Annotated in this window: 48 protein-coding genes and 1 pseudogene (1 of these 49 running past the window's edge); 13 read left to right on the forward strand and 36 right to left on the reverse strand. The window is 72.7% G+C overall.

Annotated elements, in window-relative coordinates:
- Positions 1–238 precede the first annotated feature (238 nt).
- Positions 239–793: a hypothetical protein gene (locus ACFY60_RS28305; protein ID WP_387793133.1), complete on the reverse strand. Its 555-nt coding sequence runs from the start codon at positions 791–793 to the stop codon at positions 239–241.
- A 430-nt stretch (positions 794–1223) separates the two neighbouring features.
- Complete coding sequence (locus ACFY60_RS28310) at positions 1224–1400, reverse strand: hypothetical protein (protein WP_387793135.1); 177 nt, start codon at positions 1398–1400, stop codon at positions 1224–1226.
- Between the two features lie 1587 nt (positions 1401–2987).
- Here ACFY60_RS28310 and ACFY60_RS28315 point away from each other — a divergent pair.
- Positions 2988–3575: a DUF4331 family protein gene (locus tag ACFY60_RS28315; RefSeq protein ID WP_387793137.1), complete on the forward strand. Its 588-nt coding sequence runs from the start codon at positions 2988–2990 to the stop codon at positions 3573–3575.
- Between the two features lie 151 nt (positions 3576–3726).
- Here the strand turns inward: ACFY60_RS28315 and ACFY60_RS28320 are convergent, their stop codons facing one another.
- From ACFY60_RS28320 to ACFY60_RS28330, 3 genes are all read right to left on the reverse strand, one after another.
- Complete coding sequence (locus ACFY60_RS28320; protein WP_387793139.1) at positions 3727–3870, reverse strand: hypothetical protein; 144 nt, start codon at positions 3868–3870, stop codon at positions 3727–3729.
- Between the two features lie 664 nt (positions 3871–4534).
- The gene (locus ACFY60_RS28325; protein ID WP_387793140.1) at positions 4535–5605 is read right to left on the reverse strand and encodes a hypothetical protein; all 1071 of its coding nucleotides are present in this window, start codon (positions 5603–5605) and stop codon (positions 4535–4537) included.
- Between the two features lie 663 nt (positions 5606–6268).
- Complete coding sequence (locus tag ACFY60_RS28330) at positions 6269–6829, reverse strand: hypothetical protein (RefSeq protein ID WP_387793142.1); 561 nt, start codon at positions 6827–6829, stop codon at positions 6269–6271.
- 79 nt (positions 6830–6908) lie between these two features.
- On the opposite strand from ACFY60_RS28330, the gene ACFY60_RS28335 reads away from it, so the two are divergent.
- The gene (locus ACFY60_RS28335) at positions 6909–7385 is read left to right on the forward strand and encodes a MarR family winged helix-turn-helix transcriptional regulator (protein ID WP_387793144.1); all 477 of its coding nucleotides are present in this window, start codon (positions 6909–6911) and stop codon (positions 7383–7385) included.
- 378 nt (positions 7386–7763) lie between these two features.
- On the opposite strand, the gene ACFY60_RS28340 is transcribed toward ACFY60_RS28335, so the two are convergent.
- The 4 genes from ACFY60_RS28340 to ACFY60_RS28355 form a co-directional block, all read right to left on the reverse strand.
- Positions 7764–7976 (reverse strand): hypothetical protein, encoded by a 213-nt coding sequence (locus ACFY60_RS28340; RefSeq protein WP_387793146.1) that lies wholly within the window; start codon positions 7974–7976, stop codon positions 7764–7766.
- 55 nt (positions 7977–8031) lie between these two features.
- Positions 8032–9219 (reverse strand): alpha/beta fold hydrolase, encoded by a 1188-nt coding sequence (locus tag ACFY60_RS28345; RefSeq protein WP_387793147.1) that lies wholly within the window; start codon positions 9217–9219, stop codon positions 8032–8034.
- 610 nt (positions 9220–9829) lie between these two features.
- A complete protein-coding gene (locus ACFY60_RS28350) occupies positions 9830–10399 on the reverse strand; it encodes a hypothetical protein (RefSeq protein ID WP_387793149.1) in 570 nt (189 codons plus the stop codon).
- Between the two features lie 62 nt (positions 10400–10461).
- The gene (locus ACFY60_RS28355) at positions 10462–10650 is read right to left on the reverse strand and encodes a hypothetical protein (protein WP_387793151.1); all 189 of its coding nucleotides are present in this window, start codon (positions 10648–10650) and stop codon (positions 10462–10464) included.
- A 270-nt stretch (positions 10651–10920) separates the two neighbouring features.
- On the opposite strand from ACFY60_RS28355, the gene ACFY60_RS28360 reads away from it, so the two are divergent.
- Complete coding sequence (locus ACFY60_RS28360) at positions 10921–11475, forward strand: Uma2 family endonuclease (protein ID WP_387793153.1); 555 nt, start codon at positions 10921–10923, stop codon at positions 11473–11475.
- 208 nt (positions 11476–11683) lie between these two features.
- Here the strand turns inward: ACFY60_RS28360 and ACFY60_RS28365 are convergent, their stop codons facing one another.
- Together ACFY60_RS28365 and ACFY60_RS28370 are read right to left on the reverse strand one after the other, a co-directional pair.
- On the reverse strand, positions 11684–12328 hold the full coding sequence (locus ACFY60_RS28365; protein WP_387793155.1) for a hypothetical protein: 645 nt from the start codon (positions 12326–12328) through the stop codon (positions 11684–11686).
- 238 nt (positions 12329–12566) lie between these two features.
- Positions 12567–13631, reverse strand: a complete 1065-nt coding sequence (locus tag ACFY60_RS28370) for a hypothetical protein (RefSeq protein WP_387793157.1) — start codon at positions 13629–13631, stop codon at positions 12567–12569.
- Between the two features lie 525 nt (positions 13632–14156).
- Here ACFY60_RS28370 and ACFY60_RS28375 point away from each other — a divergent pair.
- Together ACFY60_RS28375 and ACFY60_RS28380 are read left to right on the forward strand one after the other, a co-directional pair.
- The gene (locus ACFY60_RS28375; protein ID WP_387793159.1) at positions 14157–14426 is read left to right on the forward strand and encodes a GlsB/YeaQ/YmgE family stress response membrane protein; all 270 of its coding nucleotides are present in this window, start codon (positions 14157–14159) and stop codon (positions 14424–14426) included.
- Between the two features lie 238 nt (positions 14427–14664).
- Positions 14665–15249 carry a CchlQ gene (locus ACFY60_RS28380; protein ID WP_387793160.1) on the forward strand — a complete coding sequence of 195 codons (585 nt, stop codon included), beginning with the start codon at positions 14665–14667 and terminating at the stop codon, positions 15247–15249.
- Positions 15250–15602: 353 nt separating this feature from the next.
- Here the strand turns inward: ACFY60_RS28380 and ACFY60_RS28385 are convergent, their stop codons facing one another.
- From ACFY60_RS28385 to ACFY60_RS28410, 6 genes are all read right to left on the reverse strand, one after another.
- Positions 15603–16592 (reverse strand): hypothetical protein, encoded by a 990-nt coding sequence (locus ACFY60_RS28385; protein ID WP_387793162.1) that lies wholly within the window; start codon positions 16590–16592, stop codon positions 15603–15605.
- Positions 16589–16834, reverse strand: coding sequence for a hypothetical protein (locus ACFY60_RS28390; protein WP_387793163.1), 246 nt, complete (start codon positions 16832–16834; stop codon positions 16589–16591). Before ACFY60_RS28390 ends, ACFY60_RS28385 begins: the two co-directional genes overlap by 4 nt.
- A 143-nt stretch (positions 16835–16977) precedes the next feature.
- Positions 16978–17559 (reverse strand): CAP family protein, encoded by a 582-nt coding sequence (locus tag ACFY60_RS28395; RefSeq protein WP_387793165.1) that lies wholly within the window; start codon positions 17557–17559, stop codon positions 16978–16980.
- A 65-nt stretch (positions 17560–17624) separates the two neighbouring features.
- Positions 17625–18293 (reverse strand): LysE family translocator, encoded by a 669-nt coding sequence (locus tag ACFY60_RS28400; protein WP_387793166.1) that lies wholly within the window; start codon positions 18291–18293, stop codon positions 17625–17627.
- Between the two features lie 310 nt (positions 18294–18603).
- Positions 18604–20298 (reverse strand): SpoIIE family protein phosphatase, encoded by a 1695-nt coding sequence (locus tag ACFY60_RS28405; protein WP_387793168.1) that lies wholly within the window; start codon positions 20296–20298, stop codon positions 18604–18606.
- Between the two features lie 150 nt (positions 20299–20448).
- Positions 20449–21504, reverse strand: a complete 1056-nt coding sequence (locus ACFY60_RS28410) for a helix-turn-helix domain-containing protein (protein WP_387793170.1) — start codon at positions 21502–21504, stop codon at positions 20449–20451.
- A 119-nt stretch (positions 21505–21623) separates the two neighbouring features.
- Here ACFY60_RS28410 and ACFY60_RS28415 point away from each other — a divergent pair, with 119 nt between their 5' ends.
- Positions 21624–22532 (forward strand): alpha/beta hydrolase, encoded by a 909-nt coding sequence (locus ACFY60_RS28415; RefSeq protein ID WP_387793172.1) that lies wholly within the window; start codon positions 21624–21626, stop codon positions 22530–22532.
- Positions 22533–22561: 29 nt separating this feature from the next.
- Positions 22562–23764, forward strand: a complete 1203-nt coding sequence (locus tag ACFY60_RS28420) for a serine hydrolase domain-containing protein (protein WP_387793174.1) — start codon at positions 22562–22564, stop codon at positions 23762–23764.
- Positions 23765–23846: 82 nt separating this feature from the next.
- Here the strand turns inward: ACFY60_RS28420 and ACFY60_RS28425 are convergent, their stop codons facing one another.
- Genes ACFY60_RS28425 through ACFY60_RS28435 form a run of 3 tightly spaced genes read right to left on the reverse strand, consistent with a single transcriptional unit; the run spans position 23847 to position 26300 of the window.
- The gene (locus ACFY60_RS28425; protein ID WP_388616854.1) at positions 23847–24647 is read right to left on the reverse strand and encodes an ABC transporter permease; all 801 of its coding nucleotides are present in this window, start codon (positions 24645–24647) and stop codon (positions 23847–23849) included.
- Positions 24644–25597, reverse strand: coding sequence for an ATP-binding cassette domain-containing protein (locus ACFY60_RS28430; protein WP_388616857.1), 954 nt, complete (start codon positions 25595–25597; stop codon positions 24644–24646). The genes ACFY60_RS28425 and ACFY60_RS28430 overlap by 4 nt, the downstream gene beginning before the upstream one ends.
- A 31-nt stretch (positions 25598–25628) precedes the next feature.
- Positions 25629–26300, reverse strand: a complete 672-nt coding sequence (locus ACFY60_RS28435; protein WP_387793180.1) for a DUF4097 family beta strand repeat-containing protein — start codon at positions 26298–26300, stop codon at positions 25629–25631.
- A 233-nt stretch (positions 26301–26533) separates the two neighbouring features.
- Here ACFY60_RS28435 and ACFY60_RS28440 point away from each other — a divergent pair, with 233 nt between their 5' ends.
- Positions 26534–27304, forward strand: a complete 771-nt coding sequence (locus ACFY60_RS28440) for a helix-turn-helix domain-containing protein (protein ID WP_387793182.1) — start codon at positions 26534–26536, stop codon at positions 27302–27304.
- A gap of 68 nt (positions 27305–27372) precedes the next feature.
- Here the strand turns inward: ACFY60_RS28440 and ACFY60_RS28445 are convergent, their stop codons facing one another.
- Positions 27373–28113, reverse strand: a complete 741-nt coding sequence (locus ACFY60_RS28445; RefSeq protein ID WP_387793183.1) for a class I SAM-dependent methyltransferase — start codon at positions 28111–28113, stop codon at positions 27373–27375.
- An 84-nt stretch (positions 28114–28197) separates the two neighbouring features.
- Entirely contained in the window at positions 28198–31701 is a 3504-nt protein-coding gene (locus ACFY60_RS28450) for a BTAD domain-containing putative transcriptional regulator (protein ID WP_387793184.1), read from the reverse strand.
- 144 nt (positions 31702–31845) lie between these two features.
- Between ACFY60_RS28450 and ACFY60_RS28455 the strand changes: the two genes are divergently transcribed.
- The gene (locus tag ACFY60_RS28455) at positions 31846–32613 is read left to right on the forward strand and encodes an SDR family oxidoreductase (RefSeq protein WP_387793186.1); all 768 of its coding nucleotides are present in this window, start codon (positions 31846–31848) and stop codon (positions 32611–32613) included.
- Here the strand turns inward: ACFY60_RS28455 and ACFY60_RS28460 are convergent.
- The 10 genes from ACFY60_RS28460 to ACFY60_RS28505 all read right to left on the reverse strand — a co-directional run bounded on the left by ACFY60_RS28460 (position 32586) and on the right by ACFY60_RS28505 (position 46920).
- Positions 32586–33614: a Gfo/Idh/MocA family protein gene (locus tag ACFY60_RS28460; RefSeq protein WP_387793188.1), complete on the reverse strand. Its 1029-nt coding sequence runs from the start codon at positions 33612–33614 to the stop codon at positions 32586–32588. The genes ACFY60_RS28455 and ACFY60_RS28460 overlap by 28 nt on opposite strands.
- The gene (locus tag ACFY60_RS28465; RefSeq protein WP_387793191.1) at positions 33611–34999 is read right to left on the reverse strand and encodes an NDP-hexose 2,3-dehydratase family protein; all 1389 of its coding nucleotides are present in this window, start codon (positions 34997–34999) and stop codon (positions 33611–33613) included. Before ACFY60_RS28465 ends, ACFY60_RS28460 begins: the two co-directional genes overlap by 4 nt.
- A complete protein-coding gene (rfbH, locus tag ACFY60_RS28470) occupies positions 34996–36309 on the reverse strand; it encodes a lipopolysaccharide biosynthesis protein RfbH (RefSeq protein WP_309052433.1) in 1314 nt (437 codons plus the stop codon). The genes ACFY60_RS28465 and rfbH overlap by 4 nt, the downstream gene beginning before the upstream one ends.
- The gene (gene rfbB / locus ACFY60_RS28475) at positions 36306–37319 is read right to left on the reverse strand and encodes a dTDP-glucose 4,6-dehydratase (RefSeq protein ID WP_387793194.1); all 1014 of its coding nucleotides are present in this window, start codon (positions 37317–37319) and stop codon (positions 36306–36308) included. Before rfbB ends, rfbH begins: the two co-directional genes overlap by 4 nt.
- A complete protein-coding gene (locus ACFY60_RS28480) occupies positions 37316–38383 on the reverse strand; it encodes a glucose-1-phosphate thymidylyltransferase (RefSeq protein ID WP_387793196.1) in 1068 nt (355 codons plus the stop codon). The genes rfbB and ACFY60_RS28480 overlap by 4 nt, the downstream gene beginning before the upstream one ends.
- A gap of 13 nt (positions 38384–38396) precedes the next feature.
- Complete coding sequence (locus tag ACFY60_RS28485; RefSeq protein WP_309049573.1) at positions 38397–38999, reverse strand: dTDP-4-dehydrorhamnose 3,5-epimerase family protein; 603 nt, start codon at positions 38997–38999, stop codon at positions 38397–38399.
- Between the two features lie 14 nt (positions 39000–39013).
- Positions 39014–40156: a DegT/DnrJ/EryC1/StrS family aminotransferase gene (locus ACFY60_RS28490; RefSeq protein WP_387793198.1), complete on the reverse strand. Its 1143-nt coding sequence runs from the start codon at positions 40154–40156 to the stop codon at positions 39014–39016.
- Entirely contained in the window at positions 40157–41503 is a 1347-nt protein-coding gene (locus ACFY60_RS28495; RefSeq protein ID WP_387793200.1) for a nucleotide disphospho-sugar-binding domain-containing protein, read from the reverse strand.
- 224 nt (positions 41504–41727) lie between these two features.
- Positions 41728–43215, reverse strand: coding sequence for a flavin monoamine oxidase family protein (locus ACFY60_RS28500; RefSeq protein ID WP_387793202.1), 1488 nt, complete (start codon positions 43213–43215; stop codon positions 41728–41730).
- 411 nt (positions 43216–43626) lie between these two features.
- Positions 43627–46920, reverse strand: a complete 3294-nt coding sequence (locus ACFY60_RS28505) for a BTAD domain-containing putative transcriptional regulator (RefSeq protein ID WP_388616867.1) — start codon at positions 46918–46920, stop codon at positions 43627–43629.
- A 452-nt stretch (positions 46921–47372) separates the two neighbouring features.
- On the opposite strand from ACFY60_RS28505, the gene ACFY60_RS28510 reads away from it, so the two are divergent.
- Both ACFY60_RS28510 and ACFY60_RS28515 read left to right on the forward strand, forming a co-directional pair.
- Complete coding sequence (locus ACFY60_RS28510; RefSeq protein WP_388616870.1) at positions 47373–48902, forward strand: MFS transporter; 1530 nt, start codon at positions 47373–47375, stop codon at positions 48900–48902.
- Positions 48903–49017: 115 nt separating this feature from the next.
- Positions 49018–50337: pseudogene (locus ACFY60_RS28515) on the forward strand (MFS transporter); the annotation flags it as partial.
- A gap of 358 nt (positions 50338–50695) precedes the next feature.
- Here the strand turns inward: ACFY60_RS28515 and gdhA are convergent.
- On the reverse strand, positions 50696–52036 hold the full coding sequence (gene gdhA / locus ACFY60_RS28520; protein WP_388616921.1) for an NADP-specific glutamate dehydrogenase: 1341 nt from the start codon (positions 52034–52036) through the stop codon (positions 50696–50698).
- A gap of 167 nt (positions 52037–52203) precedes the next feature.
- Positions 52204–53055 (reverse strand): BTAD domain-containing putative transcriptional regulator, encoded by an 852-nt coding sequence (locus ACFY60_RS28525; RefSeq protein WP_388616872.1) that lies wholly within the window; start codon positions 53053–53055, stop codon positions 52204–52206.
- A 376-nt stretch (positions 53056–53431) separates the two neighbouring features.
- On the opposite strand from ACFY60_RS28525, the gene ACFY60_RS28530 reads away from it, so the two are divergent.
- Entirely contained in the window at positions 53432–54565 is a 1134-nt protein-coding gene (locus tag ACFY60_RS28530; protein WP_352061808.1) for a cytochrome P450, read from the forward strand.
- A gap of 28 nt (positions 54566–54593) precedes the next feature.
- Positions 54594–54800, forward strand: a complete 207-nt coding sequence (locus ACFY60_RS28535; RefSeq protein ID WP_309049581.1) for a ferredoxin — start codon at positions 54594–54596, stop codon at positions 54798–54800.
- 278 nt (positions 54801–55078) lie between these two features.
- Here the strand turns inward: ACFY60_RS28535 and ACFY60_RS28540 are convergent, their stop codons facing one another.
- Both ACFY60_RS28540 and ACFY60_RS28545 read right to left on the reverse strand, forming a co-directional pair.
- Entirely contained in the window at positions 55079–55960 is an 882-nt protein-coding gene (locus ACFY60_RS28540) for an NAD(P)-binding domain-containing protein (protein WP_309049582.1), read from the reverse strand.
- Between the two features lie 183 nt (positions 55961–56143).
- Positions 56144–56741 carry the 3' end of a flavin monoamine oxidase family protein gene (locus ACFY60_RS28545; protein WP_388616876.1) on the reverse strand. 863 nt of this gene lie beyond the right edge of the window, so 598 of the gene's 1461 nt are visible here — the last part of the coding sequence; the start codon falls outside the window, past its right edge; its stop codon occupies positions 56144–56146.

A 56741-nucleotide genomic window follows, 5' to 3' on the forward strand; every position in this document is an offset into this window, starting at 1 on the left:
CTGCTCCGCAGACACGACGCGACGACCCTACGGGTCGTCAACTCGGGCGCTCCGCGCCCGAGTTGGGAATTGCTCCGCAATTCCTGCGGGAACCTACTCCGCAGTTTCCCTTTTCGGGGGATCGCTCCGCGATCCCCCGCTTGAATTCGCTCCGCGAATTCAAGAAAAGCGGCTGGCTAGGGGGCGGGGGCTCTCTGGATTTGCGTGGAACTGGTAATCCCCCGGCCCGGCCTCGGTGTTACCCGGCCTGCGCTCGCCGCCACTGCACTTCCTCGGCGGTCATCGGGGCCTGGATGCTGTACACGTCACCGACCCGCAGATTGGCCGGCGTGCTGTACTCGCCGTAGGTGCCGACGACGGAGACGGCCACATGGGAATCGGGCTGCCAGAACGTACGCACATGCGGGGCATTCGCCGGGGTTTCCGGGATTTCCACCAGGGGGACGCCGCGCCGTACCAACAGACGTTGCAGCTTGTCGAACCGAAGCCGGGGAGTGAACCGCCCGTACCGGGTACGAAACGCGTCGTTGACAAGGGTGCGGTCCCGGTACGCGAGCCGGTGCACCTGCACGGTGAAGTGGTGGCCCGACCAGGGATGGTCGGCGGAAGCACGGTCCCAGTAGAACTCGGCAAGCCCGTAGTCACGGCACATGCTGCGGCCGTCGACGGTTTTCTCGGCGAAGTCCGACCCAAGAACCGTGGTGACGTGACCGGGAGAATCCGCAGGGCCCACGCCCAGCAAGGTACCGGTGGTGACGACATCCACATAGAAAGCCAGAGAATACGGAGTCACGGACAATCCTCAATGCGGTGTAATCCAACGCAATGCGGAGGGACATCCCCACCATGGGCGCCCACCACCCCCGCCCACCCGCACGAAAACCCGCCAGGCCCCCATCGACCCGGCAAAAATTCTACTCCGCCCCAGCCGCTTCACGCCCCCACAACCCACGCCTCGCCAGACTCGCCCATTTCACGCACCGAACATCACCAGTTCAAGCAACCTCTTGGAGCCGATCCGAGCCAGTACGACTCACCTCTGGGCCCCTGAAAGTCAGGTGTAGACCTCCGTCCGACGCCCCGTCATCTCCTGATGCAGCGGTTCCCTGGCTGGAAGGCCGGCGCCCGTGCCACCCACCCCGCACAGCGAGGGGATCGAGGACGCCGGCCCGTTTCTCGTTCCAGCCCCAGACGGCCACCCGAGCGTGACCGCCGTGCTCCCATCATCGGCGCCGCCGCCATCGCATCAGCGTGGCCGCCAGATCCGGGAGCGCGCGGACGACGGCGACGACGTCGGAGCGGTGGGCCCGCAGGATCGCGGTGACGCTCACGATGGTGGCGCTGAGGATCGCGAGGGCGAGCAGGACGAGCACGGCAGCGGTATAGGGGTCGATGGGCATGAGTGTCCTCCTGATGGTCGAGAAAAAGTCCTCCCGTCCCCGACAACCGGGGAACGGTGGACCGCAGGTTGGAGGACCGGGGGGTTAGCCCCGCAAGAGCCGCTGGAGCCGTCCTCCACCCCTTCCGGGGCCTCGGCCCTGCCCGGACAGCAAGAGGGGTTTTACGGCCGTAAAACCGGTGGAACGGCCGACGTGTATACCGCGGTACACACACGGCGGCGGCCTATGGAGCGCGGCATATGGGGGTGCTCCAGGCGTTGTTGGTAGGACCCGGCCCGGGCACCACCTTTTGGTCAAGTGGAGGACAAGGGGGAGACCATTGATCACCACCTCCTGGTGCTCGATGCCTATAACGGCGTTATACCCGGCCGGCTAGCGCCGAGGACGCAGCCCCGGGAGCGGCTGCCGCCGCCCCGCACCGCCCTGACGGGCCGCCTCGTGTACACGCGTGCGCCCGTGCATGACGCGCGCGCGAGGCCCCGACACAGCCCGTAAACCGCCCCAGACTGTCCCGGAGCCCGGGGCGAACTCCCCAATGACCGCCGGGCGCCCCTCATACGGACGCACAGCGGGGGAGAGAGAACCGCCGGCAGCGCGGGGAAGGGCCCGGAGCGGCCTGACGGGTGAGTCCGGGGCGCGGAGCACCGGAGGGGAGGACGCGGAGCGTCGGCCCCTGCCCGGACGGCCCGGCCGAGCGGTCCGGCGCTAAGCGGCGGGCGCGGCCCGTACGGACGGCGCCGGCCCCCACGGGCGGGAGAGCGCGGAGCGCTCGCCCCGGGGCGCGGAGCGGCCCGGGCACGCCCTGGGCGGCGGGACGACGGGCCCCGGCCCCGGCCCCGGCAAGAGACTCTGCGGCGCGCCCCAGCAGCCCGCAGACGCTCCCCCCGCCCCTTCCCCCGACCTTATGGTCGCCGCCCGGCCCGTGGCGGCCCTCTACGGCCCCTCTTGGGGGCCCCTGGAGCGCACCCTGATCCCCGTTGCTCTCAGGGGCGGGCAGGGGTATCTGGGACCGTCCTGCGGCCCCGGACGTCCTCCACGGCTGCGCCCGGGCGGGGCAGTCGTTCCGGTGCCCGTATGACCGTTCCGCGCTGCGTCCCCGTGCCCCCGTACCGAGGCATCCGCCGGGACCGGCGCCGGGGTCCGCTTCTACTTTTGGGCCCTCATGTGAGGGCCCGTTTATGAAACTTGCCCAGCTCACCGCGCGGTCCGGCCGCCGTGCGCACGCTCTCCGGGTGCTCACCGTCCGGCCGTGCGGTGCCCGAGGGGAACGTACGGTCCGCGCTGCCCGGCCCCGGCCCCGTACCCGTTTGGAAATCATGGTTTCCACTTCGCTCGAACCGTCCATCCGCCCGTCGAACGCCGCTGCACGCCTGCTGCGCCCCCGTCCCGTGGTTTTTTCACGAGAACGGGCAGCAGCTGTTCATCGCTTCGGGAGGCACCGCCATCAGCGACTGTTCGATTCCCTGCCACCCGTCTATAGGTTGAATTCGTGGCTCCAAACGGCAGTGCCAGGAAGCACCCGCGTGCCGGGTGACGGAGGCTGGCTGCTATGTCCCACCACCTCAGCGGGCCCAACCTGCGGCCCCCATGGACGACGGCCGTCTCGACATGACCGACCTGTTCGCGTTCACGGCGGACGGCGACCGCACCGTTCTGATCATGAATGCGAATCCGGTCGCGCCTACGATGGGCGACTCCTACCACCCCGACGCGGTCTACCGCATCAACGTCGACACCGACGGCGACCACCAGGCCGACGTGGCCTTCAGCTTCGTCTTCTCCGAGCACCGGAACGGGCGTCAGACGTTCACGCTCTACCGGGCGGACGGCGAGCAGGCACGGTCGCACGAGGCGGGTGGCCACGAGGTCGTCACCGACGAGCCGGTCGCCTTCGGCCCAGAGCCCGAGATCATCGTCTCGGGTCCATCAACGCGAACATCGCCCCGCACAGCGACCTCCTGCCGGAGTTCCCCTACCTCGGCACGCCTCATCCGGCTCCAACCGCCTGAACGAGGGCCCGCGCACGACGATCGGCCGGGCGGCGGGAGTCCGTGGCAGCGTCCGTGGGCTCCCGTCCACGAGACACATCGCACGCGGAGGCTGTCTGACTCCGCGCTGGCCGTTGTTGATCAGGGCTGCTTGCTGCCCTCCCTGGCAGCAGTTCGAATTCCATAGCCATCCGAGTGCCTCCCAAAGTTGTGAGCAGTTGCTGTCCCTTCTCGTGAACAGAGCCAGTCCCGGCCCCCCGGATGCCGGGAGGAACGGCGAAGGCCTCCAGGGGGCCGGGGGCGGCTCCCTGGAGGCCTTCGCGGGCGCGGGCGCCGGGTCAGGTGGTGAGGGCGGCGAGGAGGTCGGCAGGGGCCGGGTGGGTCTGTCCGAGGAGGGGGTGGGTGTCGGGGGAGGTGTAGGGGTGGCGTCGGCGGCCGGCGGTGCGCCACCCCGTCTCTTCCTCCCACACCAGCGCGGGCACAGGGGCGTCGGGCGGGAGGAAGAGGGCTGCGCGCAGGGTGTCGCCGGTCTGTTCGACGGCTACCGGCTCCGGGGCGGGGCGGAGACCGGCTCCTGGGCGACGGTCTGGAGGTAGCCGGCGGCGTCGCGCGCAGTTCGGGTGGGGGCCGTGCCCGGCCGGCTCTCACAGCGGGCGGGCGAGCCCGGTCCCGTCGCAGTGGAAGCAGCGGCCGCCTCCCGGCGTGCTGCGGGCACCGATGGTGCCGGCGGCGTGCCGGAAGAGCCGGGTGAGGCCGGCGGACGCGCGCCGCGTGGACCGGGATGTCCTGGCGTCTGCTGAGGGTGGTCTCCAGGGCGATGCCGGGCCCGGTGAAGTGAGCGTGGGGGAGGTCACCGGTCATCGCGCGGAGCGTGTCGTTCGCCTCGTGCATCGTCTCCCGTGCCGGTCAGCTGCATCCGGGCCGCGAGGATGGTGTCGGCGGCCGCGGTGGAGGGCAGCAGGCCGACCGGGCGGGTGAGCGGTCTCGACGCGGTCGCATCGGAGTGGGGCGCGCACCACGGGGGCGTCCATCGTCACCCGGCGTACCGGAGTGGGCTCCTACCCCGGTGGAGCCCACCGAGTTGCACGACGCTTCTGTGCCTGTCTAGTTCGACATCCCTGGCCAGCCGCAGGAGCGTCGATGGTGTCAGTCGCCTTGGCCGTACAGCCCGGCCAGCTCGGATCCGCCGGCCCAGTGGATGTTCGTGATCTTGTTGAGCGTGTTCGGGTCGCTCACGTACGGCTCGGCTCCGCTCTCGAAGAGCGCCCAGACGTGCTCGTTGCCGTCGGAGTTGCCGTACGCCAGGCCCTCCATCATCGAAGGGGCGCGCATGCAGAAAGCCGTCCCGTCGGTGATGTCCGTCTCGTAGGACGTGGGTCGCACCCAGACGTTGCTGCGGTTGTGGCGGCCGAACGACGTGGCAAAGATGTACTTGTCGCCCACGACCGCCATGCCCTGGGTCTTCGCCGGCACCCAGCGCTTCTTGCCGGTGTACGTCAGCGCACCGGTGCTGCTCGTCGAGTACTGCCACATGCTTTCGTGGCTCGTGTCGGAGAAGTCGCCGGTCCACAAGGTGGTGCCCTCGCCACCGCCGAGTCCGAGGAACGAACCCTTGCCAGCGATGTCCTGCGTACCCTTCGGCTGGATCACGTTGTTTGTGTTGGCGCCCGCCAGCTCCGCACGCACGGTGGCGGTCGACCAGTACTTCACGCCGCCCTCGCCGCTGACGTACACGTGACCGCCGGTCACGACTATGCCGCCCGCGTGGGTGTTGGGGATCAGCATGTGACCAAGGCTCTCGCCCCGGCGTGGGCCGCTCAGGGCGATGCCCCAGATCGCGCTCGCGCCGTCACCGCTCGAGTGGTACGCCGAGATCAGCAGGACGTCTTCGCTCGTCCCGTCCCAGTCGTTCCAATACGCCAGACCCTGCGGGATGAAGCCGCCGCTGTACAGACCCTGCGGCACGGCCACACTGTTGTGGAACGTGCTGTCGTACGTCTCGCTGGCGGACGGCCCGGGGTAGAAGTCCTGGGTCCCCGTCGTCGTACGGCAGTTGGCATCATCGGCCAATGTCGATGCCGCTGCCAGAGTCGGTGTCGATGCCAGTGCCGATGCCGATGCCGATGCCGATGCCGACTGTGCGGGGGCGGTCATGACGGCACCACCAGCCACTAGCGCGGCGATCGCGATGGACATCGTGATTCGGGTGGGCAGCATGTTGATTCCCCTTTGGGGTCGCGGGCGTGGAGGTACTTGGGCGTGCTTGATCGCGCGTGTGGTGCGTTCCCGCAAGCTAGATCCAACCGTACATTCGTTCGCGTATTGTCTAGTGCGTTGGCCACGAACGTTGACCGGGTCTGGCGATGTGTCCGTGCATGTTCGTGGTGTCGGGACAAGGCCGTCAGGGCTCTCGGCGGATGGTTGTTTTTCTTCACACCAAACTCAACTGCTGTCGGATAACCGCCAGTTGCGCCCCGTCAGCACGGCCGGCCGACGGGTGTTGCGTCGGTCCGGCACCGGTTCCGGTCGTGACGGTGTGGCCGGGGCCGTGCGCGCTTCCGCATCGGACGGGCGGCCACCGGTTGGGTCAGCGAGCCGCAAGCTCCTGTGGAAGAGACGGCGAGAGCGCATCGCACAGCTGTTGGACGTAGGCCAGGGCGGCGAGCTGCGAGGCGCTGGCTTCGTTCACTTCGAGGGGCAGCGTTTGTCCAGCGGGCTGGGAGGCAGTCGGCTATCCGCGTGCCCGCTGGTGTTCACGGCAGATGACGTCACTCTCAACTTCGCGGCTCGTCCTCTCCATGCGGGTAGTCGGGCGTCGGCGGCGAGGGGGCCGGGGTCCCGTCCCGGGCTCTCCCGCGGAGCCAGGTCGTTTCCCGCGGATCAGTCCTCCAGCAGCTGCCGCAACCGGCAGGCGTACCACGCGGTCGCCCCGCACACTGCCACGTAGATGACGACGCCCTGGAGAGCGAAGTTGACGTAGTGGAACTCCCACTGCGCCGCCCCCGGTTCGGTGCCGTACCGGGGGTTCTCCCAGATGTGCGGAAGGAACTGGGCGACGAGCCCGCCCAGGAGCTGGGCGGCGATGTAGAGGGCGGTCAACTCCCCGAGGCGCCGCAGCCAGGCCCGTCGGTCGGTGCGGATCAGGGTGCGGACTCCGGCGAGCGCGTTCCCGGGCTGCCACCGCGGGCCCGCCGGGGCGACCCGGGCGCAGACCGCGGGCACCAGGACCACGGCCGCGATCACGAGCCCGACCAGTAGCGCGTTCAGCAGTCCTGCCGTGCTTTCCGAGCTGACCCGGCTGCGGCCCTGGGGCACGAGGAGCACCGCCAGGATCGGCAGGTGGGTGATCAGGGCGGCGAGGTGCACCCGGCCGAGCTGCGCGGCCGAGGGCGGACCGGGGTGACGCGGGCGCGAACGGGTCGGTGTCTCGGGTGTGGTCATGCGGCTGATCCCATCACATCCTTTCACTTTGGTGAAGTAGTTTTCTTCACCAAAGTGAAAGACTTGTACGCTGGTCGGCATGAGTACCGAACGGGACGGCGCCGCGCTGGGCCACGAGCTCAGCCTGTGGGTGGTGCTCTACCACGAGCAGCTCGCGGCCCGCCTGCACGTCAACGCCACTGAGCACAAGGTGCTCGGCATCATCTCCCGCACCCCTGGCACCACTCCCGGTCGGCTCGTCGGCGAAACCGGCCTCAGCAACGCCGCCATCACCAAGATCATCGACCGGCTGGTCGCTCTCGGATACGTCGAACGCGCCAGGGATCCCGGAGACCGCCGCCGGTTCACCCTGACCGCCACAGCCGCGCACCGCCGCGTCCTGGGTGCGGCCATGGCCCCGATGACGGCAGGTATGGCCGAAGTGGTGCAAGGCCTCGACGAGTCCGAACTGGCCGCCGTCGGCCGCTGGCTCACCGGAACCGTCGCCGTCATGCGCGAGGCCGCTCTCGCCCTGGCCGAGGAGAACCGCAGAAATGATCCGAAGGAACCCGCCTAGCTGTACTGCCCCTGTTGGGACGCACGGCGCAGTGGTCGGCCTTGAGGAACTGGCGGGACGGCGTCTGGTGCATCGGAGCAGTAGGCGCGCGACTGCTCCGGCCGGGTGGAGGAAGGCGCTGGCCCCGGGGCCGGAGGGGCCTGGGTGGCGCGCGGGCCGTCTTCCGTTTCGGGACCCTCGGTCAGGGCCTGCGGAACGCCTTCGATGGGGTTCCGCGCCATGGCCCGTGGGCTTCCTCCTCTTCGGTCCCGCTGCGGCCGCGGTTCCGCCGGGCTGGTCAGCACGGGATTCCTCGGCAGGCCGCTCGTTGAACGTTCAGCGCTGACGGGGTCCGGACCGTCGGCCCGGACCCCGTCAGCGCTCGATCCCGCGTGGGCCTTACGGAAGGGTGATCATCGGGGTGCCACCGTTGAAGTGGGTGCCCATGTTGGTGCGGACGGAGACCTTGCCGTTGGCCAGCTCGAAGACGTACAGGTCGGCCTTCATGTCGCCCGTCGCGTCACCGAAGCGGAGGTGGCCGAGGTCCTTGCCGTCGAGGTAGCGTCCCCAGCCGACGGACCAGTCGGTGCCGCCGTCGAAGTAGGTCCCCATGTTCTCAGCGGCGTGGCTGAGTAGGACCTGTCGCACCACGACATCGCGTTGCTCATCAGCAGGTGCTCGGTGCGGTCCTGCCGGCGAAGCGGTCCGCGAGCCAGGGGAGGCCGTCGGCGCTGGTGCCCTCGGTCGCGGCGATGTGGCCGGGGATGTGATTGCCGGCGAACCGGACCGTCGCACCGCGGCGGCACCAGTCGGCGGCCAGGTTTTTGCCGACCTGCTGGGGAACGACATCGTCCAGGGCGCTGTGGGAAAGCAGGATGGGCGCCGTCGGCTTGCGATTGCCGAGCTTCAGATCGGCCACGATCGCGTCCCACGGGGCGCGGGTGAGGCGCTCGGTCAGCGGACGCCCGTCCACGGTCAGGAAGCGGGAGTTGAGGAAGGGGTACTTGGCGAGGGCCTGCGTCGTGCACAGGTTGTCCCGCAGGTCGGCGGTGACGCGCTTGCCGTGGGCGTTGAGGTAGGGGTCGATGTCGATGCCGTACGCGGTGGAGAGGCCGGAGAGGGAGTAGTTGAAGAACGCCCCGTAGGCGGAGCCGTCCATGCCGGCGGCCACCTTGTTCATGTCCGCGGGCGGAGCGCCGACGACGGCGCCCTTGATCCTCAGTTCGGGAGCGTAGGCCGGGGCCAGTTCGGCGGCGGACGCCGTCGCGCCGCCGCCCTGGGAGTAGCCGTAGAGGGCGACCGGACCGGCGTCCGGGAGGTCCACCGCTTCCAGGCGCTGCGCTGCCCGGACCGAGTCCAGGACGGCGCGGCCCTGCGCCTCCCGGGCCATGTACGTGTGCACTCCGGGGGTGCCGAGGCCCTGGTAGTCGGTCACGACGACGGCGTAGCCCTGGTCGAGGAGCTTCTTGATGGGCAGCGCCTCGTACTCGGTGCCCTCGGCCATCTGACGCGAGGGAGCGCACTTGTCCGCCAGGCCCTGGGTGCCAGGGGCGAAGCCGACGATAGGTCGCTGGCCGTACGGCGAAGTCCTGGGGTTCAGGACGGTGCCGGTGACGGCGATGGTCCTCCCGGCGCGGTCGGTGGTGCGGTACATGATTCGGTGGACGCTCGCGTCAACCTTGACGGCCTTGAGGGGATCCAGGTAGAAGACGCCCGACTCGGAGCTGAGTACGTCGCCGTTCCCGGCGGGCAGGCTCGTGGGCCGCTGTGTGAACGGCCGGTCGGCGGCGACCGCCTCTCCGGACGGCACGGAAAGGGCCAGCGCGGCAGAGGCTGTGGCGGTGAACGCTGCCACAGCACGCCCGCTCAGGGCGCGACGACGAAGCACGAGGTCTCCTCGGTCAGGGATCAGGAAGATCCACTGAATACCGGAGGCCCGCCCTCCGGCGAGGCAGATAGAGAGAAGTGTCGCTACATATGGCGTAAAAGGCCCTCTGGTGAGGATCTCACCACTCGCGTCATCTGCTGGGGCACGTGAGGCCTTTCCACCCTGCCGGTGCTGGCCGCGTGTCGGAGGATCTTCGCGAGGGCCGCAAGGCCGCGGCGTGCCCGCTTTCCCGTGTACGACGTCTTCGCTTCCGCGCTGCCGTGTTCGGCACCTTGTCCCTGTCACCGGTGAGGGTGTCGGGGCAGGCGCGGGCGATCGCCCGCAGGCCGTCGATATCGGCGCCGACCGCCTGGCCGCGGCCTCGCCGTTCCCCGGCCTGCAGGAGCTTGACCACCAGACTTTTCCAAGGCGCACGGGCCTCGGACAGGTCGTCGCTGAAGACCGTCACGCCGCACCGGCGCAGTACGACGACGGCAGCCGCCTGGTGGGTGGAGGGCGGCAGGTGGCCCGTAACCCTGGGGCCGTCCAGCATGGACACACCTGCCGGAGCGTTCCCCTGTACGGGGGCCGGGTGCGGTCAGGCCTCGGGGGTGGCGCGGTTGCGGGGGCGTTCGGTGGACAGGACGGCCCAGACGCGCCGTCCGTCGTCGGAGGTGTCGGTGCCGCAGCTCGCCGTGCCGGGGACGGCGGCGAGGGCGGCGAGGATCGTGTCGTCGGGTACGGCGCTGGTGTGGCTGAGGACGGCGATGAGGAGCATGTCGTCCTGGTCGGCGAGGTGAATGCTGATGCGCCGGCCGTGGTCGGCGGTGGCCGCGTCGACGAGGAGACGAACGGTCTGTTCGAGCCGGGTGTCGTCGGGGTGGGTGCAGCCCCAGTGCCGGACGGCCGAGGTGACTTTGTCGACGGCCTGCGTGCCCGTCCACGGATAGGCGGTGAGCGCCCAGTTCGCGGCGCGCCGGGCCCGTACGGTCATGCGGGGCCGACGGGCCTGGACGCGGGCCTGCCCGGGGCCGGGGAGCGGCAGGGAGGTGGTGACGGGCTTCGTCGACGGTTGCGGTCGCGGTGGTTCGACCGGCTTCTTCTGCGGGGGCGGGTACGTCGGGGGCACATGCGGGCCCTCACCGTCCAGCGGCATCGGTTCGTTCACGACAGACTCCTCGCACTGACCCCCATCCTGGCAGTGGGCGAAGGCCTGGCGGGGCCGATTCGTCAGATGGCCTCGGAGGTCTCGTCGGGGAGGATGGCGCCGACGTGGTGGAGGCGGTTGACGACGTTCTGAAGGGCACCCTGCGCTTCCAGCAGGCACTTGAGGGCGTCGAGAAGATCGTCCTTGGCCATCTCCAGGGCCATACCGACCGCCATGGTGTCGCGCGTGTAGAGGTTCTGCTTCTGCTGCACGTCTGTGAGGGCGCCCCGAATCCGGCGATCGCCGGTGGGAACCCGAGGAGGGCCCGTTCAGACCGATGGACTCCCCCGGCCCGCCTCCGCCCGCGCGGGGATGGACCTGCGACGAACTCCGCGGGGGCGCCTATCGAGCGCAGTCCCGGTGGAGCCGACCACGCTTCAACGTTCAGGTGTGCATACTCACGTGAGTACCCCGTACGCGGCTACTCGCCAATCGTCGGAGTGGAGTGCCTGTACCTGCCGGCCTTGACCACGGGAAGCTCGATGAGCACAGCGGCTGACTACAGCAACATCGATCCGGAACGGGCTTTGAAGTACGCCGTTCAGCACATTCGGGGCGATAGGGCCCAGATCATCGAGGGGATCATCGAACCGGTGTCGCCTACCTGGGACCACGAAGCGGCAGCAGAGGTCATCCGTGACCAGATCCGTCCGCGTGCCAGGCAGTTGGGGTGTGTAACCGGGTCCGGAAACCTCGACCTGCCCGGCTCCTCTAACTGGTATGTCCCTGACATCGCGGTGGTTCCCACAGCCCAGGCGAAAGGCGCTACCGCCCTCCTGCCTGAGGACACCCTGCTCATCGTCGAGGTGACATCGGAATCCAACCGAGACACTGATCGCATCGTCAAACGCAAGCGGTACGCCGAGTACAACGCACCGCTCTACCTTGTCGTCGACCGCCAGGAGCAGAGCATCACCCTGTTCTCTGAGCCCGGTCAGCTCGGCTACACCCGCGTCGACGGCCCCCACCCTTTCGGAACCACCATCAGGCTCCCGGAACCTTTCAGCCTCGATCTCGACACCAGCGAACTCAGCTGAGTCGATTCCACCACAAGAGATTGTCAGGTCACGCCCTCTCCCCGCCCGCGCGGGGATGAACCCTCGACCTCTCGCGCCGGCGGCGGGCTGCTCCCCCCGGGTGCGGGGATGGGCCCCGCCGCCCCCGACCCGCTACGACGTCGGAAAGACGACCAGGCGACCCGAGAGCATCATCGAACGCGACAGCCTCAGAGGTGAGAAGACAAGCTCAGTATCCCCAGGTGGCGTAGACGGTCACGTTGCCACCGTAGTCTCTGGCGCCGACGCACACGTCACGCCAGTCGAGCAGCCAGCCGCTGGAGCGGCAGCTCTCCTGATGGAGGCCCAGTGCGCTGATGATCTCCGGGCGGGACAGGCCGTCCTCGCTGGTGACCGTCGCGAAGCGCCAGCAGCCGCCGGAACCGCAGCTGGTGCCTTCGTCAACCATGCTGATGCCTGACGGCAGTGAGGGGAGGGCCTTGGACGGCGGGGCGTCCGAGCCTTCGGTGATCATCAGCGCGTGCAGGAGGCCGGCCACGAGAGTGAGGGCGAACTGCGTCCCCAGGAAGCCGACCGCTCGATTGCGGCGGGAGGTCCATCGCGGCGAAGGAGGGTTCTCGTGCCGTCCTTCCAGTCCTGCACCGCAGGCGATGAGCAGGGGCGCAAGAGCGGTGAACACAAGATGGGCGTCGGGTCTGGGGGCGTCGATCCGGCCGTGCTGGACACTGATCAGCAGACTGGCTCCGGCGAGCAGGGTGCCGCCGATCGTGAAGCCGACGGGGCGGGTGCGGGCAATCGTCATCCAGACGACGGCGGGCGCGACGGCGAAGAGTATCCCCAGGACGATCAGCATGTACGGGGGGACGTGCGACACCGAGCACCCGGTTTCACACGGCCGGGGCTCAACTCAGTCCCGCGGGGGGCGTTCGGCCAAGAACCGCGGCGAGGTGCTGCGGGCCATCGCCCGTATTCCAGGCCTCACTGCTCAGCGCCTGATCCGGGAGCACCGGGCTTGATCTTCGACGTCCGACCTCGAGCGACGCGCCGTACTCGATCACTCGGTGCGGTGATCGGCGGGCGTGGAAGCGGCCTTCGTGTGAACAAGGGGTGTGTCAGCACCAGCGGGTCCGGGGGCAGTTCCAGCCTCCCCCACCGCTTCCGCCCGACGAGTCGCCCGACCCGCCCGGCAGCCCGTCCGGGTAGGAGCTGGTGCGGCGCCGGTCACCGGGGAACGGGTCGTGGTAGTCGGGGTCGCCGTCATCGTCCCGGTCCGGCAGGCTCGGGCGGTCGCTGTCGTCTCTGCCGGGGTCGGGGCAGCCGTTGTCCGGGTGGGTCAGTCCGATGGTCACCCACATGTCGACGGTGACGTCCCCGCCCTTGGCCGGGTCGGTCGCGCACACCCGCCAGTCGTCGTACTTGCCCTCGTCGGGGAGCTGGTCGTTGACGTATGCCGTGGATGCCATGATGTGGTCGGCCGGGACGGTCCCGAGAGCTGCGACCTCCTTGTGCGCTGTCCTCCATGTCTTCCAGACCAGGTCCGGCATCGTCGGCCACGGGATCGCACCCCCGTCCTCCCGGGGGCAGGGGGCGCCCTTCTTCACCGCGCCGAAGTTGATCGTCCTTGTGCCTGACGAGGTCCAGCCGGTGCGCTGGAAGCAGACGGTCCAGTTGAGGCGCATCATGATGCTCTTGTCCTCGTCGGACGCGTCGTGCTCGTCCACGCCGAATCCGGCTGCCTCCGCGGCCTCCCGGGCGTCGTCCAGCGACATCCCCCGGTAGTCCTTCGCCGAAGGACGGGGCCTGGAAGTCGGTGACGGCGGGGACATCGTCGCCGTCCGGGCCGGGATGTCCACGATGCCCGCGCCTATGGCGGCTTTCCCGTCCGCCCGCGCCGCGGTGTCTCCGGTCCGGTCCTCGGGCTGGTCCGGGGCGACCGACCCGAGCAGAGCGAACGCCGCGATGGTGGCGGCCGCCTTCAGGCCCTTGCTCCAGGAGGTGTCCTTCCAGACCAGGACGATCGTGACGACCATGACCGCGAAGCCCAGGTACGGGCTGATCAACCCCAGCACGGGAACGGCGAGGAAGAAGCCGGCGCGGGCGCGGGTGGTCCGCCACCACCGGGGGCGGGGAGCGGCCGGTGCCGGCGACGGAGGGGAAGGGGCGGGCGGGCGGTGCATGGGCGGTGTCTTCTCTGGCGCTGGGGTATGGCGGCCCGTGAGGTCCTCGGGGACGTCTGTCGAGCGACCGCATCGTACAGAGCGAGGGGGATGCCTCCCGCGCAGGAGCGGTGCCGCCCGTTCGCCTGTTCGTGCTGGTCGCACGAGTGGTAGGCCTCTCCGTGGTCGTTCCGCTCCCGCGCCCCCGATACTCAGCCGTCGCCGTCTCGGTGAGGGGCTCTTGTGCGACGCGCCCAGTCGTCTTCTTCACGGGCACGCGAGGAAGCGGAGTTGGCGGGAGACCCTGCTTCCCTGTTGTGCCGTTGATGGGGTCTCGCCAGGCAGGGCACCAGCCTCCGGCGGCTTGCCGCCCCGGCGTTCGCGGGCCCGTGCCCTGGCCTGGTGGCGCCGGCGGCAGGGCGGTGACGAATGCCCTTTTCATCGGGGCTTGCACGCAGGCGGTGGGGATCAGCAGGTTTGAAAGCTCTCCGATCGCGCAGACGCCGTATTAACGTAGGCTTTATGTGAGCAGGTAGGAGACGCATCATGGGCATCATCGCGTGGATTCTCATCGGCCTCATCGCTGGTTTCATCGCGAAGGCGATCATGCCGGGCAAGGACCCTGGCGGCGTCATCATCACCATTCTGATCGGCGTCGCGGGCGGCCTGCTGGGTGGCTTCCTCGGTAAGGTCATATTCGGCGTCGACTCCATCGACGGCTTCTTCGAGCTCTCCACCTGGATCGCGGCCATCATCGGCTCCGTCATCCTCCTGGCCCTCTACCGCCTCGTCACCGGCAACCGACGACACGCCTGACATCGGCTTCCCCTTCTTTTCGGGGCGGAGCCGTTTCGTCGCCCGGCGTGGCGCCTGACAGAAGTGGGGCCGGAACCCGTTCTCGGGTTCCGGCCCCACTTTCCGTGGAAGCCGACGGAGCCGGCCCGGTCGGACATCTGATGCGAGGCGTACTCCGGCCCGGCCGTCGGGCATGATCTGCTGGACGGGACGGCGCGGGGGGCGCGTCTTTCCGGAACACCGGCTGGGGGGACAGGTCATGGAATGGGGAACGCTGGTCGCCACACTGGGCGGCGGTCTGATCGCGATCGCGGGTACGGTTCTGGCCGATCGCCTGCGTACCCGTCAGGAACATCACCGTGGCCTTCAGGCGCGCCGCCGGGACGTCTACACGGAGTTCATCGCGGCGGCGGGCGCGGCCCACACCGAACTGCGCCGCCTCGCGCAGAGTGGCGCCGAGGCGACCGGCCTGGAGGAGGCGAGCCGCCTGGCGCTGACGGACGCCCGCGTCTACGAGGTGCGCGAGCGCCTCTTCCTCGACGCCAGTGCCCGGGTCGCGGGAACGGGCCAGACCATGTTCGAACACCTCCGCGCTCTCCGAAGGACGGTCGCCGCGGGTGCCGGCATCTCGTCCCCCGCGTTCCACGACGTCTACCACCCCTACCTGGATGCCGTCTGGGCCTACCGTGAGGCCGTCCGCAACGAACTGGAGGGCCGCGCTCTCACGCCGAGCGACTTCGGCTGGTCCGCGTGGGACGGCCGCGAGCGCTGCCCACACTGCGGGCGGCGCGCGACGGGCACGGCACCCGGGCAGTCGATGACGGGGGCGGCTGGTCCGTCGTAGAGCAGGTGGCCTTTGCCGGCGGGGTGCAGCCCTGCGCGGTTTCTGCTCACGCGGCGGGGGAGAGCTGTTCACGCACCCATCCGGGGTTGGCCTGTCATGAGGGCCGTCGGCACGGTCTCGTTGCCGGCGTCGGCCTCGGCCAAGTGGAGCGGAGCGCGTTCGGCATCGTCACATTGCAGGGTCGTGCAGCGGTTCCAGGGCGGCTGGTGAAATGCCGGCGAGTGAGGTGGCATGGGAAGCGGGTTGGTGGGCAGACGAAGGCCGGGATGGTGGCATGGCCCTGCTGCTCCGCACGGTTCTCCCCCCGACCGTGCGGAGCAGCAGAGGGGCCCGTTCCTCGGACACGGCGGGGCTCACCCCGCCTCGCGGTAGGCGCCGGCGGGCCGGACGGCGGCGCGGCCGTACTTCGCGTTGATGGCGTCGAGGACGGGTTCGACGCGGTGGCGTGCCTCCCTCGCGGGGTCGAGGGAGAGCTGGGTGCCGGGGCCGGTCCCATCGGAGGTGAGGTCCTCGGCGGTCAGGGTCAGCCCCCGTATGCGGGCGCGCTGGAAGGCGAGGGCGTCCCAGATCCGCCACAGCGCGGTGCGCAGGTCATCGGTGTGGTGCGACGGGGCGGGCAGGCGGCGGGTCTTGTCCACGCTGCCGCCGCCGGCGAGCCGCACGGACAGGGACAGGGCGCCCGCGACCTGTTCGCGGGCGCGCAGGCGTTCGGCGAGGGTGACGACCAGGTCCAGCAGTGCGGCGCGCAGCAGGACCGGATCGAGCATGTCCCGCTCGAACCGGTGTGAGACCGAGCTGGTCTCGGGCAGTCGGCGTGCCACGACGGCACGCGGGTCGATGCCGTGGGCGCGCTGGAGCAGCACCCGGCCCTGCCTGCCGATGAGCCGGCACACCACACTCTCCGGCTGCGCCGCCAGCGCCCCGATCGTGTGGAGGCCGTAGCGGCGCAGCTCCTGGGCGGTCTTCGTCCCGACGCCGTGCAGCTCCTCGATGCCGAGCGGGGCGAGGAACGCGCGTACGGCGGGCTCGTCAGGCAGCCAGAGCACTCCGTCCGGGCCGGTGTGGGCCGAGGCGGTCGCGGCCGTCGCCCATGTGTCCGCCACCCCGATGCGTACGTCGGTGCCCGTGTGCAGCAGGGCGCGGACCCGCACCCGCTGGGCGAGCGCGCCGGGATCGGTGCGGTGCAGGCGCAGGGCGCCACCGGCCTGGACGAGGGCGGCGCCGGGCGGGAGCGGCTGCACGAGGGGCGAGACCTCCCCGAGCAGGTCGAGGAGCCGCCGGTAGGTGTCGGCGTCGGTGTCGGGGCGGCACCGCACATGCATGATCACACTGCGCCCGGTCATGCCGCGCCCGCTTCCCGGGCGTCTTCGCTGCGGGCCTGCTCGCGCAGTTCGATCCGGGCCGCCGACCCGGATCCCGGCACCGCCCGGTACGGGTGCCGCCACAGCTGGGTGGACAGCCGCAGCAACCGCCGCCGCAGTGTCACCGTCCCGGCCCCGGGACCGACTGCTGCGAGCGTGCGGTAGGTCGCTGACCAGGCGCTCTGCGTCTGGATGAGGTCGAGGGGGAAGGGTTGCTGCTCCATACCTCAAACAAAACACATGTTCGATTTTTGGTTCAAGTGGAATCCCCCGGTCGCCCGATCGCCACCGCCCGGCGGGGCTACGCGCGGCTCGTCCGTGACGTCCGCGAGGCAGGCGCGGTGGGGCGGTCGTGCCCCGGCTCGTCTCAGGCGGTCGGTGCTCCCACGTTCTCGCGGAAGCGGCCGGCGATGTTGCCCGCCGGGCCGTAGGCGCAGACGACGTAGGACTGGTACGACTCCGCGCCTTCGGGCCGTCCCGAGGCTCGGGCGCAGCCGAGGACGTCGGTGGTCTTCCACACGACCTGGGTGAAGCTGCCGGTGTCGGGTGAGTAGCCGGGGCGGTTCCAGTCGTAGCCGCCCGTCCAGCGGGCCTCGTACCAGAGCCGTACCGCCTCTTCGCAGGAGGCCGGGTCGTCGTCGTGCGTCGCGGACCAGAAGGTGTTCTCCCCGTAGCTTCCCGGTGCCGGTGGGGTGGAGAGCCCGTCCTGTGTCGAGGCGGCCCGGGCGCGCCTCGTGGCGTGTGTGATCGCGGCGTCGTCCAGCGTCAGGGGGTCGGCCCCGTGCAGGGCGCGGTAGGTGTTGTGGGCGGTGAGGCATTCCTGGTTGAACGCCGCGTCGGTGGTGTCCGGCAGCGGAGGGCGGGGGTCCGTGGCCTGGGCCGCCGGGGCGGAGAGGGTCGCGGCGCCGGCGAGGGCGAGCGCGGTGAGAACGCGTGTGGTTGCCTTCATGTCCCGCCGAACGATCATGAAGTGGTTCCGTCACCCGCGTACGGCCACTTGGCCGACGGTCCGGCTCAGGAGGTGGTGGCGACGGCGAGGCCGATGGCGATGAACAGGCAGCCGGTCGTCAGTTCCCAGCGGTGGCGGATCTTCGGCCGGGCGAGGAGGGCGCGCAGGCGTGTGGCGGCGGCGACGAGGGCGAACCAGTAGGGGATGCCGATCAGGATGTCGAGGGTGCCGAGGAGGAAGATCTGCCGTGCGGGTGAGCCGTCCGTGTGGACGAACTGCGGCAGGATGCTGAGGAAGAACAGGGCCGCCTTGGGGTTGAGGACGTTGGTGAGGAGGCCTTCGGTGAAGCCGGACCGCCACCGGCCGCGGGCCGGTCCGCCCGGGCCGGGTGGGGCGGCTCGGTCCTCCGGGCGGTCGGTCGGCGTGGTGCCGGTGCGGCGCGCGCGGGCGGTTCGCCGGGCGGTCAGGACCGCTCGGATTCCGAGGTACACCAGGTAGGCCGCGCCGAGCAGTTTGACGGTGTCGTAGACGACGGGAGAGCGGGCGGCGATCACGGAGAGCCCCGCGGCGGCGGCGAGCATGTGCACGCCGAGCCCGGTCTGGGCGCCCAGTGCGGCGGCTCGTCCTTTGGCGGGGTGTTCGCCGGCGGAGCGCAGTACCACCAGGAAGTCGGGGCCGGGGACCAGATAGGCCAGCAGCACGACACCGAGGAACCCCACCAGGTCGACCGACATCCGTTCTCCCCTTCTCCGGCGTGTGGCCTCTCCCGTACCCGCTCGGGGGCGGGACAGGCGGGTGTGGTCGGGAACCGGGTGCGGTGGAGCGGGGTCTTGGACGTACATGACGGCGAGTGGCGACACGATGGGTGAGGATTCGACGTGGGGGGAGCTTCTGTTGGCGTCCCTCCTCGCGCTGGGGATCCCCACCGCCCTGGTCGGGGTGGTGATCTTCGGTGTGGTGGGGACGGTGTTCTGGGTGACGGCGCCGGAGCGCCGGTGGAGGCGTGGGACGGCACGGGGCGGTGACCGGTGAGCCGGGGCCGTGTCAGTTCGGCCGGGCCGGGCATGGGGTTCGGCTGCCCGGGTGGGGGACGCGCAGGGCCAGGAGGGCGACGTCGTCGTCGTTGTCCGGGGGGCGGACGTCGGTGAGGAGGCGGTCGCAGAGGGCGTCGAGGCTGTGGCGGGCGAGGGTGGCGGCGCGGCGGCGGAGGCGGGCGAGGCCGGGTTCGATGCCGTGGGCGCGGGATTCGATGAGTCCGTCGGTGTACAGCAGGAGGGTGGAGCCGGGGGGCAGGTGGACGGTGTCCCGGCCCCGGGTGATGTGGGTGCCGGTGCCGAGGAGCACGCTGCGGGGGGTGTGCAGGTAGTCGGCGTGGCCGTCGTGGGTGATGAGGAGGGGCGGGGGGTGGCCGGCGTTGGTCCATTCCCAGGTCCATCCGGTCTCCGGGGTGGTGGAGAGGCGGCCGAGGATGAGGGTGGCGGTGGAGAGGTCGGTGGAGCGGGCCGTCACCTGGTCGAGCTGGGCGAGGACGCTGGGCGGGTGCTGCTCGGACCATGCCAGGGCGCGGAGCATGTTGCGCAGTTGTGCCATGCGGGCGGCGGCTTCGAGGTCGTGGCCGGCGACGTCGCCGATGACGAGGCCGGTGGCGTCGTCGGAGAGGGGGAAGGCGTCGTACCAGTCGCCGCCGACCTGGGAGGCGTCGGGGGCGGGGAGGTAGCTCGCGTACAGCTCGACTCCGGGTACGTCGGGGAGACGGGGCAGGAGGTAGCGCTGCATGGTTTCGGCGATGCGGCGCTGGCGCTGGTAGAGGCGTGAGTTGGAGATGGCCAGGCCGGCGCGGCGGGCGATGTCCTCGAGGAGGGACAGGTCGCGGGTGGTGAAGGGGACGGGGTTGTCGCCGCGCCCGAGGGTGAGGGCGCCGAGGATTTCGCGGGGGCCGCGGATGGGGGCGATGACGGCGGAGTGGATGTCGGTGGCGGCGAACAGGTCGTGCTGGACGGCGGCGATGCCGGAGTCGGGTTCGCCCTGGTAGATCTCCGGGCCGACCAGGGAGGCGGCGCTGCCGCGCAGGGCCCGGGAGAGGGGCAGGGGTGACTGTGCCGTGACGCCGGGGATGGGGCCTTCGAGTTCGGGGTGGCGCAGGAGGCGGCCGCTGCGGTGTTCGGCGACGCGGGTGCGTCGGATGTCGCCGCCGTCGGCTATCAGGTCGACGACCATCCAGTCGGCGAGGCGGGGGAGGACGAGGCGGGCGAGCCGGTCGACCGTCTCCTGTTCGTTCATCGTGGAGGTCAGCGAGGTGGTGGTCTCGGCGAGCAGGGCGAGGCGTTCGAGTGGGGGGAGTGATCCTCCGGCGGCGGCCTCGGGTACGTCGACGGTGCCGGGGTGGAACAGCACCAGGGTGCCGGGGCCGTCGCCCGCGGGGTGGGGGGTGGCGGTCCAGTGGACGGGCAGGAGGAGTCCGTCGCCGCGTACGAAGCACAGGTCCGTGCCGCTGCCGGCGACGCGGGAGACGACGGCGTCCATGAGGGGGCAGAGGGCTCGGGGGCCGGTGTTGCCTTCGGCGTCGCGGTGCAGCAGTTCGTGGTGGTCGCGGCCGAGCATCGCGTCGCGGGTGAGGCGCAGCAGGGTGAGTGCGCGGTCGTTGACGGCGGTGATGCGGCCGGTTTCGTCCACGAGGTAGCCGCCGAGGTCGCCGACGGTGGGGGCGGTGTCCGGCGGTGCCGTGTGCTGTTCCCGCATGGGGTGCCCCCTTCCGTGTGTCGGTGAAGCGTCGACGGGCGGTCCCAGTAGAACACGCGGTCCGGGGGCGGAACCCGCAGGTGGGGGGCGCGCCTGGGGGACTGTCGGGGGTGTCGTCCGGTGGTCGCGGGGTGGGGGCGCCGGGGGGCGTCACCTGTCGGGGGTGGGGGTGTGGAGGCGCCAGAGGGTGAGGGCGAGGCGGGCGCGGGTGAGGCCGGTGGGGGTGGTGGGGTCGAAGGGGAGGGTGCGGGTGAGGTGGTCGAGGCGGCGGGAGACGGTGCTGTGGTGGAGGTGGAGGCGGTCGGCGGCGCGGCGGACGGAGGCGGTGGCGCAGTAGGCGTCGAGGGTGGCCAGGTCGTCGGAGCTGGTGGCGAGGTGGGTGAGGGCGGCGACGTCGGGGTTGGCGCGGGCGGTGCCGGCGGGGATGTCGGCGAGGAGGGCGAGGGCGCCGAGGTCGGTGTGGTGGACGACGGGTTGGTGGGGGGTGGTGAAGCGGAGGGCGGTGCGGGCGTGGTGCCAGGCGAGGGTGGGGTCGTGGGCGGTGGCGAGGCCGGCGCGGGTGCCGCCGGGGAAGCGGGTGGGGTCGAGGGTGGTGGCGAGGAGGACGCCGAGGGGGGTGTCGGTGCCGAGGGCGGCGGCTTTGACGAGGCCGTGGGGGCAGACGTGGGCGGCGAGGCGGTCGAGGGGCTCCGGGGTGTGGACGGCGGCGACGTGGAGGCGGGCGCCGGCGGGGAAGCCGAGGAGGCGGAGGGCGCGGGCGCGGGTGGGGTCGTCGGTGGTGGGGCCGACGGCGAGTTCGACGAGGGCGGGGTCGGCCATGGTCGTGCGGGCGGGGCCGTAGCGTTCGACGGCGGCGGCGACGGCGAGGGCGAGGCGGTCGAGGAGGAGGTCGTCGAGGTGGTGGGCGGGGCCGGGGCGTTCGAGCCAGACGGTGCCGATCTTCTCGTCGTCGAGGGTGACGGGTGCCGTGGAGGTGGCGGGGAGTTCGGGTCCGGTGGCCTCGGTGCCGAGGGGGGAGACGCGGATCGGCCGGCCGGTGCCGTGCAGGCGGATGCCGGTGACGCATTCGGCGAGGCCGGCGGAGGCGCGGGCGAGTGCGGGCAGGTCGACGCGGCGGCGCATCAGGGTGTCGTAGAACGTCACGATGCGGATCGCGCCGTCGACGTAGGGGTCGAGTCCCGACAGACGTAGTGCCAGTGCCTCCATGGCGGACAGGATAGGAGCGCCGGTGGGCGCGGGGGCGCGCCGTTCGGTGCGTGGGTGGCCGGTGGTGTGCGACGGGTGGCGGCTGACGGGTGGGGGGCGCCGCGCGGAGGATGGGCCGCATGGATCCCGAACTCGAAGTGTTCGTTCCGCTGTTCCCCCGTACGGACCTCAGTGATCCGGTCGTGTCCCGGGAGGGGCTCGCCGGGTTGGCGGCGGCCGTGCCGGTGCCGGAGGTGCAGGGCCTGGTCGTGGAGGAGTGGACCGTTCCGGCCGTGGTGCCGGGTGCGCCGGGGGTGCCGGTGCGGGTGTACCGGCCGGCCGGTGCGCGGGGTGCGGTGGTCTGGCTGCACGGCGGCGGGTACGTGATGGGCACGCTCGACACCGAGCATCCGTGGGCCGTGCGGCTCGCGGCCGGTTCCGGGCAGGTGGTGGTGTCGGTGGGGTACCGGCTGGCTCCGGAGCACCCGTTCCCCGCGGCGCTGGACGACGCCTGGGCCGTACTGCACTGGGTGGCGGCGAACGCCGGGCCGCTCGGGGTGGACGGGGAGCGGATCGCCGTGGGCGGGCACAGTGCCGGGGGCGGGCTCGCCGCCGCTCTGGCCCTGCGGTCGCGGGACGAGCGGGGGCCCGCGATCCGGTTCCAGCTGCTCAATCAGCCCCAGCTGGACGACCGGCAGGAGTCCTGGTCGCGGCGGAACTTCACGGACACGCCGTGGATGGACCGGGACCGGGTGGCGGCTTCCTGGGGGTTCTACCTGGGCGGTGCGGAGGCGACGCCCCTCGCGGCGCCGGCGCGTGCCGCCGATCTGGGCGGGTTGCCGCCGGCGTACATCGGGACGGCCGAGCTGTGTCCGAACCGGGACGAGGACATCGCGTACGCGCTGCGGCTGCTGCGGGCGGGGGTGACGGTCGAGCTGCACCAGTGGCCGGGGACCTTCCACGGCTCGCAGGCCATCGTCAGCGCCGAGATCTCGCAGCGGCAGAACGCCGAGCTGGGGGACGTGCTGCGCCGGGCCCTGGCCGGCTGACGTCCGGACGACACGACCGAGGAGTCACTGTGAGGATACGTACGTTCATGCTCGCCGCCGCGCTCGGCCTGGCCGCGGGCGCGCCGCCCGCCTCGGCCACCGGACCGGCGCCCGCTCCCCCGGTGTCCGTACCGCGGGAGCCGGTGGCGGACCGTGCGGCGCTGCGTTCGGCGCTGGACGGGCTGCGTGATGCCGGGATGCCGGGGGTGTTCGCGGAGGTACGGGACGCGGGCCGGACCTGGCGGGGCGCCTCGGGTGTCGCGGATCTGGCCACCGGCCGGCCCGTCACGCCCGGGATGCGGCACCGGGTCGGCAGCATCACCAAGACCTTCGTGGCCGCCGCCGTGCTGCAGCAGGTCGAGCGGGGCCGTCTGCGCCTGGACGATCCGGTGGGGGACCATCTGCCGGACCTGGTGCCGGGTGAGCGGGGCCGGCGGGTGACCGTGCGGATGCTGCTCAACCACACCAGCGGGTTCGCCGAGTACATCCCGTACGCGTTCCCGTCGATCAGCGGGGCCGGGGAGCCGGTGTCGGCGCGGAGCCTGGACGAGAACCGGTATCGGACCTTCCGTCCGGCCGAGTTGATCGCGCTGGGGCTGGCGGCGCCGTCCACCGGTGAGCCGGGGGCCACGCCCGGCGTCTACTCGAACACCAACTACCTGCTGCTGGGGCAGTTGCTGGAGCGGGTGACGGGCCTGCCGGCGGAGGAGTACATCACCCGGCAGGTGATCCGGCCCGCCGGGCTGCGGAACACCGGCTTCCCCACCGGGGCCCGGATACGGGGGCCGCACGCGCGGATGTACGAGGGGCTGTGGGGGGCGCTGGAGCCGCCGCGGGACTACAGCACGTACGACATGTCGTGGGTGATGACCGGTGCCGGGCTGGTGTCCACGATGGAGGACCTGAACCGTTTCTACGGGAAGCTGCTGGCCGGTGAGGTGGTGTCGGACGCGTCGCTGGCGCAGATGCGGCGGACGGTGCCGGTGATCGCCCTGGACGGTTCGACGATCGAGTACGGGCTCGGGCTGCACCGGCTGGACGTGCCGGGGTGCGGCACCTTCTGGGGGAACGAGGGGACGGTGTGGGGTGCGGGGACGGTGACGATGACCCGGGCGGACGGGGGCCGGCAGGTGTCGTTCGCGATCAATCTGATGCGGTGGAGGAAGCCGCATCCGATCGACGGGGCGGTGGAGGAGCTGACCCGGGCCGGGATGGGGTGCGGGCACTCCTGAGCCCTCCTGAGGGGGACCGGTACGGCGGGGCGGGTCGCCGTCCCGTACGGTCCGCGGGCCGCGGGGGGCTCGCGGTGTGCCGTCATCGGCCCTGCTGCGGGTCCTTGGCGAAGGTCTTCGTCGACCAGAGGTGGCCGAGGACCGTCATGGCGGTGCACCAGGCGAGGGCGAGCCAGCCGTTGTGGCCGATCTCCGTGCCGAGGAGGAGGCCGCGGAGCGTCTCGATGGCGGGGGTGAAGGGCTGGTACGCGGCGATCGGCTGGAACCAGCCCGGCATGGCGTCGATCGGGACGAAGGTGCTGGAGATCAGCGGGAGGAAGATCAGCGGCATCGCGTTGTTGCTCGCCGCCTCCGCGTTCGGGCTGACCAGGCCCATGCCGACCGCGATCCAGGTGAGGGCCAGGGCGAAGAAGGCCAGGAGGCCGAAGGCGGCGAGCCACTCCAGGGCGGTGGCGTTCGTGGAACGGAAGCCGATCGCCACGCCGACCGCGCCGACCAGGACGACGCTCGCCACCGACTGGAGGACGCTGCCGGCGACGTGTCCGACGAGGACGGACGGGCGGTGGACGGCCATGGTGCGGAAGCGGGCGATGATGCCCTCGGTCATGTCGTTGGAGACGGAGACCGCCGTGCCGATCACGGTGCTGCCGATGGTCATGAGCAGCAGGCCGGGGACGAGGTAGGCGACGTAGGCGGCGCGGTCGGGGCCTCCGTCGGTGATGCCCGCGCTCATCACGTCGCCGAAGACGTGGACGAAGAGGAGGAGCAGCATGACGGGGGTGAGCAGCAGGTTCAGGGTGAGGGAGGGGTAGCGCCGGGCGTGCAGGAGGTTGCGGCGCAACATCGTGGTCGAATCGCGGACGGCGAGGGAGAGGGAGCTCATCGGACAGCCTCCTTCGGCTGGTCGGGGGTGGGGGCGGCGGTGAGGGCGAAGAAGACGTCGTCCAGGTCGGGGGTGTGCACGGTCAGTTCGTCGGCCTCGACACCGGCGGTGTCCAGGCGGTCGAGCAGGGCGCGCAGCTCCCGCTGGCCGCCGTCGCTCGCGACGCGCAGGGTGAGGGCCTCGTCGTCGCGGGCCGCCTCGCGCAGCGCGTCGCAGGCGCTGCGGTAGGGGGCGGGGGCGGTGAAGCGGAGGCGTACGTGGCCGCCGGGGACGCGGCGCTTGAGGGCGTCGGCGGTTCCCTCGGCGACGATCTTCCCGCCGTGGAGGACGGCGATGCGGTCGGCGAGTTCGTCGGCCTCCTCGAGGTACTGGGTGGTGAGGAGGACGGTGACGCCGTCGGCGACGAGTTCGCGGACGATCTGCCACAGGTTGTAGCGGGAGCGGGGGTCGAGGCCGGTGGTGGGCTCGTCGAGGAAGATGACACGGGGGGCGCCGACGAGGGTCATGGCGATGTCGAGGCGGCGCTTCATGCCGCCGGAGTAGGTGGAGGCGGGCTTCTTCGCGGCGTCGGTGAGGTCGAAGCGGGCGAGGAGGTCGGCGGTGACGCGGCGGCCTTCCCGCCGGGGCAGGTGGTGGAGGTCCGCCATGAGGAGCATGTTCTCCTCGCCGGTGATGAGGCCGTCGACGGCGGAGAACTGGCCGGTGACGCCGATGGCGGCGCGGACGGCCTGGGGGTCGGTGGTGAGGTCGTGGCCGGCGACCCGGGCCTGGCCGGCGTCCGCGGCCACGAGGGTGGAGAGGATCTTGACGGCGGTCGTCTTGCCCGCGCCGTTCGGGCCGAGCAGGGCGAGGACCGTGCCTTCGGGGACGGTGAGGTCGATGCCGTCGAGGACGGTGACGTCGCCGTAGGACTTGCGCAGCCCGTGCGCCGTGATGGCCGGGTTCGACATGGCGGGTGCTCCTCGGTGGGGGTGGGGCGGGTCAGAGGCTGTGGGCGGTGATGTCGCCGTGGGAGGTGGTGGCCCGGATGGTGAGGCCGGCGCCGGCGCCGTCGGCGTTGCGGAGGGAGTTGTGGATCCGGCCGTAGGAGGTGCCGGCGTCGAGGGTGGCGGAGACGCCGCGGGCGGCGCCGACCGTGATGGAGCCGGACAGGGTGCCGAGGACGAGGGTGCCGCCGGCGGCCTCGTGGACGTGCAGGTCGCCGCGGCTGGTGGTGAGTTCGGCGGAGCCGTTGAGGCGGCCGATGGTGATGTCGCCGTCCTGGAGGGAGAGGCGGACGCGGCCGGCCTCGTCGATCTTGACGGGGCCCTGGGCGCTGTCGAAGGTGACGTCGCCGAGGCGGCCGACGCCCCGGAACTCGGCGCCCGCGGCCTTCGCGTCGACGGTGGAGCCGGCCGGGAGCTGGACGGTGACCTCGACGGCGCCGGAGGGGCCGAACAGCTGGTTCCCGGCCTCGGGGGCCGTGATCCGCAGGACGCCGTCGGCGTAGGCGACGGTGGTGCCTTCGGCGGCCTTGGCGTCGCGGTTCCTGGCGGGGTCGGCGGGCCCGACCTCGACGGTGGTGTCGGCGCGGTCGGCGGCGATGAACCGGATGCGGCCGGCGGGGATCTCGACGGCGGCGGCGATGGGGGCGGGGGTGGCGAACTTCTGCATGACGGCTGCTCCTCAAGAGGCACTGTAGGTGTTTCCGACAAGGGAAAAGCTACGTTGCTTTCCATATCCCTACAAGAACTTCGTTGCACCACAGATGTGTTTCAGCAGCTCACAGCCCTTATTTTGTTGCAATGATCTCCGATTTCATGCAACGGGAGGGGTCATTGCGTTGCAATGGATTGGGTGTGAACGCTATGCTGGCCGCTCGGACGCCTACACAAGGGGAGATCGCGGTGCCGGGAGGCAGGCTCACTCAGCAGGAACGTCAGCAGATCGCGCTGGGGCTGGCCGACGATCTCGCCTACGCCGAGATCGCCCGGCGTCTGGACCGCCCCACCTCCACGATCACCCGCGAGGTCATGCGCAACGGCGGCCCCGCCGCCTACCGCCCCGACCTCGCCCACCGCGCCACCGAGAACCGGGCCCGGCGGCGACGGCCGAGCACCCCCAAGGCGCCCGTACGGACCGACGGACGCGACGCCCGGGCCGTACGCGACTACGAGGAGGCGTTCGCCACCGTCTTCATGCAGGCGGGCCTGCCCCGCATGACGTCCCGGGTCCTCGCCGCCCTCTACGCCACCGACGCCGGCAGCCTCACCGCCGGCGAACTCAGCGAGCGGCTCCAGGTCAGCCCCGGCTCCGTCTCCAAGGCGGTCGCCTTCCTGGAGAGCCAGAGCCTCATCCGGCGCGAACGCGACGACCGGCGCCGCGAGCGCTACCTCGTCGACGACGAACTCTGGTACCAGTCGATGATCGCCAGCGCCAGGGCCAATGACCGGATGGTCGAGATCGCCCGCGAGGGCGTCGCCGTCCTCGGTCCGGGCACCCCGGCCGCCGCCCGCCTGGAGAACGTCGCCCGCTTCATGGACTTCGTCACCGAGGAAATCGTCCGGGCCGCCGAGCAGGCCCGCGCGATCCTGCTCTCCCCGCCGAAGGGCGCGGGCGGGGAGCCGCAGCCGGAAGCGCAGGCGGGTACGGAGGCGGGTGGCGCCGGCGGGGCGTGACGCCGCCCGCGCGCGACGCCCCCTCGGCCGGTGGCCGAGGGGGCGTCGGGTGACAGGGCGTCAGGGCGTCAGGCGCGGCAGTGGAGCATCTCCAGGGGCGGGTTCGCGCGGAAGTCGGCCCAGTGGTCGGAGCCGAAGGCGCGCAGGCCCGCGTCGGAGACCGTCACCGGGCTCCAGGTGAGGTCACGGAAGCCGGCGGCGCGCAGGCTCGTCTCGTAGACGTCGCGGCGGGGGCGGTGGGCGACGAAGCTGACCGGGGGGTCGAGCAGGGCGGTGACGCGGATCTGGGGGCCGGTCTCGGCCTGGGCGCCCGTGGGTTCGCAGCGGAAGCCGTACTTCTCGGGGGTCGGGCCGTCGAAACGGTGGTCCGGCGACTGGCCGAGCAGGTAGAGGGAGCCGCCCGGGGCCAGGTTGCGGCGCAGGGTGCGGCCCATGCGCTCGGCGGTGGCGAGGTCCGCCGCGTAGCCGAGGAGCTGGACGGCGAGGACGATGTCGTAGCGGCGGCCGAGGGGGCGCAGGGCGGTGGCGTCGCCGACCTCGTAGCGCACGCCGAGGGGTTCCTCCTCCTCGATGCGGCGGGCGACGGCGACCATCTCGGGGGAGATGTCGATGCCCAGGACGTCGGCGGCGCCACGGCGCCTGAGGGCGCGGCTGTAGAAGCCGGTGCCACAGGCGAGGTCGAGCACGGAGGCGCCGCGCACGTCGCCGATGAGGGCGAGGAGGCTGGGGACGGCCGCGTACCGCTCCAGGGGCAGGGCCTTGAAGCCCTCGTAGGCCTCGCCGATCTCGTCGTACTGCTGGGTGGTCATGGTGGTCCTCCCCGTTGCCGTGTGGTCCGACGGGCAGTCTGGTGCCGGGCGGAGACAGGGCCGTAGTGGCGGAAGCCACGAAGATCAGGGGGCGGTCCCGGCCTCCTGTACAGCGGCCTCGGCGGGGCCGAGGCCGGTTCCCTCGGTGAAGGCGGCGGCAAGGGCGGCGTCGCCGAGGGCCGTCCGGAGGGCGGCGGTGACCCGGTCGACGTCGCCGCGCTCGGCCGGCGGCAGGGGGGCGCCGACGGAGACGCGGGCGGCGTGCGCGGCGCCGAGGAGACGGGCGGCGCGGGTGGGGTCGCCGGCCAGGGCGTGGGCGCCGGCGAGGCCTTCGAGGGCGAGGGCGAGGGCCCTCGGGTCGCCGGTCTCGCGTGCGGCGGCGAGCCCGGCGAGGTGGTGGGCGCGGGCGGTGCCGGCGTCGCCGCGGAGTTCGGCGACGAAGCCGAGTTCGGCGAGGACGAGGGCGCGTCCGGTGGCGAAGTCGACGCGCTCGCTCCACGCGAGGACGCTGCGCAGGTGGGTCTCGGCCTCGGCCAGGTCACCGGCGCGGCGGGCGGTGAGGGCGAGGCCGATCTCCGCGTGGGCGACGCCGGGGCGGTCGGAGTGGTCGGCGGAGAGCCGTGCGGCGCGCTCGTGCAGGGCGCGCGAGCGGGCGTGGTCGCCGCGCAGCAGGGCGATGCGGCCGAGGCCCGAGAGGCGGTGGGAGGCCTCGGTCCACAGGCCGAGTTCCTCCGCGATGCGCAGGCCCTCCTCGTGGAGGCGCAGGGCCGTGTCGTGGTCGCCGGTGGATTCGGCGAGGGAGGCGAGGGGGTGGACGGTCTGGAGCCGGCCCCAGCGGTCGCCGAGCTCGGTGAAGGTGCGGGCGCTGCGTTCGCCGGCGGTGCGCAGCGCGGGCAGGTCGCCGCGGACGAGGGCGTGGGTGGCGCTGACGGCGAGGGCGGCGGCGGTGCCCCAGGGGTCGTCGAGGGCGGTGAAGCCGTCGAGGGCGCGGCGCGTGAGGGTCTCGCTGGTGCGCAGGTCGCCGGTGGGCAGGAGCGCGAAGCCGAGGAGCCACCGGGTGTGGGCGAGGGCGTGGGCATCGTCCAGGGCGGCGGTGAGGTCCAGGGCGGTGGCCAGGCGGGTGGCGCGGTCGTCGCCGTCGCCCTGGAGGAGGGTGACGGCGGTCCACCAGGCGGTGGCCGAGGCGACGAGCGCCGGGGGCGCGCCGGGCGGGGCGGTGGTGAGGGCGGTACGCAGGGTGCGGCGCGCCTCGCGCAGCCGGCCGCGCAGGATCCAGTACCAGGTCAGGGCGTCGGCGAGGCGCAGGAGGGGCGTGGGGTCCCCGGCGCCGGGGCGTTCGGGGTCGGGGGGTTCGGCGGCCTTGCGGAGGTTGGCCGTCTCCTGGTCGAGGCGGGTGAGCCAGGCGCGCTGGTCAGGGCCGCGCAGGTGGGGGCGGGCGCGTTCGGCCAGGGCCGTGTAGTGGGCGCGGTGACGACGGGTCAGGGCGGTGTGTTCGCCCGCCTCGTGGAGACGTTCGTGGCAGTAGGCGGCGACGGATTCGAGGAGCCGGTAGCGGACGCCGCCGGGGGTGTCGGCGGCGACGACGAGGGACCGGTCGACCAGGCGGGCGAGGAGGTCGAGGACGTCCTCCCGCTTGACGCCGTCGCCGGCGCAGACGGTCTCGGCGGCGTCCAGGGTGCAGCCGTCGGCGTGGACGGCGAGGCGGCGCAGGACGATCTGCTCGGAGGCGGTGAGGAGTTCCCAGCTCCAGTCGATCATGGCGCGCAGGGTCTGCTGGCGGGCGGGGGCGGTGCGCGGGCCCGCGGTGAGCAGGCGGAAGCGGTCGTCGAGCCGGTCCAGGAGCCCCTGGGGGCCGAGGACCTTCAGGCGGGTGGCGGCGAGTTCGAGGGCGAGCGGGATGCCGTCGAGGCGGCGGCAGATGGCGGCGACGGCCGCGGCGTTGTCGGCGGTGAGCGCGAAGTCCTGGACGGCGGCGGTGGCGCGGGCGACGAAGAGGCGGACCGCGCCCGAGCGCAGGAGGGCGTCCGGCGCGGGCCCCTCGGCGGGGGGCACGGGCGGCGGCAGGTCGAGGGGCGGGACGGCCCGGACCTGCTCGCCGGGGACGCCGAGGGGTTCCTGGCTGGTGGCGAGGAGGCGTACGGCGGGGGCGGTGCGCAGGAGGTGGGCGGCGAGGTGGGCGACGGGGGCGGTGAGGTGCTCGCAGTTGTCGAGGACGAGCAGGAGGGTGCGGTCGCGGAGGGTCTCGGTGAGGCAGTGCAGCGGGGTGGGGCCGGTGAGGGTGTCGTCGCGGATGCCGAGCGCGGTGGTGAGCGCCTCGGCGAGGGCGGCGACGGGGTCGGCGGCGGGGATGGTGGTGTCGGGGGCCGTGTCGAGGGCGGCGAGTTCGACGAGCCAGGTGCCGTCGGGGAAGGCGGGGGCGGCGCGGGTCGCGGCTTCGAGGGCGAGGCGGGTCTTGCCGACGCCGCCGGGGCCGGTGAGCGTCACCAGGCGGTGGGCGGTGAGCGCGGTGAGCAGGTCGGCGAGGGCGGCGGCGCGGCCGATCAGCTCGGTGTGCTGGGCCGGGAGGTTGGTGCGGGGGCGGCCGGGCGGGAGCGTGTCGGGGGCGGGGCGCTCGTGCGGGGCGGGGGCGGGCGGCGCACCGGTGCCTTCGGCGGCCCCGCCCGCCGGGTCGGTGCGGGTGCCCGTCGCCGCGCGGGCCGGGGGCGCACCGGCGTCCGCCACGGGCCCGTACGAGGAGAGGGCCGGGGCCGAAACGTGGGAGGCGGGGGGCGGGGCCGGGGCCGTACCGGCTGCTCCCGGGGCCGGGGTCGTACCGGCGGCTTCGTGGGGCGGGGGTGCGTGGGGGTCCGGGGCGTCGCGGAGGATGGCCTCGTGGAGGGCCGTGAGGGCGGGGCCCGGGTCGAGGCCGAGTTCCTCGGCGAGCCGGTCGCGCAGGTCCCCGTACGAGCGCAGGGCCTCGTGGCGGCGGCCCGTGCCGTACAGGGCGCGCAGGTGGGCGGCGCGGAGGCGTTCGCGCAGGGGGTGGCGGGCGACGGGCTCGGCGAGTTCGGCGGCGAGGGCCTCGTGCTCGCCGAGCGCGAGGCGGGTCTCGGCGAGGTCCTCCAGGGCGGCGAGCCGTTCCTCCTCGAGGGCGTCGGCGGCGGCGCGCAGGGCGGGGTGGTCGGGGAGGCCGGCGTAGGCGGGGCCGCGCCACAGGGCGAGCGCGCCGGTGAGGAGGGCCGCCCGCTCGCCGGGGGCGGGCGCGGTCCTGGCGCGGGCGGCCAGGGCGCGGAAACGGGTGGCGTCGAGCTGGTCGGGGTCGACGTCCAGGACGTAGCCGCCGGGTCGTAACGCCAGGCGGCCGCGGCCCCCGGGGGCGGCGGTGCCGAGGATGTGGCGGAGCCGGGAGATCTTGTTCTGGAGGGCGTTGGCGGGGTTGCGGGGCGGTTCGGTGCCCCACAGGTCGTCGATGAGCCGGTGCGCGGGCACGGGGCGGCCGGCGTGGACGAGGAGATGGGCGAGGAGGGTGCGGACCTTGGTCTCCGTCACCGGGACGGGGGTCCCCTCGGCCGTCCGTACGGTGAGTGAGCCGAGAACCCCGAAACGCATGATGATCAGGATAGCTGTCGGGGCGTGTCAGCGCGGCGACAGCGGACGACAGCGGGGCGACAGGGCGGGGGCGCACGCTCGGGGACACCGGCCGGAGCACAGGGTCCGGCACGGGTTGTCCACGAAGGAAGCGGGTTGTTCGTCATGGGGAAGTACGCGGGCAAGAAGGCCGTCGTCACCGGTGGTACGCACGGCATCGGGCTGGCCGTGGTCCGGGGGCTGCTCGACGGCGGCGCCGAGGTGCTGCTGACCGGGCGGAACGAGAAGAACATCGAGGCCGTGCGCACCGAGCTCGCGGGCCTGCCGGCGCACGTGGTGCGCTCCGACGCGGGCAGCATGGCCGACATCAGGGCGCTGGGCGGGATCGTCGAGGAGAAGCTCGGCCGGATCGACTTCCTGTTCGTGAACGTCGGTTACGCGGAGCTGGGCATGCTGGAGGAGGTGACGGAGGAGGCGTTCGACAAGTCCTTCGACATCAACACCAAGGGCGCCTTCTTCACGACGCAGGCGCTGGCGCCGCTGGTGAACGACGGGGGTTCGATCGTCTTCACGACGGCCGTGCTCGTCGGGCACGGATACCCGGGCACCAGTGTGGCGACGGGCATGAAGGCGGCGGTGGGCGGTTTCGCGAAGGTGTTCGCGGCCGAGCTGCTGTCGCGGAAGATCCGGGTGAACTCGGTCAGCCCCGGCTTCACCCTGACGCCGACGATGGGCTACGCGAACATGACGGAGGAGGAGAAGGCGGCGAACGAGAAGGAAGGCGCGCAGCTGACCCCCCTGGGCCGGCACGCGGAGCCGGAGGAGATCGCCGCGGCGGTGCTGTACCTGGCCTTCGACGCGACGTTCAGCACCGGCACCGTGCTGCACGCGGACGGCGGCATGGGTCAGGGCATCCCCCCGCTGTTCGAGTAGGCGGCCCGGCCCGCCGGGGCCGTGGGGGTGCCGGCGGCGGCCCGGAGCTCGTCCAGGAGCGTGGCCTGGACGAGCGTGACCGGGTCGGGCGGGGTGCCGTTCCGTACGGCGGCGGTGAAGGCGGCGACGGTGTTCGCCACCTGGTCCTCGGCGGGGACGCGCAGGGCGCGTCCCCGCTCGGGCGTTTCCAGGTGGATGACGGGTTCGTGGTCGGCGGGCGGGGTGAAGGCGCGGTCGACGGTGAGGCGGCCGTGGCTGCCGTGGAGTTCGTAGCGGTTGAGGTAGGCGTGGTCGAGGCCGAAGGCGAGGTGGGCGGTGACGCCTTCGGGGGTGGTGAGCAGGGCGGAGCCGGAGGTTTCCACCGGGGCGGCCGTGGGGTCGCCGTCGTGGGGGTGGGTGAGGGCGGCTCCGACGGTGCGCAGGCCGGTGCCGAGGTGGTGGAGGGCGGCCCGCAGGGGGTAGACGCCGGTGTCGGCGAGGGCGCCGCCGCCGAGGTCGGCGCGCAGGCGGATGTCGCCGGGGTCGCGGCGGGGGACGCAGAAGGCGGCGTGGAAGGAGCGGAGTTCGCCGATGGCGCCGTCGGCGACGAGGTCGCGGACGGCTCGGTGGAGGCCGTGGTGGACGAACATCACGTTCTCCATGAGGACGCGTCCACGGTCCCGGGCGAGGTCGGTGAGCCGGGCGGTGGTGGCGGCGTCGGTGCTGAGCGGCTTCTCGGCGAGGACGTGCTTGCCCGCGGTGAGCGCGGCCTCGGTCCACGGGGCGTGGAGGGCGGCCGGGAGCGGGATGTAGACGGCGTCGACGGTGTCGTCGTCGAGGAGGGCGCGGTAGCCGTGGACGGCGCGGCAGCCGTAGGGGGCGGCGGCCTGCCGGGCCTTCGCCGGGTCGCGGCTGGCGACGGCGGCGAGGGCGGCGGTGGGCGCGGCGGCGAGGGCGGGCAGCATGCGGCGCAGGGCGATGTCGGCGCAGCCGAGGACGCCGACGCGGAGGGGCGGGGTCACAGCTGTACGGCTCCGGTGGTGAGGACGGCGAGCAGGGTGCGGGCCTGGACGTTGAGGTAGTGGCTGTGCCGGAGCAGGTCGGTGAGCTGGGCGGGGGTGGCCCAGCGGTAGCCGGGCGGGAGGTCCTCGGGGAGGCCGGCGCGGTCGGCGTCGACGAGGAGGTAGCGGCTCTCGGCGTTGAGGAACCGGCCGCCTTCCTCGGCGTGGACGGCCTCGTAGAGGACGGCGGAGGCGGGGGCGGCGCGGACGGCGTCGAGGAAGGGGGGCCGGTCCTCGCCGGTGAGGTGGGCGAAGTTCTCGGGGGTGTACTGGACGGTGGGGCCGAGTTCGACGGTGTCGAGGAAGCCGGCTTCGACGCGGGCGTGGACGAGGAGGTGGGGGACGCCGGCGAAGGAGCGGACGGCGAAGGCGGTGACGCCGCGGCCGACGGGTTCGAAGAGGGGCTGGGTCCAGCCGGTGACCTCGCGGTTGCCGGCTTCGACGGAGACGGCGGTGACGCGGAAGTAGCGGTCGTGGACGTGGCGGACGGTGTGGTCGTCGCGGATCCAGTCGGTGACGCGGGCGAGCGGGATGCGGCGGGTGTGGAGGTCGTGGCGGGAGCGTTCGCCGGTGATCCAGGACCGCAGGTCGGTGTCGGTGTGCAGGGCGTGGGGCGCGCCGTGGCCGGCGGGGACGCAGGCGAGGACGGTGCGGGCGTCCATGTTGACGGTGTTGGGGCGCAGCAGGAGGCGTCCGATCTGGCCGAGGGTGAGCCAGCAGAAGTCGTCGTCGGCGGGTACGTCGCCGGTGGTCTCGACGAGGACGTTGCGGTTGGCCTTGTGGTGGAACCAGGAGCCGTGTTCGGACTGGAGGGTGTCGGCGAGGACGTGTCCGCGGCGCGGGCCGGTGAAGTGTTCGAGGTACTTCACGTCGGCGCCGCGGTGGACCTTGGTGTAGTTGCTGCGGGTGGCCTGGACGGTGGGCGAGAGCTGGAGCAGGTTGGGGTTGCCGGGCTCCATCTTGGCCTGCATGAGGAAGTGGAGGACGCCGTCGAATTCCTTGGCGAGGATGCCGAGGATGCCGACTTCGGGCTGGTTGATGACGGGCTGCTGCCAGTGCCGGGCGGTGGGGCCCTGGCCGACGGTGACGTCGAGTCCCTCGACGGTGAAGAAGCGTCCGCTGCGGTGGCCGAGGTTGCCGGTGGCGGGGTCGAAGGACCAGCCGTCGAGGGCGGCGAAGGGGATCCGGTCGACGCGGAAGTGGTGGGCGCGGCGGCGGGCGTCGAGCCAGTCGTCGAAGGCGTCGGTGCGTAGCTGGTGGCCGGTGTCGGTGACGGCGGCGGAGCGGGCGAGGCGGTCGGCGAGCCGGTCGTCGTGGCGGGGGCGCAGGGCGGCGGCGGTGGTCACGTGTGGTCCTCCACGAAGGCGCGGATGGAGGCGATGACGTAGTCGAGCATCTCGTCGGTGAGGCCGGGATAGACGCCGACCCAGAAGGTGTGCTCGGTGACGATGTCGCTGTTGGTGAGGGTGCCGGAGACGCGGTGGGGCCGGTCGAGGTAGGCGGGGTGGCGGGTGAGGTTGCCGGCGAAGAGGCGCCGGGTGCCTATCTTGCGGGATTCGAGGAAGTCGACGAGGGCCGCGCGGGTGAAGGGGGCGTCGGGGTCGACGGTGAGGACGAAGCCGAACCAGCTGGGGTCGCTGCCGGGGGTGGCCTCGGGCAGCAGGAGGTGGGGGACGCCGTCGAGGCCGTCGCGCAGGCGGCGCCAGTTGCGCTTGCGGGCCTCGACGAAGGAGTCGAGCTTGGTGAGCTGGCTCAGTCCGAGGGCGGCCTGGAGGTCGGTGGCCTTCAGGTTGTAGCCGACGTGGCTGAAGATGTACTTGTGGTCGTACCCGGCGGGCAGGGTGCCCATCTGGTAGTCGAACCGCTTGAGGCAGGTGTTGTTCTTGCCCGGTTCGCACCAGCAGTCCCGGCCCCAGTCGCGGAGGGATTCGACGATCCGCGCGTACTGGAGGTTGGAGGTCAGGACGATGCCGCCTTCCCCCATGGTGAGGTGGTGGGCCGGGTAGAAGCTGACGGTGCTGAAGTGGCCGAAGGTGCCGGTGAGCCTGCCCTGGTAGGTGGAGCCGACGGCGTCGCAGTTGTCCTCGACGAGGAAGAGGCCGTGGTCCTCGGCGAGGCGGGCGATCTCGGCGGCCTCGAAGGGGTTGCCGAGGGCGTGGGCGATCATGATGGCCCGGGTGCGGGGGCCGATGGCCTGGGCGACGCGTTCGGCGGTGGTGTTGTACGTGCCGAGTTCGATGTCCACGAAGACGGGGACGAGCCCGTTCTGGACGATCGGGTTGACGGTGGTGGGGAAGCCGGCGGCGACGGTGATCACCTCGTCGCCGGGGCGCAGTCGCCGGTCCTCCAGGAGGTGGGAGGTGAGGGCGGACAGGGCGAGGAGGTTGGCGGAGGAGCCGGAGTTGGTGAGGTGGGCCTTGCGGACGCCGATGCGGCGGGCGAAGGCCGACTCGAACTTCCGGGAGCTGGGGCCGGCGGCGATGCGCAGGTCGAGGGCGGCTTCGACGAGGGCGGCGCGGTCGTCGGCGTCGAGGACGGCGCCGGAGGGCCAGATCTCGGTGACGCCGGGGACGAAGCCGCCGGCGGTCGCGGTGTGCTCGCTGTCCTGGTGGTACTTGCGCGTCTCGTCCAGGACGAGTGCCTTGTGGTCGCTCATGCGGGGTTTCCCTCTCCGTGGTCGTGGCCTCGGGCCTCTTCGTGGCGGTGCTTGGACGCCTTCCACCAGGCGGTGTTGTCGCGGTACCAGGCGACGGTGTCGGCCAGGCCCTGGTCGAACGGGACGAGGGGGGCGTATCCCAGTTCCTCGCGGATCTTCGTCTCGTCCAGGGAGTAGCGCAGGTCGTGGCCCTTGCGGTCGGCGACGTGGCGGACCGCGGAGCGGTCGGCGCCGCAGAGGTGCAGCAGCCGTTCGGTGACGGCGAGGTTGGTCTGCTCGTTGCCGCCGCCGACGTTGTAGATCTCGCCGGGGCGGCCGCGGGTGAGGACGAGCTGGATGGCGCGGCAGTGGTCGTCGACGTGGAGCCATTCGCGGACGTTGAGGCCGTCGCCGTAGAGGGGGACGGTGCCGCCCTCCAGGAGGTTGGTGACGAAGAGGGGGATGAGTTTCTCGGGGTGCTGGTAGGGCCCGTAGTTGTTGGAGCAGCGGGTGAGGGACAGGTCGAGTCCGTGGGTGCGCCAGTAGGCGCGGGCGATGAGGTCCGAGGAGGCCTTGGTCGCCGCGTACGGGGAGTTGGGCAGCAGCGGGTGGTCCTCGGTCCAGGAGCCTTCGGCGATGGTGCCGTACACCTCGTCGGTGGAGACGTGGACGACGCGGGCGACGCCGGTGGCCACGCAGGCCTCCAGGAGGGTCTGGGTGCCGCCGACGTTGGTGCGGACGAATTCGGCGGCGGCGGCCAGGGAGCGGTCGACGTGGGATTCCGCGGCGAAGTGGACGACGGCGTCGTGGCCGGGGAGGACCTCGCGGAGCAGGGGGAGGTCGCAGACGTCGCCCTCGACCAGGGTGAGGCGGGGGTGGCCGAGGGGGATGTTGTCGCGGTTGCCGGCGTAGGTGAGTTTGTCGAGGACGGTGACGTGGGCGTCCTCGTAGCCGGGGTAGCCGCCGGCCAGCAGGGTGCGGACGTAGTGGGAGCCGATGAAGCCGGCGCCTCCGGTGACCAGGATTCTCATGGGGCGACCTCGACGCGGGTGTGGTCCCCGATGACCAGGCGGTGGCGGGACTCGCCGTGGCCGGTGGGGTGGACGGCGGCCTCGCGCCCGATGAGGGAGGCGCGCAGGCCGGGGACGTGTTCGATGGTGGCACCGTCCATGACGATGGAGTCGGCGAGCCGGGTGCCGCGGACGAGGCAGTCGCGGCCGATGGAGGTGTCGGGGCCGATGTGGCTGTCCTCCACGAGGGTGCCGGCGCCGATGACGGCGGGGCCCTCGACACGGGACCGTACGATCCGGGCGCCCGCTTCGACGACCACGTTGGGGGCGACGTCGCTGAAGGCGTCGACGTCGCCGTCGACGCGCGGGGGCAGGGCGGCGAGGAGGCGCCGGTTGCAGTCGAGGACGTCCTCGGCGCGGCCGGTGTCCTTCCAGTAGCCGCTGTACTCGCCGGCGCGGACGGTGGCGCCCTGGGTGACGAGCCACTGGATGGCGTCGGTGATCTCGAGTTCGCCCCGGGCGCTGGGTTCGATGGCGGCGACGGCCTCGTGGACGGCGGGGGTGAAGAAGTAGACGCCGATGAGGGCGAGGTCGCTGCGCGGTTCGCGGGGTTTCTCGACGAGGCTGAGGACGGTGCCGTCGCCGGCGAGTTCGGCGACGCCGAAGGCCTGCGGGTCGGGGACCTTGTGGACGACGACGTGGGCGGCGGGCCGGTGCTCGCGGAAGGCGGCGGCGATGTCGGTGACGCCTTCGGGGAGCATGTTGTCGCCGAGGTACATCACGAAGTCGTCCTCGCCGAGGAAGGAGCGGGCGAGGAGGACGCAGTGGGCGAGACCGCGGGGCTTGTCCTGGCGCAGGTAGGTGATGCGGACGCCGAAGCGGGAGCCGTCGCCGAGGGCGGCGCGGATGGCGGGTTCGGTGTCGCCGACGATGACGCCGGTCTCGGTGACGCCCAGGTCGCGGATGTTCTCCAGGACGTGTTCGAGGACGGGCTTGTTGGCGACGGGGATGAGCTGTTTCGGCATGGAGTAGCTGAAGGGGCGCAGGCGGGTGCCTGTGCCGCCCGCCAGCACGAGCGCTTTCACGTCGGAGTTCTCCTCACAGCTGTGGTGTGGGTGCGCCGCCGGGGGGCACGTCGTCCCAGGAGGCGAGCAGGCCGGCGAGGCGTGCGGCCTCGACGCCCGGCGCGCGGGTGTCCTTCGCGGACATGAGGGGTGGCTCGGTGAATCCCCAGGGCAGGGCGAGGTCCGGGTCCAGGGGGTTGATGTCGACCTGGGTGCCGGGCACGTGCTCGCTGGAGAGGACGTAGCAGACGCAGGCGTCGTCGGTGAGGGTGAGGAAGCCGTGGCCGACGCCCTCGGGGACGTACACGGACCGCCCGGAGGCGGCGTCGAGCAGGGTCGTGTGGTGGCGGCCGAAGGCCGGGGAGCCCACGCGCAGGTCGACGACGATGTCGCGGACGGCGCCGCGGACGCAGGTGACGAACTTGGCCTGGCCGGGTGGGACGGTGACGCCGTGGATGCCGCGCAGGGTGTTGCGGCGCGAGGTGGAGTAGTTGATCTGGCGGGGCGTGAAGGGCCGGCCGGTGAGCCGTTCCAGGGCGGGGACGCGCAGGGCCTCGTGGAAGGAGCCGCGTTCGTCGGTCAGCAGGCCGGGGGTGAGGACGTACGCTCCGGGGACGGCGGTTTCCGCTGTGTGCACGGGGGGCCTTCCGGTCAGGTCCGGTGCTCGACGGCCTTGCGCAGTTCACCGGCGACGGTGCGGACGTCGGCGTCGTCGAGCCCTTGGTGGAGCGGGAGCAGGAGGGTGGTGTCGGCGGCCCGGTCGGTGCCGGGGAGGTCGGCGCCGGCGTCGGCGCCGTAGGCGGGCACCTTGTGGAGCGGCGGGTAGCGCAGGGTGGTGTAGACGCCGCGTTCGAGGAGGTCGGCGGCGACGGCGTCGCGGACGCGGGCGCTCTCCAGCTGGACCCAGTAGAAGTAGTACGAGCTGGTGTGGCCGTCGGGCAGGGGCGGCGGGGTGGTGATGCCGTCGGCGCCGGCGAGGAGCCGGTCGTAGGTCTCGGTGATCGCGCGCCGGCGGGCGGTGAATTCGGGCAGCCGGCGGAGCTGGACGCTGCCGATGGCGGCGGTGACGTCGTTGCCGATGACGCGGCGGCCGAAGGCGCGGACGTTCAGGTCCCACCAGCGGGCGGAGACCTTGGCGGCGGCGAAGCCGCTGGACTGTTCGAGGCCGTGGTAGGCGAGGGTGCGGGCGGTGCGGGCGAGTTCCGGGTCGCGTACGTAGAGCATGCCGCCGTCGCCGGTGACGAGGACCTTCATGGAGTCGAAGCTCCACATGGCGAGGTCGCCGAAGGTGCCGGCCCGTTTGCCGCGGACGTCGGAGGCGACGGCGCAGGCGGCGTCCTCGACGAGGTGGATGCCGCGGTCGCGGCAGAGGGTGGCGATGCGTTCGATGTCGCCGGGGTGGCCGCCGTAGTGGAGGACGACGACGGCCTTGGTGCGGGGGGTGAGGGCGCGTTCGACGTCCTCGGCGGTCGGGTTGAGGGTGCGGGCGTCGACGTCGCAGAAGACGGGCCGGGCGCCGGTGGCGGCGACCGCGTTGCCGGCGGCGACGAAGCTCATGGACGGCAGGACGACGTCGTCGCCGGGGCCGAGGCCGAGGAGTTCGGTGGAGAGGAACAGGCCGGCGGTGGCGGAGTTGATGAACAGGACGTGCCGCGGGTCGACGCCGAGGTGGGCGGCGAACTCGGCCTCGAACTTCTGGGTGCGGGGGCCGTGGCCGAGCCAGTTGTCGGCGAAGACCTCGGCGACGGCGGCGAGCTCCTCCTCGCCGAGACTGGGCTGGAAGACGTTGATCATCTACTGCTCCGTTCCGCGGGCGGCGTGGCGGGCGGTGAGGCGTTCCAGGACGGGGACGAGGTCGTGGGGGCTCGGGGTGGCCAGCAGGTCGTCGTGGATGCCGGCCGCGCCGGCCCGGAAGGAGTCCTCGCCCAGGACGCGGCGGATCCGCTCGCGCATCTCGCCGGTGGACTGGGTGTGGCGGTCGAGGGAGAGGCCCGCGCCGCGCCGCCGGACGTAGGCGGAGGTGGGCGGGGCGTCCATGTGGCGTTCGCGGAAGGTGGAGTGCGTGCCGTGGTCGTCCACGACGACGAACTCGCTCTCCTCGTCGTTGACGAGCTGCGGGACGCCGAAGGCGGCGGCCGCCGCGAAGGTGCCGATGCCGCCGTGGTGGATGATCGCGGAGGTCGTCGGCAGGAGCTGGTTGAGCGGGACGTAGTCGACGGTGCGGACGTTGCCGGGCAGCGGGGGCAGTCCGTCGAGCTGGTCGGCGTCGAGGGTGGCGACGACGTCGGCGTCGAGGCCGGAGACGGCGTCCAGGAGGGCTTCGACCCGGTCGGCGCCGTCCTTGAAGAACTTCCGTACCGACACCCCGAGGGAGAGGGCGACCCGGGGCCGCTCGGGCGGGGTGCGCAGCCAGTCGGGGAGCGGGCCGGTGCCGGTGAAGGGCACCCAGCGCAGGGGGACGGTGCGGACGCGGGTGGGCAGCCGCATCGGCGCGGGTATCGGGTCGACGGTCCACTGCCCGTACAGGAGTTCGTCGTCGACGTCGACGCCGTACCGCTCGGCGACCGGGCGGACCGCCTCGACGAGCGGGTTCTCGCCGGGCGCGGCGCCCCGGGCGGCGAGGGTCTCACCGGCCCAGGCGAAGTAGTCCAGGCCCCACAGCAGGCGGGCGTGGGCGGCCCCGGAGACGCGGGCGGCGACGGCGGCGGACGGCCAGCAGGGGTCCCAGACGATCAGGTGGGGCCGCCAGGAGCGGGCGTGGGCGACGAGCTCGTCGACGGCCGGCATCGGGTCGGAGGGGGAGGCGTCGGCGGGGTGGAAGTCCCGCAGGCACGGAATCATGAAGCGGCGGAAGGCGCCCCACGCGTACCGGCCGTCCGCGTCCAGGCCGAGCCGTTCGGTGAGCCGGTCGAGCCGCTGCTCGGCCTCGGCGGAGAGCGGCCGGTTGGCCGCGCGGGGCGGTGGGACGGCCGCCGGGTCGCCCAGCGGGACGGCGGTGAGCCCCACGGAGGTGATGACGGGGGCCATGGCGGGGTGGGCGGCGATCCGCACGTCGTGCCCGGCGCTCTGCAGCGCCCAGGCGAGCGGAACGATCGGGTAGAGGTGGGCGGTCGCGGGCCAGACGGTGAAGAGGACTCGCAAGAGAGTGACTCCATCGGTCGTGTCCTCAACCGCGCCGTCACTGCACACAGCGCATCCCCGTGGGGCGCGGTTGGAATTTTCTTGACCGTAGCTGGAAACTTCTCACCGTCGTCTCATCGCCGGGTAACCCGTCCTTCCCGTTCACCTCTCCCACCTGCGCCGTTTCCGGTCATGCGAAAGGGCCGGGGCGGGGGTTCCGCTCCGGCCCTTCCTCGTGCGGGGTGTTACGCGGCCGTCAGGACCGACCGGCGGGAGGCGATCTCCAGGGCGAGACCGGCGGCGTGTTCGCCGGATTCGACGGCGCCCTCGACGAAGCCGGACCAGCCGGCGGCGATGTCGCTGCCGGCGAATACCAGCCGCCCGTACGGCTGCTGGAGGGTGCGCAGCTGGCGGGTGAGTTGCAGGGGCCGCATGAACGACCAGCCGCCGCGGGCGTACGGGTCGGCGCCCCAGTCCTGGGAGACCAGGGCCTCCACGACGGCGTCGGGCGAGAAGCGGCGCAGGGCGGCCTGGACCTGGGGGAGGCTGGTGTGGTCCAGGGCCGGGTCGACGCTGAAGCCGATCATCAGCATGGAGCCGTCGGCGAGGACGGTGTGCGGGACGACGCCGATGAGGGGGCTGCCGGTCTCGGTGCCCTGGGCGAGGAACCGGCCGGCGCCGCCGCGGACCTTCATCCAGATCTTCTTGGCGTGGGGGACGGCGATGCCGGCGGCGGACGCGGCGGCGAACTCGCGGGGCAGACCCGCCGGGAAGGCGATCGTGTTCCACACGTTGGCGGGGACGGCGACGACGACCGAGGCGGCGGTGAACCGTTCGCCGCGGCGGGTGTCGACGAGGACGCGGCTGCCGGTGTCGGTGACGGCGGCCACCGGGCTGTTGAGCCGGAGGGTGACGGGCTGGTCCCGCAGCATGGCGGTGGCGAGCCCGGTCATGCCGCTGACGGGACGGTAGGCGTTGAGGCCGTTGTACGTGCCGAGGTCCCAGCCGGACAGGGCGTACTGGCGGACCAGGGCGGTGTAGGCGCCGCGGGTGTTGGTGCCGCCGGCGGTGGCGGTGTGGCCGGCCAGCCAGGCGTCGTCCTGAGGGGAGAGCCGCAGCTGGTCGAGCCGGTCGCGCAGGGTCAGCCGGTCGGGTTCGGCGAGCAGGTCGGCCCGCAGGAGCGGGTCGTGGGGCTGGGGGAAGTACGGCTCCGCTCCGGCGAAGAAGTCCGTGAGCAGTTCCCCGAGCCGGGTGCCCGCCTCGTCGGGCGAGAAGGCGGCGTAGCCGCTGCCGGACGGCAGGACGAGGCTGTCCGGCGGGGTGTCGTCGGCGACGAGGGATATGCCGTGGCTCTGTATCTCGCGCCAGACGCGGGTGTGCACCGGGTGCACCCAGGCGCCGCCCATCTCGACCTGCTCACCGGCGAAGGTGCCGGTCCAGGTGCGGCCGCCGATGCGGGAGCGGGCCTCCAGGAGGAGGGTGCGCCTGCCCTGGGCCCGGGCGGCGCGGGCGGCGGCGATCCCGGCGAAGCCGGCGCCGATGACGATCACGTCGTACGGGTCGGTGGGCCGGGACTCCTCGGCGTGGGTCGGGAAGGCGGCGGCCGCGCCGAACGCGGTGGCGGCGGTGGCGGTCAGGGTCGCGAGGCCGGCCGCCTTGAGGACGGTGCGGCGGGGGGTGGGCGCGGGGGCCGTGCCGGTCACGGCCGCGGCGGGGGTGTGCTGGGACGCCAAAGTGCTCTCCCTGGGTCGGCTGGAAAGGGGCGGGCCCAGGCCGGTCCGGTCGGACCGGGGAAGGAGGGGCGCTTCTCGCGACGGTGGCCGGATCCGGCCGGGCCCGCGGAGGCGGCACCACCTCACCACACGATCCGGCCACGGGACCAAGCCCTCGCTCACCGGCCGCTCATCGGCGGGTCATCAGCGGAGTGAAGCGGGCGTGACGGGGGCTTGAGGGGGACGTGGGACCGGGACGGTCCTGGTACGGGGACCCCGGGCCGGGGCTCCGCGCGGGGCGGGGCGTCGGGGCCGGGGCGGGTGCCGCGCGGGCGGTGGGGGCGGGGGCCGGGACGGTGGGGACCGGCCTCGGCCGCTCGTCCCACCGGGTCACCGCCCCCCGTGAGCGGCGCGCTCACGGGGGTGCGGGGGTCACACGCCTTCGAGGAGGGCCGGGTCGTGGGCGTCGAAGGTGCGGCCGGTGGCGAGTTCCTTGGTGTAGAGCTCCTCGCCGAGGGCTTCCCGTACGGCGGCGGAGATGCGGTCGACGTCGCCGCTCTCCGTACGGGGCAGGGGCCGGCCGACGGATTCGCGGGCGGCGGCGGCGGCGCCGAGGAGACGGGCGGCGTGGGTGTGGTGGCCCGTCAGGGCGCAGGTGCCAGCGAGGCCTTCGAGGGCGAGGGCGAGGGCACGGGGGTCCCCGGTCTCGCGGGCGGCGGCGTGGCCGGCGAGGTGGTGGGCGCGGGCGGTGCCGGCGTCGCCGCGCTGTTCGGCGATGAAGCCGAGCTCGGCCATGACCAGGGCGGTGCCGAGGTCTCCGTAGACGGCGCGGAGCCAGTCGAGCCATTTGGTGAGGTGGGCCTCGGCGTCGTCCAGGCGGCCCTCGCGGCGGGCGACGAGGGCGAGACCGGTCTCGGCGAACTGCTCGCCGCGCTTGTGGGCCTGTTCGGCGGCGAGGCGCAGGCCGTGCTCGTGGAAGCGGCGGGCCTCGGCGTGGTCGCCGGTGAGCAGCGCGATGCGGCCGAGGCCGGACCATTTGTAGGAGGCGTCGGTCCACAGGCCGAGCTCCTCGGCCATGCGCAGCCCGTCGCGGTGCATGCGGGTGGCCTCGTCGTAGTCCTCGTGGATCTCGGCGAGCTGGGCGAGCAGGTCTCCTGCTCGCAACTGGCCCCAGCGGTCCCCGAGTTCGCGGAAGAGGCCGAGGCTGACGCCGGCGTCGCGGGAGGCGGCGGGGAAGTCGCCGCGGATGAGGGCGTGCCCGGCGCGGAGGGTGAGGGCGGCGGCGCGGCCCCACGGGTCGCCGAGTTCCTCGAAGGCGGCGAGCGCGGTGGTGGCCCGGTCCTGGTTGGAGGCGAGGTCGCCGGAGCCGTACAGGGTGAAGGAGAGCAGCCACAGGGCGTGGGCCCGGTCGCAGGGGTCGGTGATGTGGTCGATGAGGGGGAAGGCGGCGGCGGCCCGGGCGGGGCCCTCGGCGTCGCCGGAGTGCAGGGCGAGGGCCGCGCGGCGGACGGTGGCGTCGGCGTGGTGGGCGCGGCAGACGGCGGTGTCGTCCGCGGGCACGGAGAGGGCCTGGTCGAAGGAGCGCAGGGCCTCGCCGAGCCGGCCGCGCAGGAACCAGTACCAGGACTGGGCGATGACCAGGCGCAGGGCGTCGTCGGCGGCGCCGGTGCGGACGCAGGTCTCCAGGGCGGCGCGGAGGTTGCCGGCCTCGGTGTCGAGGCGTTCGAGCCAGGTGCGCTGGTCGCGGCCGCGCAGGTGCGGGGCGGCGGTCTCGGCGAGCGCCAGGTGGTGGCGGGCGTGCCGGCGGCGTACCTCCGTGGTCTCGCCGGCGTCGTCGAGGCGTTCCAGGCCGTAGGCGGCGACGGATTCGAGGAGCCGGTAGCGCACGCCCGCCGGGGTGTCGGCGGCGACGACGAGGGACCGGTCGACCAGGCGGGCGAGGAGGTCGAGGACCTCGGCGGCGGGGAGGGCGTCGTCGGCGCAGACCGCTTCGGCGGCGTCCAGGGTGCAGCCGTCGGCGTGGACGGCGAGGCGGCGCAGGACGGTCTGTTCGGCGGGGGTGAGGAGGTCCCAGCTCCAGTCGATGACCGCGCGGAGGGTGCGCTGGCGTGCCGGGGCGTCACGGCGGCCGGCGGCGAGCACGCGGAAGCGGTCGTCGAGGCGGGCGGCGAGTTCGCGGGCGCCGAGGGTACGGACGCGGGTGGCGGCCAGTTCGAGGGCGAGCGGGATGCCGTCGAGGCGGCGGCAGACGGCGGCGACGGCCTCGGCGTTGTCGGCGGTGAGCGCGAAGCCGGGGTCGGCGGCCTGGGCGCGGGCGACGAACAGCTGGACGGCCTCGGCGCGGCCGAGGTGGTCGGGGCCGGTGGCGGCGGCGTCGGGCAGGGCGAGCGGGCCGACGGGGCGGAGGATCTCGCCGGTGATGCCGAGGGGTTCCTGGCTGGTGGCGAGAACCCGCAGGTGGGGGGCGCGGGCGAGGAGGGTGCCGGTGAGTTCGGCGACGGCGTCCACCACGTGCTCGCAGTTGTCGAGGAGCAGCAGGGCGCGTTTGGCGTGGAGGGCGGTGGCGAGCCGTTCGGCCGGGGTGTCGGGGCGGTCGTCGGCGCCGTCCGGGGTCGTGTCGTCGCGCATGCCGAGGGCGGCGGCGACGACGTGGGCGGTGGCGGACACGTCGCCGGAGGTGTCGGGGCGGGCGGCCGGGCCGGTGAGTTCGACGAGCCACGCGCCGTCGGGGAAGGCGTCGGCGGCCTGGGCGGCCGCTTCGAGGGCGAGGCGGGTCTTGCCGACGCCGCCGGGCCCGGTGAGGGTGACGAGTCGGCCGCGGGGGCCGGTGGTGTCGGTGAGGAGCGTCCGCAGGGCCGTCAGGTCGTCGGCGCGGCCGACCAGTTCGGTGAGGGGGACGGGCAGGTTGCCGCGCTGCCGCGGGGCGCCGGCCGCGGGGCCGGCGGTGACGGCCCCGGCCGGGGCGGTGGCGGGGGCGTCGAGGGACGGGTCCTGCTGGAGGATCGCCTGGTGGAGGGCGGTGAGTTCGGCGCCCGGGTCGAGGCCGAGCTCGTCGCGCAGCCGGGCGCGGAGGCGGGCGTAGCCGTCGAGGGCGTCGTTCTGACGGCCGGCGCGGTAGAGGGCGCGCAGGTGGATGGCGTGGAGGCGTTCGCGCAACGGGTGGGCGGCGACCAGGCCGGCGAGTTCGTCGGCGAGCAGGTGGTGTTCGCCGAGGGCCAGGCGCGCGGCGGCCTGCTCCTCCAGTGCGGAGACGCGCTGTTCCTCCAGGTGCTGCACGGCCCGGCGGGCGAAGGCCTCGTTCTCGAACTCGGTGTAGGCGGGGCCGCGCCACAGGGCGAGGGCGTCGGTGAGCAGCGCGACCTTGGTGGGGAGGTCGCCGGTGGCGCGGGCCTGGGCCGTCAGGTCGGCGAAGCGGCCGGCGTCGATGGTGTCGGGGGTGACGTCCAGGAGGTAGCCGGGGGCGCGGGAGACGACGAGGGCCCGTCCGCCGGGCTCGGCCTCCTCCAGGGTGCGGCGCAGTTGCCAGACCTTGGTCTGGAGGGCTGCCGCGGGTTTACCGGGAAGATCCTCGCCCCACATGTCGTCGAGGAGCCGGTCCGTGGAGACGGGCCGGCCGGCGTGTATGAGGAGGTCGGCGAGGAGGGCGCGGACCTTGGGTTCCCCCAGGGGGACCGGTCTGCCGTCCGTGGTCCACACCTCGAGAAGACCCAGTACCCGGAAGCGCATGGCCGCACAGTAGCCCAGCCGCGGGGCGGCGGGGGGCCGGTGGACGGGCGGGGCCGTGAGGACGCCGTGAGCGGCGGTACGGGACGGGGCGCGGCGGCCGTACGGGGCGGGGGGCGGGGCCGTACCGGCGCGTGGGCGCCGGGACACCCCCTGGTCGTACGGGAGCGGGGGTGGTACGGGGCGGGCGCGGGTGCCGGGAGGGGCGGCAGCACCGGGACGGAACGCGGAAACACCGGGCCGGAACGGCCGTGAGAGCCCGTGAGCGCGCGAGGTGACGTTCGGGAGCCGGGCGTGAGGGTGCCGAGAGAAGCAGGGGCCAGGGTGTTCGTAAAGCCGCCGTAAGGAAACGGGCGGCGGCCAGGCACGCAGCGACTCCTGAACGCCCGAGACCCCCGCAAAGGTTCCGGACCGCCGGAGACCCAGAGATCAGGAATCGAGGAATCGAGGACCCCATGTCTCGCGAATCCCGTAACAACCGAACGAGCCAGGCCACGGACGTCGGGTCGCAGGGCCTGGCGGACCGTACCGGCTCGGCCCCCGACCCGCGCCGCTGGCTGGCGCTCACCCTGCTGGTCGCCTCGTTCTTCATGGTGATCGTCGACTCGCAGATCGTCATGCTCGCGCTGCCTGCCATCGAGTCGGAGCTCGGCTTCGCGGCCGGCGGCATCCAGTGGGTGATGAGCGCCTACCTGCTGAGCTTCGGCGGTCTGCTGATGTTCGGCGGACGCACCGCCGACCTGCTCGGCGGACGCAGGATGTTCCTCTTCGGCACGGCCCTGTTCGGCATCGCCTCGGTGCTGTGCGGTCTGGCGTGGACCGACGAGGTCCTCATCACCGCCCGTGTCATCCAGGGTGTGGCCGCCGCCGTCATGACGCCGACCGCCATGGCCGTCCTCATGCACACCTTCGCCGAGGGCCCGGAGCGCAACAAGGCGCTGGGCATCTGGACCGGCATCGGCGCCTTCGGCGCCACCGCCGCCCTCCTCATCGGTGGCCCGATCACCGACGGCCTGGGCTGGGAGTGGATCTTCTACATCAACGTCCCGGTCGTCGCCGCGGTCCTGATCTTCGGCCCGCGTCTGCTGAAGGAGACCCCGGTCCGTGCCGGCCGCCGCCGGTTCGACCCGGCCGGCGCCATCACCATCACCGCCGCCATCGCGCTCCTGGTGTACGCGGTCTCCGAGGCCCCGATCGTCGGCTGGGGCAGCGGGCAGACCGTCTGGATGCTGATCGCCGCCGCCGTGCTGCTGGTCGTCTTCACCGTCATCGAGAGCAAGTCGCAGGCCCCGCTGATCCCGCTGCGGATCTTCCGCTCCCCCACGGTCGTCGGCGGCAACATCCTGATGATCATCGTCGCCATGGCGGTCTACGGCGGTGCGCTCATCACCTCGCTCTACGCCCAGCAGGTGCTCGGCTACAGCGCCGTCAAGTTCGGTCTGAGCACCGCGATCTACGCCCTGATGTCCATCATCGGCGCGAACGTCAGCGCCCGGCTCGTCGCGAAGGTCGGCTACAAGCCGATCGCCATCGTCGGTATGACCCTGCTCTCCGTCGGTCTGCTCCTGCTCACGCAGATCGACCCGAACGGCGGCTACTGGAGCGACCTGTTCTTCGGCCTGGTCATCTTCGGCTCCGGTATCGGCTCCACCAACGTGGCCGCGTCGATCGCCTCGCTGACGGGTGCCAAGCCGGAGGAGTCCGGCCTGGTCTCCGGCATCAACAACGCGGTCTTCCAGATCGGTGCCGCGCTCGGCATCGCCATCGCCTCCTCGGTGGCCTTCGCCTACACCACCGGCACGGACGCCGCCGGCCTCAACGACGGCTTCCAGGCCGGGTTCCTGGCCACCGCCGTCTTCGCGATGGTCGGCCTGGTCACCGCGCTGCTCCTGCTGCTGAGCCGCAAGCCGGCCCAGCCGCCGGTCGCCGCCGGTGACGGCGCCTCCACCGAGGCGCAGAAGGTCCACGTGCCCGCCGGTCACTGACGCCGCGCCCGATCCGTATCCGTACCCGCACCGCCGCACAGGGGTAGCCCGAGCTCCATCCGGGCTACCCCTGCGCCGTTCCCGGCCCGTCCGCTCCCCCCGTCAGGAGGACCGCATGTCGTCGGTCGTACGCCTCCCCGCCCTGCGCAGCCCGGCCCGGAGCCGGGCCAGAGCCGAGAGCCGGGACAGAGCCGAGGGGCGGACCCGCTGGTGGGCCCTGCTCGTCGTGCTCGCCGCGGTGTTCATGACGACGCTCGACTTCTTCATCGTCAACGCGGTGGCGCCGGCGACCCGGCGCGACCTGGACGCCGGACGGACCGCCCTGCAGGCGGTGCTCGTCGGGTACGGCCTCGCGTACGCCATCGGCCTCATCACCGCCGGACGGCTCGGCGACCTGTACGGGCCGCGGCGGGTGTTCGTGGTGGGGCTCGCGCTGTTCACGGGCGCGTCGGCGGCGTGCGGGCTGGCGACGGGGCCGGGGTTCCTCGTGGCGGCGCGGATCGCGCAGGGGCTCGCCGCCGCGCTGATGGCACCTCAGGTCCTCGCGCTGATCGGCCGCATGTTCCCCGGGGCCGACCGGGCGCGGGCCTTCGCCTGGTACGGGGCGACCGTGGGCGTCGCCGGGACCGGCGGGCAGGCCGTCGGCGGGCTGCTGCTGGCGGCGGACCTGGGCGGGCTGGGGTGGCGCGCCTGTTTCCTCATCAACGTGCCGCTGGGGGTGCTCGCGCTGGCGATGGTGCGGCTGCTGCCGGCGGACGGCAAGGGTGCCGGTACGGGTGCCGGGGCGCGGCCGGGGCTCGACCCGCTCGGGGCGGTGCTGTCCGCGACCGGGCTCGTGGCACTGGTGCTGCCGCTGGTCGTCGGCCGCGAGTCGGGGTGGCCGGCCTGGACGTGGCTGAGCCTCGGCCTGTCCCTGCCGCTGCTGGCGGGGTTCGCCGCGCACCAGCGGCGCCGGATCGCGGCGGGGCGCAGCCCGCTGCTGGACCCGGTGGTCTTCCGGGACCCCGGTTTCACCCGGGGCGTGGTCTGCGTGGCCCTGCTGTTCGGGGGGTCGGCGGGGCTGACGTTCGTGCTGTCCCTCTTCCTCCAGGAGGGCCGGGGCATGTCACCGGTGACGGCGGGCGTGGTCGGCGTCGCGCTCAACGCCTCCTTCTTCGCGGCGTCCATGCAGACGGGCCGGCTCACCGGCCGCCTCGGCAACCGGATCGCCGTCCTCGGCGGCACGGTCCTCGCGGCGGGCTTCGCGCTGATCGGCTGGTCCGCCTCCTCCGTCGGCGCCACCGGGCTGCCCGTCGGGCTGGTCGGCGGACTCGCCGTGACCGGCGCCGGCATGGGGCTGCTCATGGCCCCGCTGACGGCGGCCGCGCTGGCGGGCGTCCGGGCACGCCTGACCGGCATGGCCGCCGGTGTCCTCGGCACGGCGCAGGAGACGGCGGGCGTCCTCGGCATCGCGCTCACCGGGCTCGTCTTCTTCCACCGCCTCTCCCCCGGCGGCGCCGGAGCCCCGGGCGCCGGCGCGCCGGGCTGGCTGGACGCGTTCCGCACGGTGATGGGCGTCCTGGCCGTCGCCGCCCTCGCGATAGCCGCGATCACCGCCGCCGCGACCCGCCGCCGCCCCGCCCGGGACGTGGCCACGGGGGCCGCTCCCCCGCCCGTACCGGCGGCCGCAGGCGCGGTCACCGGCTCCCTCGCGGCCGGCCCGCCGGGCAGCGGGCCACGCCCCCGGACGGCTCATCCGGCCGGGGCGGGCGGCCCGGCAGGCTCCGCGTCCCCGCGTGCGGGGGGTGGGTGGGTCAGACGACGCCCTGGGCGAGCATCGCGTCGGCGACGCGCTCGAATCCGGCGATATTGGCGCCGACGACGTAGTCTCCGGGGGCCCCGTAGCGTTCCGCGGTCGTACGGACGGTCTCGTGGATATCGCGCATGATGCCGGCGAGGCGCGTCTCGACCTGGTCGAAGGTCCAGGCCTCGCGGGCCGCGTTCTGCCGCATCTCGAGGGCGCTGGTCGCCACGCCGCCCGCGTTGGCCGCCTTGCCCGGGCCGAAGAGGACGCCGGCCTCGCGCAGGACGCGGACGGCCTCGGGGGTGGTGGGCATGTTGGCGCCCTCGGAGACCGCCTTGACGCCGTTGCGGGCCAGGGTCCGCGCGGCGTCGGCGTCCAGCTCGTTCTGCGTGGCCGAGGGCAGGGCGACGTCGGCGGGGACGTCCCAGACGCTGCCGCCCGCCACGTACCGCGCCGAGGCGCCCCGGCGCTCGGCGTAGTCGCTGACCCTGCCGCGCTCGTGCTCCTTGACCTCCTTGAGGAGGGCGAGGTCGATGCCCTTCTCGTCGACGACGTAGCCGCCGGAGTCGGAGGCGGTGAGCACGTGCGCGCCGAGCGCCTGCGCCTTCTCGATCGAGTAGAGGGCGACGTTGCCGGAGCCGGAGACGACGACCTGACGGCCCTCCAGGTCCTCGCCCCGGGTCCGCAGCATCTCCAGGGCGAAGAGGACGTTGCCGTATCCGGTGGCCTCGGCGCGGACCAGGGAGCCGCCCCAGCCGATCCCCTTGCCGGTGAGGACACCGGCCTCCCAGCGGTTGGTGATGCGCCGGTACTGGCCGAAGAGGTAGCCGATCTCGCGGCCGCCGACGCCGATGTCGCCGGCGGGGACGTCGGTGTGCTCGCCGAGGTGGCGGTGCAGCTCGGTCATGAAGGACTGGCAGAAGCGCATGACCTCGGCGTCGGAGCGGCCCCGCGGATCGAAGTCGCTGCCGCCCTTGCCGCCGCCGATGCCCAGGCCGGTGAGCGCGTTCTTGAAGATCTGCTCGAAGCCGAGGAACTTGACGGTGCCGAGGCCGACCGTCGGGTGGAAGCGCAGGCCGCCCTTGTAGGGGCCGAGGGCGCTGTTGAACTCGATGCGGAAGCCGCGGTTGACGTGGACGCGGCCGGCGTCGTCCTGCCACGGCACGCGGAAGATCAGCTGCCGCTCGGGCTCCACGAGCCGCTCCAGGACGCGGGCCTCGAGGAGTTCGGGGCGCGCGGTGAGCACCGGTTCCAGGGATTCCAGGACCTCGCCGAGTGCCTGGTGGAACTCGGGTTCACCGGGGTTGCGCCGCAGGACCTCCGCGTGGAGGGGGCGGAGCAGGGCGGGCATGTCCCGGTGAACGGGCTGGGCGGGGAGCGCGGTCATCTGGTTCTTTCCTGTTCGGTGGGACGGTGCGGGTCCCTGGGCGGTGCGATGTGCCTCCGTACCCCGTGCACCCCCCGGAGAGGGACCTGGTACGGACGGTACAAGGGCCGTGCCGGGCGGCCCCCGCCGGGTCAGCCGGCGATGGCGACGGCCGGGAACGGGGGCAGCGGCGGGAGGTCGCTGCGGTCCCGGGCGGGCCGGCGGCGCGGCGAGAGGGTGAGGTCGGGGCCGGCCGCGTTGAGGATCTCGGTCTGGAGGCGGCGCAGGTCGGGCGAGGGGGCGAGGCCGAGTTCGCTCTTGAGGAGGCGGTAGAGGTTCCCGTACGCCTCCAGGGCCTCGCCGCGGCGGCCGGCCCGGTGCAGGGCGGAGATGAGCTGACCGTGGAACCACTCGTGGAGGGGGTAGTCGTTGACCAGGGTCCGCAGTTCGGGGAGGAGCTCCCGGTAGCGGCCGAAGTGGTTCTCGACCTCGACGTGGAGTTCGAGGGCGCGTATGCGCAGCTCCTCGACCCGGGCGATCCAGCCGGCGAGGGTGGAGCCGACGGCGACGTCGCTCAGCACGGGTCCGCGCCACAGGGCGAGGGCGCGGCCGAGGAAGTCGGCGGCGCGGCCGGGGGTGCCCTCGGCGAACTCCCACTGGGCCCGCTTGATGAAGCTCTCGAAGCTCATGACGTCGACCTCGTCGTCGTTCACCTGGAGCAGGTAGCCCGGCGCCCGGGTGAGCAGCAGGTCACGGCCGGGTGAGGTGACCGCCTCCTCGGTGAACAGGCGGCGGGCCTGCGAGACGTGGGTGTGGACGATCTTCAGGGCGCTCGGCGGGGCGTCGTCGGCCCACAGCTCCTGGACGAGGGAGTCGATGGAGACGGTCTCGCGGGGCTGGAGCGCGAGCAGCGCGAGCATCTGGCGGATTCTCGGCGCGCTGGGAGCGAGCTCTCGGCCGTCGTCGGTGGTGATCTCGAACGGGCCGATGAGATTGAACTGCACTGCACACGCTCCTGTTCAGTCGTCGGCGTCCGCTTCGCACATGCCTCGGCGTGGACTGCACACGGTAGCCACGAACCCCGGGGGCCCATGGTCCTCGGCGGAGAGAGTGTCAATTGGCCCGCGGCCCGCCCACGGCGGCGTGAACCGGCTTGCCTCGTACGCCGGTTGGCCGATTACCGCCGCATGACCGGAAGGTTGAACCCGCCCTCGTAGCCTCCTCGGCAGAGCACGTGGACGTTGTTCGACGTCGACTCGGATCACCTTCCTGATGGAGAGGGCAGCGATGACATCCTCGGCGCTTGCGCCAGATCTTTTCGGTCACGACTATTTCCAGGATCCGTATCCTGCGTTCGCGTGGCTCCGCAAGAACGCCCCGGTGCACCAGCTCACCTTCCCGGTCGGCGATCTGCCGATGTGGATCGTCTCGCGTTACGAGGACGTGAAGGAGCTCCTGGGCGACTACCAGCGCTTCAGCAGTGACGCGACCGTCTGGGCGACCGACGACTTCAAGAAGTCGGGCCTGGTCTTCGGTTCCGGCACGGTCATCGAGCGCATCCTCTCCGTGCTCGACCCGCCGGACCACACCCGGGTGCGGAAGCTGGCGATGAGCGCCTTCACGCCGCGGCGCACCGCGCTGTGGGAGGAGCCGACGCGGGAGATCGTGAGCTCCGCCCTCGACCGGCTCGAGGCGATGGAGAAGCCGGACGTCATGGAGTTCGCCAGCACCGTGCCGGCCGAGGTCATCGGCCGTGTGCTGGGCATTCCGCTGGACAAGTTCCGGCAGATCCTGCACGCCATCGAGAAGGCCCTGGTGGTCGACCCGGAGCGGATGACGGAGTCGACGCTCGCCTACCAGGAGATCGTCGACTACGGCCGCGAGATCATCGACGAGAAGCGCCGCAACCCCGGCGAGGACCTGACGTCGGTGTTCATCGCCGCCCGTGACGGCGAGGACCGCCTGAACGAGAACGAGCTCATCGCCATGGTCGCCCTGATGATCATGGTCGGTCTGGACACCACCCGGAACCTGATCGGTTCGGCGATCCTCGCGCTCATGGACCACCCGGACCAGCGCAAGCTGCTCGCCGAGCGGCCCGAGCTGGCCGACTCCGCGGTGGAGGAGTTCCTGCGGTACGACGGGGCGCTGACGGTGGCCCTGATCCGCTTCGCCACCCAGGACGTGGAGTTCGCCGGCGCGACCATCCCCAAGGGCTCCACGGTGATCGCCGCGCTGCAGTCGGCCAACCGTGACCCGGAGGTCTTCGAGAACCCGGACGCGCTGGACATCACGCGCACGGGTCCGCGCCACCTCGGTCTCGGGCACGGCCTGCACAACTGCCTGGGCGCGGCGCTGGCCCGCCTGGAGTCCCGGATCGCGATCCCGGCCTTCTTCGAGCGGTTCCCGAACGCCCGCCTCGCGGTGCCGCGTGACCAGATCACGTACGCCGAGAGCTGGCTGCTGCGGAGCGTGCTGGCGCTCCCGGTCGACCTGCACGGTTCCGGTTCCTGACCGCGCTGAGACTCGGAGGCGACCCGCGATGAAGATGAGGCTCACGATCGACCTGAAGGCCTGCGCCGGCGCGGGCACCTGCGTCGCCATGAACCCGCAGCTGTTCCGTGTGGAGGACGGCAAGGGCGTGGTGCTGCAGGACGTGCTGGAGGGCGAGGAGGCCATCCAGGCCGCCATGGACGTGGCGGAATGCTGCCCGACGGAGGCGCTGCTGCTGACTCCCGAGGCGGCCTGACGACCGCCGGGAGGGGTCTGAGGGGTCCTCTCCCGGCACACCACGAAGCTCCGGCGGGCACCGTGACGGGTGCCTCCCGGAGCTTCGGTGCGTGCGGGCGACGGCCCGGTGGGGCCGTGCCCGTGCGGGTCACGCGTCCCGGGCATCGCGCCTCCCGTGTGCGAGGGCCGGCCGGCCGGTGCGGCGAACCGGTGTCCGCGGTCGTCGCAGGAGCGCGGACACCGGCCCGCCGCCGCCGGACCCGCCGGGCGGCTGCCGACGGGGCCGTACGGCGGGGGTTACGCGGAGGGCTTGCGGAACTGCTCGATCATGGCGGCGTAGCTGTCGCCGCCCCGGCCGGCGGCGATCGCCCGGTCGGTGAGCTCCTTGACGAACTTCGGCAGCTCGGCGCTGGCGCCCGTCACCTCGCTCTCGTGGATCAGGTGCACCATCGTCGCCCAGTGGGTGTCGATGGTGGCGTCGTGCGCGGGGTAGCTGCCCTCGTCGATCTGGCCCGCGTAGGCGGAGACGAAGTTGGTGACCGCGCCGATCCAGTTGTTGGCGAGCGGGGCGAAGGTGGAGGCCTTGACGTTCGCGGTCTCCAGGAGCGCGGCGCCGTGCAGGAAGCTGTTGAGGACACCCCACATGATGCCGAGCAGGGCCACGTCGTACAGCGAGGCCAGGCCGTGGTCCGCGCCGAGGTGGGTGGCGGCGCCGAGGCTCGCGAGGGTGGCCTCGTGGGCGTCGAAGACGTCCTGCGGACCGGCGTACAGCAGGGTGGCGTGCTCGGTGCCGATGACGGGCGGGATCGCCATGATCGCGCCGTCGAGGTAGGAGACGCCGCGCTCGGCCGCCCAGGCGGCGGTCTCGCGGGCGCCCTCGGAGTGACCCGAGGTGAGGTTGACGATGGTCTTGCCGCGCAGGGCGTCGCCCAGCGGGTCGAGCACGGCGTGGAAGACGTCGTAGTCGGTGACGCACACGACGATCAGGGAGGAGGCCGCGATCGCGTCGGCCGCCGAGGGGGCGAGCACGGCGCCGTTCGCGACGAGGGTCTCGGCCTTCTCCGGCGAGCGGTTCCACACCGTGGTGGGGATCTCGGCCTTCAGGAAGGCGCCGGCCAGCGCCTGGCCCATGAGGCCGAGGCCGAGGACCGAGACCGGTGCGGGTGCAGTGGAGTTCATGACGAGGCACACTTTCTCTTTGACGCGCACAGCGTGAATGCACGGCACCGGTGTGCCGTGCATCCATGTGTACGAGGCTAGGGGTGTGCCTCTCACCGACCCCTCACCGGCCGGTAACTCCTGGGCGGGCGGGGCGCGGTGGCCCCTGAGGGCCCTCCGGCCGCGGGGCCGGAGGGCCGTGGGTCAGACGTTCGCGGCGATGTGCTGCGCGGCGCGCTTGCCGGACTCGATCGCTCCGTCGATGTAGCCGCTCCAGCCGTTGGCGATGTCGCCGCTGGCGAAGGCGAGCCGGCCCGAGGGCTGGGTGACCGCCGGGTAGAGGGAGGTCAGCTGGCCCGGCTTGCGGAAGGCCCAGCCGCCGCCGGCGAACTCGTCGCTGCCCCAGCGGTGCGCCTTGATGCTGACGATGTTGAGGTCGGCGCCGAGCTGCTGGATGGCCGAGCGGACCTGGGTGACGTTGTTCGGGTCCAGGTTCGGGTCGGTGCTGAAGGCGATGAACAGGTTGCCCTCGGCGGTCGGCTTGTCCGGGATCACCATGGTGATCGGGGAGCCGCCCTCCTTGCCCTGGGCGTAGAACCGGCCCTGGGGGCTGCGGGCGTTGATCCACAGCTTGGTGCCGGTCTTGACGGCGATGCCCTGGGTGGTGGCGGCCGTCTGCGCGGCGGGAAGCGCCGGGGAGAACTTGATGTTCTTCCAGACGTTGACCGGCACCGCGAGGATGACACCGCGCGCGTGGTAGGTGCGGCCGGTCCGCGTGGTGACGTAGTAGTAGCCGCTGCTG

This window comes from Streptomyces sp. NPDC012827 (assembly GCF_042900905.1).
GTDB lineage: Bacteria > Actinomycetota > Actinomycetes > Streptomycetales > Streptomycetaceae > Streptomyces > Streptomyces gulbargensis.

Coding starts and splice junctions, on each gene's coding strand:
- ACFY60_RS28310 (WP_387793135.1), bottom strand. CDS start 1,400: ATGCCCATCGACCCCTATACCGCTGCCGTGCTCGTCCTGCTCGCCCTC.
- ACFY60_RS28315 (WP_387793137.1), top strand. CDS start 2,988: ATGGACGACGGCCGTCTCGACATGACCGACCTGTTCGCGTTCACGGCG.
- ACFY60_RS28325 (WP_387793140.1), bottom strand. CDS start 5,605: ATGCTGCCCACCCGAATCACGATGTCCATCGCGATCGCCGCGCTAGTG.
- ACFY60_RS28330 (WP_387793142.1), bottom strand. CDS start 6,829: ATGACCACACCCGAGACACCGACCCGTTCGCGCCCGCGTCACCCCGGT.
- ACFY60_RS28335 (WP_387793144.1), top strand. CDS start 6,909: ATGAGTACCGAACGGGACGGCGCCGCGCTGGGCCACGAGCTCAGCCTG.
- ACFY60_RS28340 (WP_387793146.1), bottom strand. CDS start 7,976: ATGGGGACCTACTTCGACGGCGGCACCGACTGGTCCGTCGGCTGGGGA.
- ACFY60_RS28360 (WP_387793153.1), top strand. CDS start 10,921: ATGAGCACAGCGGCTGACTACAGCAACATCGATCCGGAACGGGCTTTG.
- ACFY60_RS28370 (WP_387793157.1), bottom strand. CDS start 13,631: ATGCACCGCCCGCCCGCCCCTTCCCCTCCGTCGCCGGCACCGGCCGCT.
- ACFY60_RS28375 (WP_387793159.1), top strand. CDS start 14,157: ATGGGCATCATCGCGTGGATTCTCATCGGCCTCATCGCTGGTTTCATC.
- ACFY60_RS28380 (WP_387793160.1), top strand. CDS start 14,665: ATGGAATGGGGAACGCTGGTCGCCACACTGGGCGGCGGTCTGATCGCG.
- ACFY60_RS28385 (WP_387793162.1), bottom strand. CDS start 16,592: ATGACCGGGCGCAGTGTGATCATGCATGTGCGGTGCCGCCCCGACACC.
- ACFY60_RS28390 (WP_387793163.1), bottom strand. CDS start 16,834: ATGGAGCAGCAACCCTTCCCCCTCGACCTCATCCAGACGCAGAGCGCC.
- ACFY60_RS28395 (WP_387793165.1), bottom strand. CDS start 17,559: ATGAAGGCAACCACACGCGTTCTCACCGCGCTCGCCCTCGCCGGCGCC.
- ACFY60_RS28400 (WP_387793166.1), bottom strand. CDS start 18,293: ATGTCGGTCGACCTGGTGGGGTTCCTCGGTGTCGTGCTGCTGGCCTAT.
- ACFY60_RS28405 (WP_387793168.1), bottom strand. CDS start 20,298: ATGCGGGAACAGCACACGGCACCGCCGGACACCGCCCCCACCGTCGGC.
- ACFY60_RS28410 (WP_387793170.1), bottom strand. CDS start 21,504: ATGGAGGCACTGGCACTACGTCTGTCGGGACTCGACCCCTACGTCGAC.
- ACFY60_RS28415 (WP_387793172.1), top strand. CDS start 21,624: ATGGATCCCGAACTCGAAGTGTTCGTTCCGCTGTTCCCCCGTACGGAC.
- ACFY60_RS28425 (WP_388616854.1), bottom strand. CDS start 24,647: ATGAGCTCCCTCTCCCTCGCCGTCCGCGATTCGACCACGATGTTGCGC.
- ACFY60_RS28430 (WP_388616857.1), bottom strand. CDS start 25,597: ATGTCGAACCCGGCCATCACGGCGCACGGGCTGCGCAAGTCCTACGGC.
- ACFY60_RS28435 (WP_387793180.1), bottom strand. CDS start 26,300: ATGCAGAAGTTCGCCACCCCCGCCCCCATCGCCGCCGCCGTCGAGATC.
- ACFY60_RS28445 (WP_387793183.1), bottom strand. CDS start 28,113: ATGACCACCCAGCAGTACGACGAGATCGGCGAGGCCTACGAGGGCTTC.
- ACFY60_RS28450 (WP_387793184.1), bottom strand. CDS start 31,701: ATGCGTTTCGGGGTTCTCGGCTCACTCACCGTACGGACGGCCGAGGGG.
- ACFY60_RS28455 (WP_387793186.1), top strand. CDS start 31,846: ATGGGGAAGTACGCGGGCAAGAAGGCCGTCGTCACCGGTGGTACGCAC.
- rfbH (WP_309052433.1), bottom strand. CDS start 36,309: ATGAGCGACCACAAGGCACTCGTCCTGGACGAGACGCGCAAGTACCAC.
- rfbB (WP_387793194.1), bottom strand. CDS start 37,319: ATGAGAATCCTGGTCACCGGAGGCGCCGGCTTCATCGGCTCCCACTAC.
- ACFY60_RS28490 (WP_387793198.1), bottom strand. CDS start 40,156: ATGATCAACGTCTTCCAGCCCAGTCTCGGCGAGGAGGAGCTCGCCGCC.
- ACFY60_RS28505 (WP_388616867.1), bottom strand. CDS start 46,920: ATGCGCTTCCGGGTACTGGGTCTTCTCGAGGTGTGGACCACGGACGGC.
- ACFY60_RS28510 (WP_388616870.1), top strand. CDS start 47,373: ATGTCTCGCGAATCCCGTAACAACCGAACGAGCCAGGCCACGGACGTC.
- gdhA (WP_388616921.1), bottom strand. CDS start 52,036: ATGCCCGCCCTGCTCCGCCCCCTCCACGCGGAGGTCCTGCGGCGCAAC.
- ACFY60_RS28535 (WP_309049581.1), top strand. CDS start 54,594: ATGAAGATGAGGCTCACGATCGACCTGAAGGCCTGCGCCGGCGCGGGC.
- ACFY60_RS28540 (WP_309049582.1), bottom strand. CDS start 55,960: ATGAACTCCACTGCACCCGCACCGGTCTCGGTCCTCGGCCTCGGCCTC.